51 protein-coding genes and 1 riboswitch are annotated in these 52,092 nt (G+C 39.8%); of the genes, 42 read left to right on the top strand and 9 right to left on the bottom strand.

The genetic code is table 11. The annotated features are described in order from the left end of the window. The first annotated feature begins 487 nt into the window (after positions 1-487). From V7127_RS17780 to V7127_RS17765, 4 genes are all read left to right on the top strand, one after another. On the top strand, positions 488-1,681 hold the full coding sequence (locus tag V7127_RS17780; protein WP_335488322.1) for a PDZ domain-containing protein: 1,194 nt from the start codon (positions 488-490) through the stop codon (positions 1,679-1,681). Between the two features lie 425 nt (positions 1,682-2,106). Then, a riboswitch (cyclic di-GMP riboswitch) is annotated at positions 2,107-2,190 on the top strand. 149 nt (positions 2,191-2,339) lie between these two features. Beyond that, positions 2,340-2,561 (top strand): hypothetical protein, encoded by a 222-nt coding sequence (locus tag V7127_RS17775; RefSeq protein ID WP_335355496.1) that lies wholly within the window; start codon positions 2,340-2,342, stop codon positions 2,559-2,561. A gap of 144 nt (positions 2,562-2,705) precedes the next feature. Beyond that, positions 2,706-2,918: a DUF2187 family protein gene (locus V7127_RS17770; RefSeq protein WP_335488319.1), complete on the top strand. Its 213-nt coding sequence runs from the start codon at positions 2,706-2,708 to the stop codon at positions 2,916-2,918. Positions 2,919-3,027: 109 nt separating this feature from the next. Then, on the top strand, positions 3,028-3,300 hold the full coding sequence (locus V7127_RS17765; protein ID WP_335488316.1) for an HU family DNA-binding protein: 273 nt from the start codon (positions 3,028-3,030) through the stop codon (positions 3,298-3,300). A 418-nt stretch (positions 3,301-3,718) separates the two neighbouring features. On the opposite strand, the gene V7127_RS17760 is transcribed toward V7127_RS17765, so the two are convergent. Continuing rightward, entirely contained in the window at positions 3,719-4,960 is a 1,242-nt protein-coding gene (locus V7127_RS17760) for a polysaccharide deacetylase family protein (RefSeq protein WP_335346104.1), read from the bottom strand. A 45-nt stretch (positions 4,961-5,005) separates the two neighbouring features. Further along, positions 5,006-5,755 carry a hypothetical protein gene (locus V7127_RS17755; RefSeq protein ID WP_335488313.1) on the bottom strand — a complete coding sequence of 250 codons (750 nt, stop codon included), beginning with the start codon at positions 5,753-5,755 and terminating at the stop codon, positions 5,006-5,008. A 541-nt stretch (positions 5,756-6,296) separates the two neighbouring features. Between V7127_RS17755 and V7127_RS17750 the strand changes: the two genes are divergently transcribed. The 4 genes from V7127_RS17750 to V7127_RS17735 all read left to right on the top strand — a co-directional run bounded on the left by V7127_RS17750 (position 6,297) and on the right by V7127_RS17735 (position 12,672). Next, the gene (locus V7127_RS17750) at positions 6,297-7,664 is read left to right on the top strand and encodes a sigma-54 interaction domain-containing protein (RefSeq protein ID WP_335488334.1); all 1,368 of its coding nucleotides are present in this window, start codon (positions 6,297-6,299) and stop codon (positions 7,662-7,664) included. A gap of 328 nt (positions 7,665-7,992) precedes the next feature. Beyond that, positions 7,993-9,315: a branched-chain amino acid transport system II carrier protein gene (gene brnQ, locus V7127_RS17745; RefSeq protein WP_335488310.1), complete on the top strand. Its 1,323-nt coding sequence runs from the start codon at positions 7,993-7,995 to the stop codon at positions 9,313-9,315. Positions 9,316-9,365: 50 nt separating this feature from the next. Continuing rightward, entirely contained in the window at positions 9,366-10,955 is a 1,590-nt protein-coding gene (locus V7127_RS17740) for an amidohydrolase (protein WP_335488307.1), read from the top strand. Positions 10,956-11,094: 139 nt separating this feature from the next. Continuing rightward, on the top strand, positions 11,095-12,672 hold the full coding sequence (locus V7127_RS17735; RefSeq protein WP_335488304.1) for an acetolactate synthase large subunit: 1,578 nt from the start codon (positions 11,095-11,097) through the stop codon (positions 12,670-12,672). 209 nt (positions 12,673-12,881) lie between these two features. On the opposite strand, the gene V7127_RS17730 is transcribed toward V7127_RS17735, so the two are convergent. Next, complete coding sequence (locus V7127_RS17730; RefSeq protein WP_335488301.1) at positions 12,882-13,436, bottom strand: hypothetical protein; 555 nt, start codon at positions 13,434-13,436, stop codon at positions 12,882-12,884. Positions 13,437-13,593: 157 nt separating this feature from the next. After that, positions 13,594-13,866 carry an alpha/beta-type small acid-soluble spore protein gene (locus tag V7127_RS17725; RefSeq protein WP_335346368.1) on the bottom strand — a complete coding sequence of 91 codons (273 nt, stop codon included), beginning with the start codon at positions 13,864-13,866 and terminating at the stop codon, positions 13,594-13,596. Positions 13,867-14,042: 176 nt separating this feature from the next. Between V7127_RS17725 and V7127_RS17720 the strand changes: the two genes are divergently transcribed. Next, the gene (locus V7127_RS17720) at positions 14,043-14,276 is read left to right on the top strand and encodes a CsbA family protein (protein ID WP_335346367.1); all 234 of its coding nucleotides are present in this window, start codon (positions 14,043-14,045) and stop codon (positions 14,274-14,276) included. 51 nt (positions 14,277-14,327) lie between these two features. Here V7127_RS17720 and brnQ (V7127_RS17715) read toward each other — a convergent pair whose 3' ends face one another. After that, on the bottom strand, positions 14,328-15,674 hold the full coding sequence (gene brnQ, locus V7127_RS17715; RefSeq protein ID WP_335355522.1) for a branched-chain amino acid transport system II carrier protein: 1,347 nt from the start codon (positions 15,672-15,674) through the stop codon (positions 14,328-14,330). Between the two features lie 450 nt (positions 15,675-16,124). Between brnQ (V7127_RS17715) and V7127_RS17710 the strand changes: the two genes are divergently transcribed. From V7127_RS17710 to V7127_RS17680, 7 genes are all read left to right on the top strand, one after another. Continuing rightward, positions 16,125-16,802, top strand: coding sequence for a GntR family transcriptional regulator (locus V7127_RS17710; protein ID WP_335344416.1), 678 nt, complete (start codon positions 16,125-16,127; stop codon positions 16,800-16,802). A 312-nt stretch (positions 16,803-17,114) separates the two neighbouring features. Next, positions 17,115-19,094 carry an excinuclease ABC subunit UvrB gene (gene uvrB / locus V7127_RS17705; RefSeq protein ID WP_335344417.1) on the top strand — a complete coding sequence of 660 codons (1,980 nt, stop codon included), beginning with the start codon at positions 17,115-17,117 and terminating at the stop codon, positions 19,092-19,094. Between the two features lie 7 nt (positions 19,095-19,101). Beyond that, positions 19,102-21,981, top strand: coding sequence for an excinuclease ABC subunit UvrA (gene uvrA, locus V7127_RS17700; protein ID WP_335488298.1), 2,880 nt, complete (start codon positions 19,102-19,104; stop codon positions 21,979-21,981). A 154-nt stretch (positions 21,982-22,135) separates the two neighbouring features. Further along, positions 22,136-22,480, top strand: coding sequence for a hypothetical protein (locus tag V7127_RS17695; RefSeq protein WP_335344419.1), 345 nt, complete (start codon positions 22,136-22,138; stop codon positions 22,478-22,480). A gap of 207 nt (positions 22,481-22,687) precedes the next feature. After that, the gene (locus V7127_RS17690) at positions 22,688-23,008 is read left to right on the top strand and encodes a DUF4870 domain-containing protein (RefSeq protein ID WP_335488294.1); all 321 of its coding nucleotides are present in this window, start codon (positions 22,688-22,690) and stop codon (positions 23,006-23,008) included. 35 nt (positions 23,009-23,043) lie between these two features. Further along, complete coding sequence (locus V7127_RS17685) at positions 23,044-24,159, top strand: DUF4097 domain-containing protein (RefSeq protein WP_335344421.1); 1,116 nt, start codon at positions 23,044-23,046, stop codon at positions 24,157-24,159. 33 nt (positions 24,160-24,192) lie between these two features. Then, positions 24,193-24,564: a phage holin family protein gene (locus V7127_RS17680; protein WP_335344422.1), complete on the top strand. Its 372-nt coding sequence runs from the start codon at positions 24,193-24,195 to the stop codon at positions 24,562-24,564. 22 nt (positions 24,565-24,586) lie between these two features. Here the strand turns inward: V7127_RS17680 and V7127_RS17675 are convergent, their stop codons facing one another. Beyond that, positions 24,587-25,288, bottom strand: coding sequence for an N-acetylmuramoyl-L-alanine amidase (locus V7127_RS17675; protein ID WP_335488291.1), 702 nt, complete (start codon positions 25,286-25,288; stop codon positions 24,587-24,589). Between the two features lie 200 nt (positions 25,289-25,488). Next, positions 25,489-26,214 carry a glucosamine-6-phosphate deaminase gene (gene nagB / locus V7127_RS17670; RefSeq protein ID WP_335344424.1) on the bottom strand — a complete coding sequence of 242 codons (726 nt, stop codon included), beginning with the start codon at positions 26,212-26,214 and terminating at the stop codon, positions 25,489-25,491. A gap of 413 nt (positions 26,215-26,627) precedes the next feature. On the opposite strand from nagB, the gene hprK reads away from it, so the two are divergent. The 24 genes from hprK (at position 26,628) to V7127_RS17550 (ending at position 48,457) form a co-directional block, all read left to right on the top strand. Then, positions 26,628-27,554, top strand: coding sequence for an HPr(Ser) kinase/phosphatase (gene hprK / locus V7127_RS17665; RefSeq protein ID WP_335344425.1), 927 nt, complete (start codon positions 26,628-26,630; stop codon positions 27,552-27,554). Positions 27,555-27,702: 148 nt separating this feature from the next. Further along, complete coding sequence (gene lgt, locus V7127_RS17660; protein ID WP_335344426.1) at positions 27,703-28,521, top strand: prolipoprotein diacylglyceryl transferase; 819 nt, start codon at positions 27,703-27,705, stop codon at positions 28,519-28,521. Positions 28,522-28,670: 149 nt separating this feature from the next. Beyond that, positions 28,671-29,624: a nucleoside recognition domain-containing protein gene (locus V7127_RS17655; protein ID WP_335344427.1), complete on the top strand. Its 954-nt coding sequence runs from the start codon at positions 28,671-28,673 to the stop codon at positions 29,622-29,624. Continuing rightward, entirely contained in the window at positions 29,608-30,261 is a 654-nt protein-coding gene (gene ppaX / locus V7127_RS17650; protein ID WP_335344428.1) for a pyrophosphatase PpaX, read from the top strand. The genes V7127_RS17655 and ppaX overlap by 17 nt, the downstream gene beginning before the upstream one ends. Beyond that, on the top strand, positions 30,258-30,791 hold the full coding sequence (locus V7127_RS17645; protein WP_335488288.1) for an acyltransferase: 534 nt from the start codon (positions 30,258-30,260) through the stop codon (positions 30,789-30,791). The genes ppaX and V7127_RS17645 overlap by 4 nt, the downstream gene beginning before the upstream one ends. Before the next feature lie 468 nt (positions 30,792-31,259). Further along, positions 31,260-32,273, top strand: coding sequence for an ABC transporter ATP-binding protein (locus V7127_RS17640; protein WP_335488285.1), 1,014 nt, complete (start codon positions 31,260-31,262; stop codon positions 32,271-32,273). Further along, the gene (locus tag V7127_RS17635; protein ID WP_335488281.1) at positions 32,254-33,222 is read left to right on the top strand and encodes an ABC transporter ATP-binding protein; all 969 of its coding nucleotides are present in this window, start codon (positions 32,254-32,256) and stop codon (positions 33,220-33,222) included. The genes V7127_RS17640 and V7127_RS17635 overlap by 20 nt, the downstream gene beginning before the upstream one ends. A gap of 44 nt (positions 33,223-33,266) precedes the next feature. Next, complete coding sequence (locus V7127_RS17630; RefSeq protein ID WP_335488278.1) at positions 33,267-34,907, top strand: ABC transporter substrate-binding protein; 1,641 nt, start codon at positions 33,267-33,269, stop codon at positions 34,905-34,907. 62 nt (positions 34,908-34,969) lie between these two features. Next, a complete protein-coding gene (locus V7127_RS17625) occupies positions 34,970-35,977 on the top strand; it encodes an ABC transporter permease (RefSeq protein ID WP_335344012.1) in 1,008 nt (335 codons plus the stop codon). 12 nt (positions 35,978-35,989) lie between these two features. Further along, positions 35,990-36,889 carry an ABC transporter permease gene (locus V7127_RS17620; RefSeq protein WP_335488275.1) on the top strand — a complete coding sequence of 300 codons (900 nt, stop codon included), beginning with the start codon at positions 35,990-35,992 and terminating at the stop codon, positions 36,887-36,889. A 188-nt stretch (positions 36,890-37,077) separates the two neighbouring features. Then, positions 37,078-38,262, top strand: coding sequence for an ATP phosphoribosyltransferase regulatory subunit (locus V7127_RS17615; protein ID WP_335488272.1), 1,185 nt, complete (start codon positions 37,078-37,080; stop codon positions 38,260-38,262). Beyond that, complete coding sequence (hisG, locus tag V7127_RS17610) at positions 38,259-38,906, top strand: ATP phosphoribosyltransferase (RefSeq protein ID WP_335488269.1); 648 nt, start codon at positions 38,259-38,261, stop codon at positions 38,904-38,906. Before V7127_RS17615 ends, hisG begins: the two co-directional genes overlap by 4 nt. Positions 38,907-38,918: 12 nt before the next feature. Continuing rightward, positions 38,919-40,190 carry a histidinol dehydrogenase gene (gene hisD, locus V7127_RS17605; protein ID WP_335488267.1) on the top strand — a complete coding sequence of 424 codons (1,272 nt, stop codon included), beginning with the start codon at positions 38,919-38,921 and terminating at the stop codon, positions 40,188-40,190. A 330-nt stretch (positions 40,191-40,520) separates the two neighbouring features. Then, positions 40,521-41,108 carry an imidazoleglycerol-phosphate dehydratase HisB gene (gene hisB / locus V7127_RS17600; protein ID WP_335344017.1) on the top strand — a complete coding sequence of 196 codons (588 nt, stop codon included), beginning with the start codon at positions 40,521-40,523 and terminating at the stop codon, positions 41,106-41,108. After that, entirely contained in the window at positions 41,109-41,747 is a 639-nt protein-coding gene (gene hisH, locus V7127_RS17595; RefSeq protein WP_335488263.1) for an imidazole glycerol phosphate synthase subunit HisH, read from the top strand. Next, complete coding sequence (gene hisA / locus V7127_RS17590) at positions 41,744-42,472, top strand: 1-(5-phosphoribosyl)-5-[(5-phosphoribosylamino)methylideneamino]imidazole-4-carboxamide isomerase (protein WP_335488259.1); 729 nt, start codon at positions 41,744-41,746, stop codon at positions 42,470-42,472. Before hisH ends, hisA begins: the two co-directional genes overlap by 4 nt. A gap of 1 nt (position 42,473) precedes the next feature. Next, a complete protein-coding gene (gene hisF / locus V7127_RS17585) occupies positions 42,474-43,232 on the top strand; it encodes an imidazole glycerol phosphate synthase subunit HisF (RefSeq protein ID WP_335488256.1) in 759 nt (252 codons plus the stop codon). Beyond that, positions 43,229-43,870, top strand: coding sequence for a bifunctional phosphoribosyl-AMP cyclohydrolase/phosphoribosyl-ATP diphosphatase HisIE (hisIE, locus tag V7127_RS17580; RefSeq protein WP_335488254.1), 642 nt, complete (start codon positions 43,229-43,231; stop codon positions 43,868-43,870). Before hisF ends, hisIE begins: the two co-directional genes overlap by 4 nt. Before the next feature lie 406 nt (positions 43,871-44,276). Continuing rightward, positions 44,277-45,341, top strand: a complete 1,065-nt coding sequence (locus tag V7127_RS17575) for a cytochrome-c peroxidase (RefSeq protein WP_335488251.1) — start codon at positions 44,277-44,279, stop codon at positions 45,339-45,341. A gap of 710 nt (positions 45,342-46,051) precedes the next feature. Next, a complete protein-coding gene (locus V7127_RS17570; protein WP_438824027.1) occupies positions 46,052-46,447 on the top strand; it encodes a hypothetical protein in 396 nt (131 codons plus the stop codon). 270 nt (positions 46,448-46,717) lie between these two features. Continuing rightward, complete coding sequence (locus tag V7127_RS17565; RefSeq protein WP_335488331.1) at positions 46,718-47,197, top strand: DinB family protein; 480 nt, start codon at positions 46,718-46,720, stop codon at positions 47,195-47,197. A 5-nt stretch (positions 47,198-47,202) separates the two neighbouring features. Next, positions 47,203-47,595, top strand: coding sequence for a class I SAM-dependent methyltransferase (locus V7127_RS17560; RefSeq protein WP_335488245.1), 393 nt, complete (start codon positions 47,203-47,205; stop codon positions 47,593-47,595). An 11-nt stretch (positions 47,596-47,606) separates the two neighbouring features. Then, positions 47,607-47,876 carry a hypothetical protein gene (locus V7127_RS17555; RefSeq protein WP_335488242.1) on the top strand — a complete coding sequence of 90 codons (270 nt, stop codon included), beginning with the start codon at positions 47,607-47,609 and terminating at the stop codon, positions 47,874-47,876. A gap of 128 nt (positions 47,877-48,004) precedes the next feature. Beyond that, positions 48,005-48,457 (top strand): hypothetical protein, encoded by a 453-nt coding sequence (locus V7127_RS17550; protein WP_335488239.1) that lies wholly within the window; start codon positions 48,005-48,007, stop codon positions 48,455-48,457. Positions 48,458-48,539: 82 nt separating this feature from the next. On the opposite strand, the gene V7127_RS17545 is transcribed toward V7127_RS17550, so the two are convergent. Continuing rightward, positions 48,540-48,707: a hypothetical protein gene (locus V7127_RS17545; RefSeq protein WP_335488236.1), complete on the bottom strand. Its 168-nt coding sequence runs from the start codon at positions 48,705-48,707 to the stop codon at positions 48,540-48,542. A gap of 181 nt (positions 48,708-48,888) precedes the next feature. Then, positions 48,889-49,137 (bottom strand): hypothetical protein, encoded by a 249-nt coding sequence (locus V7127_RS17540; protein ID WP_335488233.1) that lies wholly within the window; start codon positions 49,135-49,137, stop codon positions 48,889-48,891. Between the two features lie 307 nt (positions 49,138-49,444). Here V7127_RS17540 and V7127_RS17535 point away from each other — a divergent pair, with 307 nt between their 5' ends. Then, a complete protein-coding gene (locus tag V7127_RS17535) occupies positions 49,445-50,947 on the top strand; it encodes a tetratricopeptide repeat protein (RefSeq protein ID WP_335488231.1) in 1,503 nt (500 codons plus the stop codon). A gap of 116 nt (positions 50,948-51,063) precedes the next feature. Then, positions 51,064-52,014 carry a thioredoxin-disulfide reductase gene (trxB, locus tag V7127_RS17530; protein WP_335355288.1) on the top strand — a complete coding sequence of 317 codons (951 nt, stop codon included), beginning with the start codon at positions 51,064-51,066 and terminating at the stop codon, positions 52,012-52,014. The last annotated feature ends 78 nt before the right edge of the window (positions 52,015-52,092 follow it).

Genomic DNA, 52,092 nt, shown 5'->3' with positions numbered 1-52,092 from the left:
TGAAAAGTCCGTCCAGCTCAGCTGCAAGGACATTTTGAGAGCCTTTGCCGCATGAAAAGTCCGTCCAGCTGTGCTGCAAGGACATTTTGAGAGCCACAGCCAGTTGAAAAGTCCATCCAGCTTTTCTGCATGGACAATTTGAGAGCTTCAGCCAGTTGAAAAGTCCGTCCGGCTTTCTTGCAAGGACATTTGGAGAGCTTCAGCCACATGAAAAGTCCGTCCAGCTTTTTGCGGCAAGGACTTTTCTAAATAGATCCGCCCAATCCCCTAAATTTATTAAATAAAATTACTCACCAGATTCGCTTTTCAAAAATATAGCAATAGGCTTTAAGAGGACATTTTGATAGAATATAGAGTAATAGGTTAATTTAGTAATTTTTTTAACTAATAAGTTCATTTCATTCCTATATTTCGGATGAGATGCATTCACAAATGATTATTTACATACTTTCTGCAAGTATTTTTCTAATAGAGGTAGGTGGCAAAGTTGGCTCTGGAATGGCTTTTTGAAATATTGAAGGGGATGGGTAAGCTTTTTCTTCACCCTGTTTTCTATTTTCTTTTCTTTATGGCTGCGGTATTGGGCGTTTCTCGGGTGAAGCGGGAGAGAAGGAATTTCCATGTTCGCGCGGAGAATGCCTATTTTGAGCTGAGGCAGCTGCTCCCGTTGGGCATTTTAGCTGGACTGGGGCTGTCACTCGTGTCGATTGTAGCAGGACTTGTAATTCCGATGGAAACAATCCTATTTACGGCGATCCTAACGATCGTTTGGAGCTTAACGACTAAAGTACGCTGGATGTCGCCGGCCTATACGCTTGGCTTTGCTTTTTTTGTGACTATTTTTGCGGCAGAACTCCCATGGAAGCTGCCGGCGTTTTTAACTTCCATAACGGATTCAGAACAGACGATTTTTCCATCGATTGCTGCTCTGCTTGCGCTTCTTTTGATCGGGGAAGGCATCCTTATTTCCAGGAATGGCAGAAAGGGGTCATCACCTAAGCTGATCAATAGCAAACGCGGTCAGAGGGTTGGCATTCATGAGGTGAAGCGACTCTGGATGCTGCCGATGTTTCTTCTCGTTCCGGGAGATGTACTGCAGCCCCCTTTTGAATGGTGGCCAGTATTTACGTTCGGCGGCAGCACGTATTCTCTTATTTTCGTACCGTTTGCTATTGGCTTTTTCCAGCAGATTCAGGGCAAGCTGCCAGCTGTTGCTGTGAAAGAAGTCGGTGGAAGGGTAATCGCTCTTGGCATATTTATTGCGCTTGCATCCATTTCAGGCTACTGGTATCCGCTTGCTTCCATTGCGGTGGTAGCGCTTGCGATTATTGGACGTGAAATGATTACGTTAAGACAGAGAATAGTGGAGGAGAATCTCCCATTCTATTTTTCAAAAAGAAATCATGGTGTTCTTGTCCTTGGGATAATCCCCGGATCCCCAGCCAACAATATGGCTTTACAGGTTGGAGAACTCATAACGAAGGTAAACGGTTTAGCTGTCCATGACCGAAATAGCTTCTATCAGGCACTCTTGAAAAACCGTGCCCATTGTAAGCTGGAGGTGTTCGATGTGAATGGTCAAATCCGCTTTGCGCAAAGGGCCTTATATGAAGGGGACCACCATGAGCTTGGGATTCTCTTTGTGCAGGATGATAAGAAAAAGGGCAGTGAGGCGGTATAATAATGTGATTTTTCATAATTCGTGAGAATCATTCGGCTATTCTTTAACAAAAAGGATAGCTTTTTTACGTTAGTTAATAAATAAAATTTTGATTCTGATTTATTCAAAAGAGGTGAACGGGGGCAATAAACAAAAACAAAGATGTTTAGTTTTTTGACTTACCTTTATTTTATCAATAATCTTTATTGTTGATATTCAATTCAGTATGTCTTTAATTGCTAGGTTAAAGGTAGTTTTCAGACATACCTTACAAGACAAAAATTTAATTAAATAATAAAATTCTCATACATCACTTTTCGAAAGGACTTTGGTATCATTTTATTAATATTCTAAATGGTAAAAAACTACTATTTTTGTAAAAACATGTTGGAAAATGACGAATTTTATTGGAAATTACATGCTAAAGTATTATTATAAAAGTATCAGTTTGATAAAGGCAAACTTATTGAAAGATAAGGACGCAAAGCCACGAGTCTAAGGTGATTAGCTATGATAGTCGGGTTACCAAATGATTGGATACTGTTACCTATGATAGTATAGCCTTTATCATACAAGTCCACCAATCTTTTTGGTGGGCTTTTTTTGAGATAGTTTTGGCGAAGCTTGACTATCTGAGTAAATGGAAAAAATAAAAAAGGAGGTGGAATGTTAATTGACTGTGTTATTTGGTACAGTTGAATACTTTGAAAGAGAAATTTACAACTATCTGAATGAGAATCAATTAAAAGAATTAAGTGAAGACTTCCTATATGGCATTACTTCAAAACTAAAAAAAGAATTATTATATGATTTTGTTTGCGATGAAAGAATTCGGTTAGAATGTTTAGAAAATCTTAAATATGCAATTAGTAAGATAACACAAAGTAAGGAAGCGATCTGAGTTTAGATAATTTTAGAAAGGTGGTTTTTTTTAAGTATCATATCTTTTTAATGTTGATTTTATTCATCTAAACAGAATAATCTTCCTTATAGTCAATAGAAATCAGCCATTTGAATAATATTAATAGGAGCGTAATAACAGAAAATGCAAAAAGAAAAGAGTGAATTTTCTGGTAAAAAGAGAGCAATTGCAGGGGATGCTATCCTTTTTGAAAGAAGAAGTAATACATATAAAGGTAGAGTGTTTCTTGTTAGGACTAATAGTGTATTAGTCGAAATTTCAAGTAAGGATGCAAAAGCTTTAGGATACGAAATGCCAAATACAGTTGTTCGGCATGGGAAATATATTCTAGTTTGAGTTTAAAAATCAAATGATTATCTAATTTGTTTATACTTTAATAGAAAAAAAGAAGAAAATATGATTGTTTTTTATTCCTAAATATATAAAAAATTTGAGGTGTATAAGAATGAATAAAACAGAATTAGTAAAAGTTGTTTCAACACAAGCTGAATTGACACAAAAGGATACTTCAAAGGCAGTTGATGCGTTATTTGATACGATTTCAAACACACTTGCTGAAGGAGGAAAAATCCAATTAATTGGATTTGGAACGTTTGAAGTACGTGAACGTTCAGCTAGAAAAGGTCGTAATCCACAAACCGGTGAAGAAATAGAAATTGCTGCTTCTAAAGTTCCGGCCTTTAAACCGGGTAAGGAATTAAAAGAAGCGGTTAAATAAATATTTATTTTTAAAATAGTTTAAATACTCTGGATTAGTTAGTCTCCAGAGTATTTTTTATTTTAATGCATAATTATTTCTAGTTCTGTTTTTCTAAACAACTTTATTGTCACTCAACACTATTTGGCAGTCTCAGCATTCTACAGTCCGGCTTTTTTATCTAATTCTTTAAAAAGCTTATCACTATTATTTGTGCATCGATAATGGTAGAGCTTTTTAGAGTATGTACAAAACGATAAAACATTTCTTGATTTGAAGTTTCTAATAGTAGCATATATTTGGTTTCATGGCAGCGAAGAATAAATGAGGTTTTTTAATAGCATATCGTAACCTAAAAACAAAGATCCTATAGAACGAAGTAATTCATCGATCTATAGGATCTGCTTTTTATTTTTTGGAAAAATTATCTTGAGATCATTTACTGTAAATTTATGATTTTTAGATTCTGTTCCTGCAAGTGCTCAATTATTTTGGGTAAAGCATCAATGACAGCTTGAGATTCGTGCAAAAGGATTATTGATCCAGATGCTTCCGTGTTACGAATAAAATTATATATTTTATCTGTATCACGAGTTTTCCAATCTTTCGGATCCCTATTCCAAAGTATCATTTTGTTTTGGTAATTATGCACTGTATCTTTTGTCTGTTCATTAAACGCCCCATAAGGTGGTCTGAAGAGGACTACTTTTTCATTCGTAATTTCCTCTATTGCTTTAGTACCTTGAATAAATTCATCTTCTTGTTTTTCATAAGAAAGATCAGACAATTTTAAATGATTCATAGAATGACTACCAATCGAATATTTATTTGATTGAACATATTGAACGTAGTCAGGATGTTTTTTTGCATTAGTTCCTATAAAGAAAAAAGTACCACCAACCTTGTATTTCTTTAATATATCAACGATCTCCACTGTATATTTAGAAGGGCCATCATCGAATGTAAGGGACACATAGCCTTCTGGAATGCTGTATGTTATGGAGTCATCTAGTTTAATATAAGGAAGACTAGATTGCGTGGATTCATCTTTTACTAATTTTGTAGCTGGTGTAACAACGTTTTTTTTATTTATTAAATTGACTTCGGCAGTTTTAGCTTCTGCAATTGGAATAGTGATATTTTTGATGGTAGGCGTATTTACATACGAGTGATTTGAATATCCAAACAGTATGGAAAAAATAGCACCAATCATGGCAACACTGACCCATTTAAGCGGAATCTTGTATCCTTTTGAAATCAATTCTTCATTTTGCTTATTTTTCTGTTCAATTGTTTTTTCATCAATTGCTGATAGATTAGTAGATAAAAATGGTAGTTTTTTAAAATCGTTAACATTTTGTGTGTTTTTAATAGAATCTAAATTGTTTTTGTAATCCATTGAACAAGCAAAATAAATTCGGTCACTTTTATCACGGTATGTTCTTGTAATAAAACTTATGTATTGCTTTTTGATTGTGTCTAATGTTGTATGTAATGATAATCTGTATTTATGTTTTTTATCAAATTCAGATATTGTCATTAAATTCTTTGCAGTATCACTGTCAACTTCCCAAAACAGTACATCTTCTTGCTCAAAGGATAACTTTATGCGTAAATATGATTTTTCGTTACTCTTTTCAATAGATACTAGTTCAAGTACTTTTCCGTGGTAGACTGCCATGGTTGCACTTCCTTCTCTAGTTGTAATTAACTAACTTCTAGCTGTTTATTCCGATTGTGATAGATTAGAAGCAGTTGCCTTTGTTGAGAAAGAGAAGGACATTTTCTCGGTAAAATCATTAATGGTTTGCATTAACTGAGCCTTATCATCTACAAGTTTTTGATATTGTTCAGTATATTTTTGATTTTCTATTTCTAGGTTTCTAATTTTATCTTCAAGCTCATTGATTTTTAACATACTTTGATATTGAGCATTCGTTGATTCTTCATTAAGTTTGTTGTATTTAGCCGTTTCGGTTTCAAGTTGATTTGAGATCTTTTCATACTCCATGTTTGATGTAAGCTGATATTCCTTATAATCCTCAAGGAGCTGATCATACCTCATTTGTTTGTTAGTTAGGTTATTTTCTAAATCACGAATTTCCTTATTCTTTTCTTGTAAAAGTTGGTCTTTCTTAATTTGATCATGCTTAAAACGATTAATCGTTTCATTTGCTGTAAATAATTGATCCTCAAGCCCTTTGTATTTATAAAACTGCAATTGGCGTTCCTTAAGCATGTTTTCTATAGAAACAATTACATCCAATGCTATTTTATCCTGGTCATCCTTTGAAAATAAGTTGTTATTACTATTTAAAACTGGCTGCTCGTACTCTTTAATAGTATTAGCCGACTCATCTACAATCATATCAGTTACGACTTCTTGCTGTTCTGCACTAATTTTCTCCGATTGGTTTTGATAAGAAAGTACCCCTTTAAACCAACTAATTCCTTTTTTATCTATTTCACTAGCCAAAATCTCATCTCCTATTTTTGTATATTTAAGATCAAAGACCTATCTATACTAAATATTAACATACAAAAAATACTATAAAATATTAAAAAAGGCCCAATTTTATAATATCTATGTCGAAAGATGTAATCTATTGGATAATTAGTTGTTTAATAAAAAGGTTGTTTTATTTCCTGTAGTGAAAAAGCATTGATTAGGGGAGGAGAGGGGGGGATAACAATATTATAGAAATGGGCAGTATAGTTAGATGTGACTCAACTTCAAATAGTAAAGGAATCTAATTGAAATTGTATTAATTATCATAAATTATGAAAAAATGCTAGTAATTATATTTGTCTCTATTGGATGCCATTCTCACTAATTATGGAAAATCACAAATCACCTGGCCTTGTGGAAATGTAAACAATGGGAATCGGTATCAGTCGGTTCTCATATTTTTTTGCTAATAGCTAGGGCAAGCTATAAAAAATATTGTCTTCGTTCAAAGTGTCTGTATACTGTTTATATATTATATTGCTTTTCGATGGGAGGGATAAATGTGAATATGGATGTACCCAATTTGAAGCATTTATCTGATTTTGACAATGTTCTTGTTGTTGATAAAACGGGGAAAACGATTTTTTATGATTTAGCAGACTTGCATATTTTGAAGAAGCTTGGTCAAAAGCCAGAGGAGTTTCTTGGAAAAAACATTACGTCTTTTTATAAAAATTTGACTGTTGAAAATAGCACGATTATGAATGTGTTAAGAACAGGGGAAGCTTTATGTGAAGTTGAGCAGCAAATGATCACGAAAACGGGGAGTACGTTCGTATCGAAAAGCTCTACATATCCGATTAAGCAGGATAACACAGTAATTGGGGCTATCGAGTTTTCAAAGCATTTTTTTACGAAAGAAGATATTCAATTTCTTGATCAGTATGCTGGGCATAAAATATATCGAAAAAATAATACCATTTATACAATTGATGATATTGTGACGGTTAATCCGCAGATGAAGGCTGTTAAAAATAAGATTGAAAAAGTAGCGAAAACGGACTCTACGGTCTTAATTTATGGGCATACCGGTACAGGGAAAGAGGTCGTGGCCCAGTCCATACATAATTTGAGTGAGCGATTTGGCAAGCCGTTTATTTCATTCAACTGTGGAGCGATCCCGGCGAACCTGATGGAAAGCACGTTATTTGGCACAACGAAGGGCAGCTTTACTGGCTCGGAGGATATGCCTGGTCTGTTTGAACAGGCAGAAGGGGGCACGCTGTTTTTAGATGAAATTAACTCGCTTGATATTAATCTTCAGGTGAAGCTGCTAAAAGCGATTGAGGAAAAGACGATACGCCGGATTGGCGGCAAGAAAAATATTCAATTAGATATAAGAGTGCTGTCCGCGACCAATGAGGATCCGGATATTCTCGTTGCTGAAAAGCGATTAAGACAGGATTTATTTTTTCGTTTAGGGGTCGTGCAAATCAATCTGCCAAAGCTCTCAGTCAGACCTGATGACATTGAAGTACTACTACAATATTATTTGAAATTTTACACCAACAATATGAATATATATGTGGAAGGCATAACGGAGGAAGCACTTGAATGTTTTAAACGATACAGCTGGCCGGGAAATATTAGAGAGCTGAAGAACGCGGTGGAGAACGCCTTTAACAACGTGAGTTCAAATCTCATTACCATCGATGATATTCCTGATCGAATTAGAAATTATTCCGAAAAAGAAGCAAAAGTGAACGTTAGTCATACGAAGATGCTGCCGTTGAAGGATGCAGTTGAAAGCTATGAAAAAACAATCATCATGAATGAACTGCATGAAACGAACGGAAAAATAGCAGAAACAGCGAGGCGTTTAGGGCTTTCCAAGCAATCTTTAAAATACAAATTGGACAAGTATCAATTAAGGTAATAGTAAAGATTTTTTTACGGAGGGGGAGAAAATTTTCCCCCTCTTTTTTTGTCCATTAATGAAACCAATGATGCTGGCTGAATAAATATTTCCATGATTTAAAATAATGGAAAGTATTATAATGGAAAGAAAATTGTCGAAAAACCTGTCAGTTTAAGACTTTTCTTGTCATAGAATCTTCAAAAAATCTAAAACGACAGCTACTAAAATTAAAGTTGGCATGCAAATTGCATTTATAAAGATATCTTGCTCGGGAAGAACTTCCTAGAGCAAAGGCAAAAAGGAAAATGAAAACGATTTCTATTGGTAAAAGAAAGGGATGAGAAATATGAATAAAACGGTCCAGCACAGTCTTATATTAGGTTTTGCCTTATTCGCCATTTACTTCGGTGCAGGAAACTTAATCTTTCCTCCGTCTATTGGCAACGCCTCGGGCACGAATTGGATTCCTGCGCTGATTGGCTTCTGTGTTACGGGAATTGCACTCCCATTATTAGCTGTCATCGCCATTTTAAACGCAGGAGGCAGGTTTGAAGAATTAACGAGACCCATCAGTCCGTGGTTCTATAAAGCTTTTAATCTGTTGCTCATGGTTGGGATTGGTATGTTTGTCACCATTCCTCGCATGGCAGCTACTACTCATGAGCTTGGTGTTTACACTTTATTTCCTCAAGTACCATCCATTGTTACAATTATCGTCTTTTTTGCAATAAGTTTTTATTTTGCCATGGATAAATCTAATGTTATAGAAAAAATCGGGAAGTTTTTAACGCCTTTATTAGTGCTAATTCTTCTATATATTGTTGGAAAAGGAGTCTTTAATCCAATTGGAACTCCTGTTGCAACAGATTTGAAATCGCCATTTTCCAATGCCTTTATTAGTGCCTATCAGACAGGTGATGTTGTTACTGGGATTTTTTGTGCCCCTATTTTTATCGCTGCGATTTTGAGCTATGGCTATAAAGGAAAAGGGATGCGCAAAATTGCGATTACTGGAACATTGATTGCGGGTGCCGGCCTTTTGATTGTTTATGGCGGGTTGCTTTACATTGGGGCTTCCGGCAGCGGAATGTTCCCAAATGATATGGATAGTACAGCTCTCGTATCTGAATTAGTTAACCACCTATTAGGGAGTAGCGGTGCAGTTGCCCTATCCATCGCCATCGCATTAGCATGTTTAACCTCTGCCATCGGTGTTATTGCTGTTATAGCTGAATTTCTAAATGATTTAACGAAAAATAAATTTGGCTATCGTGTTTGGGCGTTAGTTGTTTGTTTAACAGGAATTGCGATCGGATCAATGGGAGTAGAAAAAATTATTAACTATACCCTGCCAATCTTCCTAGCACTATACCCAGTAGCCATTGTTCTAGTTTTCCTTGGTTTATTCCGAAAAGTAATCCCGAATCCTGGTTCCTATCGTGGAGCGATTCTTTTAACATTTATTGTTAGTGTATTAGAAACATTAGGAGCGATCGGCATTCATATTTCGGCGGTACAAAGCTTTATCTCTATGCTTCCATTGAGTGCAAACGGTTTTTCATGGCTTGTACCCGCCATCATTGGATTTATTTTAGGAACATTTATCTATAAAACTATTTCTGTAAAAAAAGATCAGGACCCTACGATAGAACTTTTAGAAAATGAATAATGGGGATCACGTTCAACTAGTGAAGACATTAATGGTAAGGAGAGGGAGTTATGAATAAAACAATTTTTCATAATGGGCGAATTTTCACATCAAATCCAGATCAGCCCTATGCTAGCGCAATGGTTGTGAGCGAAGGGCGTATCGCTTGGATTGGCAATGAAGGGGATTTGGTTGAACTGGAAGGAGAACGTGTCAATCTTCAAGATCGCCGTGTTATGCCTGGAATTATTGATGCGCATTTACATCCACTTTATTTAGCGAATGCCGCTAAGCAGGTTGCCTGTATGGCTCCAGTTGTTTATTCCATTGATGATATGGTTCAAGCGATTCGCAAACGGAGTGAATCTATAGGCTCTGGCGAATGGATTGAAGGCTGGGGCTATGATGAAGGAAAGCTAAGGGATGGGCGCGCGCCTTTTCGTTCAGATTTAGATAAAGCGGCTCCTGATATTCCTATTGTAGTAACACGTACATGCGGTCATATTATCTCCGTCAATAGCAGGGCTTTGGAGATGGCGGGGATTACGAAGTACACACCAAATCCTCCAGGAGGACAAATTGATCGCGACGTAAAAGGTGAACCGACTGGTATTTTACGAGAAAGTGCAAGGCATATTGTCTTAAATGCGATGCCAGCTCGCTCGATAGAAGAAAATGCAACACTTCTTGCTAAGTTAAGTCCGTTTTTATTCGAGCGCGGGATTACGGCCATTACGGATCTTATGGCATTAAACAAGCCTATTGACTACTTAGACATGTATAATGAAGCGCGAGATCACGGGCTGAAACAGCGGACTGTCCTCTATTATATGTGGGAGGATTTAAAGAATGAAATGATCTTGGACGAATATAAGACAAATAGAGAAAACCCCATTCATATAGGCGGAATTAAGCTGTTTGCAGACGGCAGTGTGTCCGGCAGAACGTCTTGGGTCAACCCTCCGTTCCTAGGCGATGATGAAAACTACGGCATTTCTACAACTTCTAGAGAAGAACTGCTTGAAGCGGCTGAGGCGGCAGAAAAGTATGGTGTGCAATTAGTCGTTCACGCGATGGGTGAGCAAGCGATCGACTTGATCGTTGATACATTTTACGGGAAAAAGGGCTGGCTGGAGGATGCGCCTTCTATTCGCATCGAGCACGCGGCTATGCCAACAGAACAGGCGATTCAGCGTGCGGCTGAAACGGGCATTGCCTTTGTTCCGCAGCCGATTTTCCTTTTTGCTGAAATCGAAAGCTATTTAAATAATCTTGGGGCAGAGCGTTCAAAAACGACTTACCCAGTTAAAAAGATGCTGGATGCAGGCATTAAGGTAGCCTTCTCTTCTGATGCGCCAGCAACGGCATGGGCAGATCCGGTTGATCCTTTTGTCAGCATAAAGGCAGCTGTCACTCGTGTGGCGTATGATGGAACAGACACAGGCAAGGATCAGCGCGTAGATGTGGAAACGGCAATTGAGCTTTACACACGTGCCGCTCAGGAGATCACACGTATTCCGGCAATCGGCCAATTAAAGCAAGGGTATGAGGCTGACTTTATCGTATTGGATAAGGATATTCTTGAAGTGAGCACTGAACAGATTGATGAGGTTAGGGTGGAAGCGACCTATATGGGCGGGGAAAAGGTATTTGAAAAATAATAATGAGAGGAAGCAGAGTTGGTGACAATTCGCTTCCTCCTTTTTTCATTCAGTCACGATAAATGATTCCAGAATAATAGGCAAAACTACAAATAACCAATCTATTCATGCAAGTGGTAAATCTATTTAGGAGGATCATATGAAATCGACTGATGTTCTTGTTCGATGTTTAGAAAATGAAGGAGTGGAATATATTTTTGGGATCATGGGAAAAGAAACGCTGGATTTCATTGATTCCCTTTCCCGATCCAAGCAAATTCAATTTGTGAATACGAGGCATGAGCAAGGAGCTGCCTTTATGGCTGATGTTTACGGGAGGCTGTCTCGAAAAGCAGGGGTGTGTACGTCTACATTGGGGCCAGGGGCAACGAATTTATTAACGGGGATTGCGAGTGCAACTCTTGATTTCTCACCTGTCGTGGCGTTCATCGGACAGGCTGGATTGGAAAGACAGCATAAGGAATCCCATCAATATTTGGATTTGGTCAAAATATTCGAGCCGGCAACGAAATGGAGCATTCAAATTAAGGATTCCCTAACGATTGCAGAGGTAGTAAATAAAGCCTTTCAGAAGGCAAAAATGGAAAAGCCAGGCGCTGTCATCGTGGAATTACCGGAAAATTTTGCTGCTCAGAAAATTCCTGACAATGCGATGACTGTCAAACCGCTGCCAGTCTATACGCCCGTAAATGAAGAGATCAAAGCAGCTATTGACCAAATCAACAATAGCCAAAGGCCATTTATCATCATCGGGCATGGGGTGATTAGGGGTGAAGCCGTGAAAGAGGTGCAAGCATTCATTGACCATCTTCAGGCACCTGTTACTCATAGCATGAAAGCAAAAGGGATTATGCCTAAAGATCATTCGCTAAATTATTTTACGTTTGGCTTCAGCGAGCAGGATGAGGTGCTGCCGGGGATCGAGGAGGCTGATCTGCTTATGGTTATCGGATATGATTTTGTGGAGCGGCTTCCTAAGGAATGGAATAAAAAGAAGGTGCCGGTTATCCATATTAATGCCGTTCTGGCTGAATCGGATGAATATTATCCTATTCAAAGCGAATTGGTTGGAGATGTTAAAAGGACTTTGCAGGCTTTTAACGAGTTTGAAATCAAGCCGAAGCCGTGGGAGCCATCTGGGAATTTACGGGAGCAAATAAAACGGGCCTACCATTTGAATGACGAAGCAAAATCTTCTTTATCCATTACATCCATTTTGCAAGCCATTGAAAAGCGTACATGTGAAAATACGATTGTCCTATCGGATGTAGGTTCACATAAAGTATCAATAGCCCGGACTTATCAGCCAAAGAAGCCGAATAAGCTTATTATCTCCAACGGACTGGCTTCAATGGGGATAGCCATTCCCGGTGCCATTGGAGCCAAGTTGGCATGCCCATCTGATCCGGTCATTTGCATAACGGGTGACGGTGGAGCCCTAATGAACTTTGCAGAAATCGAAACAGCAGCAAGATTAGGATTGTCCTTTGTGATCATTGTCCTTAACGATTCGAAGCTAAAATTGGAAGAACAAATGATGATGAAAAAACTGGGCAATGATTTTGGAACTGCTTTTGGAAACCCTGATTTTGTACAGCTTGCGAGAAGCTTTGGTATTAAAGGGGTGCGGACTGCGGATATACTCGAATTCGAGGGCATACTCAATGAGGCGTTAAAGCAGGGCGAACTAACTCTGATTGAAATTAATTTAGGATAAATGCTGTTACTGGGGAATATCCCCTCTGGGAGTTCATCAATCTGGACAAACGAAGCCAGTCATCGTGGATATTATACTGAGCAGATATCAGCTGGGGAGCCTGATGCCCATTGGTGTTGAATATTGTTCCGAACGGTCATCAACTGGGGAGTTTATCACTGACTTTAGTCTATTAGAAAAACTCCCTGAAATAGGTATCATCTGAAAGCTTACGAAAATAGTATACCTCGGATTCTTTTTATGAGCCTAGTGCTTAAAACAACCCAGATCCAGCTATAAAAAGTAGAGAAAATAAAAATCAAGCTGATAACCGAAACGCTAAATTGATGGGAAATGGCTGGCCCTAATACGGGGAATTTCAATCCGTATAATAATAGGCAGATTCCAATCATTAGGCCTGCCGCCCCGCTCAAAATATGAATCCATCTTTTTCGAAACAGGTGAAAGGAAATCCCGATTAATAGCCCCAATAGCCCCGTTGTAAAAGGAAAAACAATTAACTCGGCAGGCTGTAATATCAGAAGTAATAGAGCTGTTAATATGTAGGAAGCCAGACCGAGTGGAATCGAAAAAATAGAGCAAACAATAATAGGTGCAGTAGCCAAGGGGCTAATGAAATAACCAACTCCCGGTAAAAATCCTCCTGCCGATTGAAAAATGGCCCCGATGCTGCTTAAAAGAGAGATTAGCACAATCTTTTTCGCCCTAGGCCATTTTTTAAAAGCAGCTTGTATTTCGTTCATATCTTTTTTAAAATAGTGCATGGCAAACCTCCCTATGCCATCCACTATATGCACGGAAATCCTTTTTATTATATATATCCTTTAGTAAATAAGATTTCGACCTTGAATTGCCATCATATCTTTAATAGGACCATTTAGGAGGCAAATTCCTAAATAGGCAGTTTTACAAACCGTCCGCTTATTTTTTCATCTGTTCCTGTGCCATTCGGACAAGCTCTTTCACCATGCTCCCGCCGATTTTTCCGCCGACCTTTCCAGCTTCTCTTGAGGTAAGGCGGCCATTGTAGCCTTTTTGCAGGGGCACGCCCACTTCATCCGCTACTTCAAACTTTACATGGTCGGGGTTCTCTCTGTCCACTTGGTATCCTTCATTGGCCATAACCTTATTCTTGAACTGATCTAAAGCTCCTCTTGAATCTGGTACGAGAGGGCGCCGCTTTCTTCTAGCCATGTTTTCCGGCCTCCTTGATATGCGAATTTACCAATAGTGTGTGCGGATCTAATCGGTTTATCCTGTGGAATAATCTTGTAAAACCTATCGAAATAGGGGATTCTATGTTATCTTATAGGAAAGAATGGTGCCTTTGGCTTTTCTAATTGATCATTTTGAAAAAGAAGGTGTAATCATTGTTATTAAAATACCTATCAGCTCTGCTGCTGCCGGGACTGCTAGTGGTGCTGTTTACGAGAGTGGCATATAATCGTGTGATTGGTCTTGTATTGACGGTAGCATTAATTGCAGCTTCAGTTTATAAAGGCTATACAGATTCAATATGGCTCATTGTTGTCGATGCGTTTTCACTGACTGCTGGCTTCTGGTATGCAAATAGAATGAAGGAAAATATCCACAAAAGATCTTAATATGAAAAAAAGGCGATTCTTCATTACAAAAGAATCGCCTTTTTATATCTTTTATTTTCCTTCAATTGCTGATGCTTTTAAGCTTTCTTTTTTTCCAAAGCTAAACGCATATCCGATAATTCCACCGATGATGGCAGGAATGATCCAGCCAATTCCTACAGAATATCCTGGAAGGATCGCTGTAAATAAATCATTGATCGCTTTAATTTCGATGCCAGCCGCGTTTAATCCGTCAAATAAGCTAACGATAAAGGTCATTAAAATACTGCCTTGATAAACAGCTGTTTTGCCCTTGAAAATAGGGTGTAGAAACGTTAATGCCATCAAGCAAATAGCTAATGGATAAAGCGCTACTAAAACTGGAACGGAAATTGAAATTAAAGTAGACAATCCAAAGTTAGCAATCGCCGTGCTAAAAACGGAGAAGATAACAGCCCACTTTGTATAAGAAATACTTGGTGCTAGTTTATTAAAATAGGAAGCACATGCTGTAATCAGACCAATACTTGTTGTTAAACACGCAGCAATAACAATAAGCGCTAATAACACTTTCCCGAATGAACCGAAATAATGGGTAGAGACTGCAGCAAGAATCTCCCCGCCGTTTTCTAAATGCCCAAGTCCTTCAACGCTAGATGCGCCCATATAGGCAAGGGATGAATAAATGACCGCCAATAGGCCAGCTGCAATGAAAGCAACCTTCATACTAGAAGTCATAATTTGTTTCTTCGTTTGTGCGCCTCTATCTTTCATTGTATTGATGACGATGATACCGAATACAAACGCAGCAAGTGCATCCATCGTCAAGTAGCCCTCTTGGAATCCTTTAAAAAAGGCATTTTCCATATAAGTTTCAGTAGGAGCTTGAATTTGTCCGATTGGGTTAATAAATACTACAACAATAAGAATGGCAATAAAAATTAATAATAATGGCGTTAATATTTTTCCAACAATATCTACAAGCTTAGAAGCCTTTAATGAAAAGAATAACGTAACTCCGAAGAAGATAATGGAGAAAATGATTAACGGCAGGACACTGTTCGTTTCACCAATAAATGGTTTAATGCCAATTTCGTAAGAAACTGTGCCTGTTCTTGGTATAGCAAATAATGGACCAATTGATAAATATAGAGCCACTGTAAAGAAAACTCCGTAAGCTGGGTTCACACGGCTTGCTAATGATTGCAAATCACTTTTACCTGAAAAGCCTAAAGCTAATATTCCTAGAAATGGCAAGCCTACGCCAGTTACGATAAATCCGGCATTAGCTGCCCACACATTTTCACCTGCCATTTGCCCAAGCATGACGGGGAAAATTAAGTTCCCAGCCCCAAAGAATAAAGCAAATAGCATAAAACCTGCAGCAATCAAAAATGAAAATGACCCTCTTGATGACATAATGAATTCCCTCCTGTTTACATAAATAATGGACTGCAGTTCTGATGGGGAGATTTTTTTGTCTATTCATCTATGAATCCCAAATCAGATCAGTAAGTTATTATAATATTTTTATTATTGTAAATTGAGTAAAAGCAAACGTCTGATTTTTGTTTTTTCAAAGGAGATAAAATTATTTGAATATTCTTTTCATCCCTGCTCAAAATACAAAGGCTGATAATTTTATTAAAGAAAATATATCATATGGACTATGTGTATGCAATATATTTCTGAAAATAAAATTATATAAAAATACTTTTTACAAGATTGATAGGGGAAATGGTTGTATTTTATTTGTAATATATTGTATTCTTATTATTAGTCTAATATAATAAAACTATTATCTGAAAATGTAAGCGTTTAACTTATAGGCATGATGAAATTTTCTAAAATGACGAAGGGGGTAATTATATGCCGATTCCTGCTAATTATTCCACTCCTATTCGGATGTCCGCAAAAAAGCGTGCCTACTCTCAAATTCTAGAATGGATTATTGACGGGACTTTGCATCCTAAAGAAAAGTTGCATGATGCGGATCTTGCGAAAAGCTTAGGCGTAAGCCGAACTCCCATTAGAGAGGCTTTACAGCTGCTCAGCTTTCAAGGGTTTGTTGAAATGTACCCCGGAGTGGGAACTCAAGTTACATCAGTAAACCAAGAGGATATTAGCAAAATCTTGCCGCCATTAGGAGCGCTGCAAGCTTTAGCTACAGAATTAGCGACACCGATTATTAGTCAGGAACAGATTGAATCTCTTCGTGAGCTTAATAATCAATTTGCAGAGGCTGTAAAATCGGGTGATTCTTACGCGGCATTAAAACTTGATGAAGAATTTCACCAAAGCATTGTCGATGTAACCGACAATTCGTATATCTCTAGTACCGTTTCAAATCTTCTGTCACATGTGCGCAGGCTTTATTTTCACAACTCCATTATTCTAACTCCGGAGTCTATTGAGGAGCATGAAGCCATATTGAAGGCCCTTGAAGAGAAAAATAAAGAAGAGGCCTCCCGCATTGCCCGAAACAATGTCGTTAAAGCTATTGAAATATTCTACTCAATACAGGAGAATGAAAAAAATAATAAATAGAAAAATATTAGCCTGCCGTTGTTTTGGCAGGCTTTTGTATTTGGTGAAAACATTTAATACGTTGATTAACAAAATCCTCGCTAAAAATTCCTCCCCTTTTCCTATAATTAGTACCTTCCCTAATATATTTTAAAAAATAATCGAATATCCGTTCGTATATTAGTGGTTAGTTTTCATTGCTTTGTGGTAGAATGTTTATAGAATGTTTTACGTAAATTCAAATATTTAATCAACTGAGAAAACACAAATCCCCTACACCTGTTTAAAGGATGTTAGGTTTTTTAATAGAGAAGAAAAAATGGGAGGCTTTTTATGAAGGACCAATTTACACTAGTCTCAAAATATACTCCCCAAGGAGATCAGCCAGAAGCGATAAAACAGCTTGTTAAGGGGCTTAGATCCGGCAAAAAGCATCAAACATTACTAGGAGCGACTGGGACTGGAAAGACCTTCACAATTTCAAATGTAATCAAAGAGGTCAACCGGCCAACTCTGATTATTGCTCATAATAAAACACTTGCTGGCCAGCTTTATAGTGAGTTTAAAGAATTTTTTCCGGATAATGCGGTTGAATATTTCGTCAGCTATTATGATTATTATCAGCCAGAAGCTTATGTACCACAGACCGACACATTTATCGAAAAAGATGCAAGTATTAATGATGAGATTGATAAGCTTCGCCATTCAGCGACCTCTTCATTATTTGAACGGAAAGATGTTGTTATTATTGCCAGTGTGTCTTGCATTTATGGTTTAGGTTCTCCGGAAGAATACAGGGAGCTTGTTTTATCTCTTCGAACAGGAATGGAGATTGAAAGAAATCAGCTTCTCCACAGACTTGTGGATATTCAATATGAAAGAAATGATATCGCTTTTCAGCGCGGGACTTTCCGAGTGCGCGGCGATGTAGTGGAAATTATCCCGGCTTCAAAGGATGAGCGCTGTATTCGTGTGGAGTTTTTCGGGGATGAAATTGACCGCATTCGCGAGGTGGATTCACTGACAGGCGAAATCATCGGGGACCGCGAGCATGTAGCGATTTTTCCAAGGTCCCACTTCGTAACTCGTGAGGAAAAAATGCGAGTGGCCATTCAAAGCATCGAGGAAGAATTGGAAGTCAAGCTGAAGGAAATGCGAGAGAATGATAAGCTTCTCGAGGCTCAGCGCCTTGAACAGCGGACTCGGTATGATCTTGAAATGATGAGAGAAATGGGCTTTTGCTCTGGGATCGAAAACTACTCAAGACATTTAACTTTAAGGCCTCCAGGTTCTACGCCGTATACATTAATGGACTTTTTCCCAGAGGACCTGCTTATCGTTATTGACGAGTCCCATGTCACCCTTCCGCAGATTCGCGGGATGTATAATGGGGACCAGGCGAGAAAATCGGTGCTCGTGGAACATGGTTTCCGCCTGCCTTCAGCATTAGATAATCGGCCTTTGACGTTTAATGAATTTGAAAAGCATATTAACCAAATTGTCTACGTATCTGCAACTCCTGGCCCATACGAGATTGAGCACACACCGGAAATGATTCAGCAAATTATCCGGCCGACTGGGCTGCTTGATCCAATCATCGAAGTTCGGCCGATTGAAGGGCAAATTGATGATTTAATCGGAGAAATCCAAGACCGAATCAAGCGAAATGAGCGTGTGCTTATTACCACCTTGACGAAAAAAATGTCAGAAGACTTAACGGATTATTTAAAGGAAATCGGCATTAAGGTGCAATATTTGCATTCTGAAGTTAAAACTTTAGAGCGAATTGAAATTATTCGTGAGCTGCGCCTTGGTACTTATGATGTTCTAGTTGGAATCAACCTTTTGAGAGAGGGGCTTGATATTCCGGAAGTTTCATTAGTGACCATTCTTGATGCAGACAAGGAAGGCTTCCTCCGTTCTGAGCGTTCACTTATACAGACAATCGGTAGGGCGGCGCGAAATGCAAACGGTCATGTGATTATGTACGCAGATAAAATGACAAATTCAATGGAATTAGCGATTAGCGAAACAAAACGGCGCCGTTCCATTCAAGAAGAATACAATCAAAAGCATGGCATCACTCCTCAAACGATTCAAAAGGAAATCCGTGATGTAATCCGTGCCACAATTGCTGCGGAGGATCAGGAAGAATATAAAGTATCAGCAAAAATTGGCAAGCTTAATAAGAAGGAAAGAGAAAAACTCATTCAAGTAATGGAAAAAGAAATGAAGGAAGAAGCAAAAGCACTCAATTTTGAACGTGCTGCTGAGCTTCGTGATTTGATTTTAGAGCTGAAAGCGGAAGGATGACGTATAAATGGCGATGGAAAATATAATTGTAAAAGGCGCCAGAGCACATAATTTGAAAAATATTGATGTCACCATTCCGAGGGATAAATTAGTTGTGCTGACAGGGCTTTCTGGATCTGGAAAGTCCTCACTTGCCTTTGACACGATTTATGCAGAAGGGCAGCGCAGATATGTGGAATCCTTATCTGCCTATGCACGCCAATTTCTTGGACAAATGGATAAACCCGATGTAGATGCCATCGAAGGCTTGTCTCCGGCCATTTCTATTGACCAAAAGACAACGAGCCGAAACCCCCGCTCGACCGTTGGAACAGTGACGGAAATATATGATTATTTAAGATTATTATATGCAAGAGTTGGACGTCCCACTTGTCCAAATCATGGGATTGAAATCTCTTCCCAAACGATTGAACAGATGGTGGACCGCATTCTTGAATACCCTGAGCGAACAAAGCTTCAAGTGCTTGCCCCTATTGTTTCTGGAAGAAAAGGCACACATGTCAAAGTTTTGGATGAAGTAAAGAAGCAAGGGTTTGTCCGGGTCAGAGTTGATGGAGATATGCTTGATCTTGGCGAGGAAATTGAGCTTGAAAAGAATAAAAAACATTCAATTGAGGTAGTCATAGACAGAATTGTTGTGAAAGAGGGCGTTTCTGCTCGTCTGGCTGATTCGATTGAAACAGCTTTGAAGCTTGGAAGCGGAAAAGTGCTTATTGATGTTATTGGCGAAGAAGAGCTTCTATTTAGTGAAAATCACGCCTGTCCTCATTGTGGATTTTCTATTGGGGAGCTAGAGCCGCGGATGTTTTCCTTTAACAGCCCATTTGGAGCTTGTACTGAATGTGATGGGCTTGGGTCTAAGCTCGAGGTCGATGTGGATTTAATTATTCCTAATTCGGATTTATCATTGCGCCAGCATGCTATTGCACCATGGGAGCCGACAAGTTCACAATACTATCCTCAGCTGCTAGAGGCTGTTTGTACCCATTATGGGATTGATATGGATATTCCGGTAAAGGACATTTCTGAGCATCTCCTTGAAAAAATTTTATATGGCTCCAATGGAGAAAAGATATTTTTCCATTACGAAAATGATTTTGGACAAGTTAGAGAAGGGCTCATTGAATTTGAAGGGGTTATCAGAAATGTCGAGCGCCGTTATAAAGAAACAAGCTCTGACTATATTCGTGAGCAAATGGAAAAATATATGGGCCAGAAGCCATGTCCAGCATGTAAAGGCTATCGTTTAAAAAAGGAAACACTTGCTGTTCTCATTTCTGATCAACATATCGGCAAAATAACAGAGCTGTCCGTAGAGGAAGCCTATCATTTCTTTGAACATCTGAAACTATCTGAAAAAGAAATGAAAATCGCCAATCTGATTTTTGGCGAAATAAAAGAACGTCTTGGCTTTTTAGTCAATGTAGGACTTGATTATCTGACTTTAAGCCGCGCTGCAGGAACGCTATCAGGAGGGGAAGCCCAGCGAATCCGGTTAGCTACTCAAATTGGTTCACGATTAACGGGTGTGCTTTACATTTTGGACGAGCCTTCGATTGGCCTGCATCAGCGTGATAATGACCGCTTAATTGACACGATGAAAAATATGCGTGATATCGGAAATACGCTTATTGTTGTTGAGCATGACGAGGATACGATGATGGCGGCTGATTACTTAATCGATATTGGTCCAGGCGCTGGCGTCCACGGAGGAGAAATTATTTCTGCCGGAACTCCAGAAGAAGTTATGAATGATCCTCAATCTTTGACGGGTGAGTATCTTTCGGGGAAAAAGTTCATTCCGCTTCCGGTCGAGCGCCGAAAAAATGATGGCCGTTTTATTGAAATTAAAGGGGCAAAGGAAAATAACCTGAAGAATGTCAGTGTCAAAATTCCACTCGGTACTTTCATTTCTGTCACAGGTGTTTCCGGATCAGGGAAAAGTACATTAATCAACGAAATTCTTCATAAATCCTTGGCGCAAAAGCTCAATAGAGCGAAGACAAAGCCTGGGGAGCATAAGGAAATAAAGGGGATTGAGCACTTAGATAAAGTCATCGATATTGACCAATCGCCAATTGGCCGGACACCGCGCTCAAACCCAGCTACCTATACGGGTGTGTTCGATGATATTCGTGATGTCTTTTCAGTAACAAATGAAGCAAAGGTCCGCGGCTATAAAAAAGGACGTTTTAGCTTTAACGTAAAAGGCGGACGCTGTGAAGCTTGCCGTGGAGATGGAATCATCAAAATTGAAATGCATTTCCTGCCTGATGTATATGTCCCATGCGAGGTTTGTCATGGCAAACGATATAATCGGGAGACGCTGGAAGTTCAATATAAAGGAAAAAACATTTCTGAAATTCTCGACATGACTGTGGAGGATGCGGTCGTGTTTTTCGAAAATATACCAAAAATCAGCCGTAAGCTCCAAACGATTTATGATGTTGGACTTGGCTATGTAAAGCTCGGGCAGCCTGCCACCACTCTTTCCGGTGGTGAGGCTCAGCGTGTCAAGCTTGCCTCTGAACTGCATCGCCGTTCAACTGGGCGATCGCTCTATATTCTGGATGAGCCGACTACTGGTCTGCATGTTGATGATATTTCTCGCTTGCTCGTTGTCCTGCAGCGTCTCGTGGAAAACGGAGATACCGTTTTAGTCATTGAACATAATTTAGATGTCATTAAAGCGGCAGATTATATCATCGATCTCGGACCAGAGGGCGGAGACAAAGGCGGAACGATCATCGCCACCGGTACTCCTGAACAGGTAGCCGAAGCTCCAGCATCCTATACAGGAAAATATCTAAAACCCATCTTAGAACGCGATCGACTAAGAATGCAAAAGCAAATTGAAGAGAAGGAAGCTAGTGTATCGAACGTATAATATAATTTAGGATGCAGCACTGTGTGAACAGTGCTGTTTTTTATTCCAATGATAACGCATTGTAATCCAATAGAAACGTTCGTGTAAATCTATTCCGTTATAATGGGGACAAGGACAACTCTATCCGTAAAAAAATATATTGAGGAGGGTTAACTTGGAAGCATATTTGGAGAAATCTTTAGAAGAGTGGAAAGAGGATATTTCGGAAGTTCTTGACCAGATCAATCTAGAGTATGAAGAAATCATGAAGGAATTAAAGGTTTATACGTATAAATATGGCATCACAAAGCAGGTCATCCAATCGACTGTGAACGATGAAATCATTGAAAATATCCGTGAAAGATATCATAAGCCATTTGAAGAAAAATATAACGAGCTACGAGAGTACATAAAGGATCTAGATGAAAAACGAAAGGTGTTTCAAATGTTTGTCCATAAGATTGATGAGGTAAAAAGAAAGGAAGCCCCTCGAATCGACTTAGTTGCGGCCTTTAAATAAAGTTAAACCTCAATCAATGGGAATACTTGCAGCAAGTTAATCTGCTATCATGAATTTGGAAAGCCGTCATAATTATAGACGGTTTTTTTTGTTTCATAAATGCAATCATATAGAAAGGACAAATAGAAAAATTTTTATAAATGAGTTTATAAAAAGTGAAACCTTCTCTATCTATTTTCGTAAATAGTGGGGAAGGAGCTGTTGGCAATGGAGACGAGTAAAGTATTATCAGGACTAAGCTATTTAAGTGTTTTGTTTGCAGGGATTCTTTTTCCGCTTGTTTTATTTTTTGCAACGGAGGATCAAAGAACGAAGTATCACGCGAAAAAGGCGTTTTTGTCCCATCTCATTTTGCTGATCCCGGTTCCAGTGATTGTTTACGCAGCGATTACACAGATAGGGATGAATCACTCAGAGTTTCCAATCCTGTTCATCGGGAGTGTCCTATTTACGGTTGTTCTTAGTCTCATTGTAGCAGTTTGGAATATAATTAAAGGCATCCAGATTTTTACGGGAAACACTTTTTAGCATAAAAATAAACATATTTAGCTGGAGGGATCGATATGCAAGCTGAACGCAAACGGATACTTAAAATGGTGGAAGATGGCAAGCTGACTGTGGATGAGGCTCTTTTTCTATTAGAAGAGCTTGAGAAAACAGGTAAATCAGCGGAAGGCAAGAAGGGTGACCTTTTTCAGGAGATTTCTACTGCTGTAAAATTTGACGAAGCGAAAAAAGAAGAGCCATTCAATTACAAGTTTCAATCTGCAAAGGATAAAATTTTGGATTTTGTAGACTCGGCCTTTAAAAAAATCAAGGACATGGATTTGGACTTTAACTTTGGTCAATCTGTAGAAATAACACATATATTCCAACAAGGGGATGTTTCCTTCAAGGATGTAGATGTGGATATTGCGAATGGAAAAATGGAGGTTCTGCCTTGGGACCAGAAGGACGTGCGAATTGAGTGCAAGGCGAAGGTGTACCGGGTAGAAACTCAGGAAGAAGCACGACGGAACTTTTTAAATGATGTTACTTTTGCGGTTGAGGGTCAAAAGCTTCGTTTTGCTACACAGCAAAAGTGGATGAAAGTAGATGCGGTTATTTATATTCCTCAAACGGAATATGATAAGGTAAAGATTCGCCTGTTTAATGGGTCCATCGACAGCCAGCAATTAACGGCAAATACCTTTAAAGCCAAAACGGCTAATGGAAAAATTTCAATTCAAAATATGAATGGCAAGTATACTGAAGTCGAAACGGCTAATGGACAAATTACTATTCAAAAGAGCCATATTGAACAAATTGAAGTCGAAACGCTGAATGGAGCAATCCATGTGGATGGCGCTTTTGAAAAAATCGATCTTCACTCTATTAATGGCGATGTTTTCTGCGCTGTTCAGGATGGTAAATGTGATGTCATTGATGCGAAGGCTGTGGCTGGGAAAATTGAATTGCAAGTTCCGAATCATTTAACAGTTAATGGAGAGTTAAAAACAAATTTCGGAAGCTTGCATGTCAATCTAGACGGGATCCAAATCGTTGAGGATAAAAGCGATGTGATTCAAAAAGTGCTTCGCTTCCAATCCGTAAACCAATCAGAGCAGTCTTTACGGCTAAAAGCTGAAACGAAAACAGGTGCCATTCATATCAATAAAGCAAAATCAGTTGATTTTTAAACATAGAGAGCTTAAATGACGGGGTGTTTTAATATGAGATGGGTTGCAGGAATATTAATTAATGCCATACTGTTTGTGGCGATAGCAGGTTTTTTAGATGAGTCCTTTTATGTATCAAGCTTCGGTGCAGCTGTTGGGGCAAGTGCGATCCTCTCGATATTAAATATCCTCGTTCGGCCGATTTTAATTATTTTAACATTGCCAGTCACCTTAGTAACGCTAGGGTTATTTCTGTTTGTGATCAATGCGGTCACGCTGATGATTACTGACGACATTATGGGAAGTTCATTTGAAATCGCGGGTTTTGGAACAGCTTTACTCATGGCCGTGATCATGTCCATAGCGAATTTAATCATTCAAAAAGCAGTGCTTGAGCCTGCTAAAGATAAGAAAAAGAAAGGCTGACTCATCTGTCAGCCTCTTTTCTTTATTCAAAATAAACGAACGGTGAATATCCAAGCTTTTTTAAAGCCTGTGCCAGTTCCTCTGCGTTTTTCTTGTCCTTGAAGGCACCGACCTGGACTTTATAAAGTCCATTTTTTGCTGAAGGCTGTTCCTTATTGGTGCTGTCACTGGTTTTTAATTTAAGGTTGTATTGATCTGTGAGAGCCTTTACGATTGCCTCGGCACAGGTTTTCCGGTAAGTTTCGGTCTGCAATAAGGAAGCTTCTTGACGGTTTGTCATAAAACCACATTCCGTTAAGACAGCCGTCATATTAGTTTCCCTGAGAACGTGAAAATCGGCAGTTTTGACCCCGCGATCGCCTAATCCTGTGGCAATCACTAAATTCTTTTGGATTTTCTGAGCGAGTTCATAGGCATCCTTAGGCTTTCCAATATTCACATAGGTTTCAATCCCATTTGCTGCATTCCAAGTCGTTCCATAGGCATTTGCATGAATCGCCACATATACATCGACTTCTAACTCATTCGCTTGATCTGTCCGCTCTTGAAGAGGGACATCCAGATTGTCTGAGTGTGCAAAATAAACAGTGGTATTTTGATAGGTTTCTAGCAGAGGCCGTGCATAATTGGCTACAGCCCTTGTAAATTCATACTCCTGCATACCATCCGGGCTGCGTTTTCCAGCCGTATTAAATCCATGACCAGCATCCAGCATTATTTTCATTTCGCTGCTCCTTTCTATTTTTTCTCGAAACTGCTGCATTCTGTAAAAATTAAGCTATCTACCCTTATAATATGAATGAAAGCTTGAAAAGGACATGGGTGCAGGGGAAAACAGAAAAAGAGACAGCATCATATGCCATCTCTTCAAGATGTTTATCACAGATTAAGAAGCTGTAAATCCCCACTGATAGAAGTTTTACTTTATACAAATTTTAATGCTTCGTCATCAGCAATAATGGTGAAATTCGGGTGGTTCTTAAGCGCTGAGGCAGGAATACTTTCATCAATCTCCCCGCTTATCAACTGGCTAATCGCTTTGGCTTTGGACTTTCCTGAAGCAAGCAGAATAATTTCTTTACTAGCCATAATCGTAGCAATTCCCATCGTAACGGCATGAGTAGGAACTTCCTCAAGAGAATTAAAAAATCTTGCATTCGCTTGCCGCGTATTTTCCTCAAGCTCAATCATATGGGTTTTACTAGTAAACGGTGTACCGGGTTCATTAAAACCGATATGCCCATTTTCTCCGATGCCAAGCAACTGTAATCCTATTCCTCCAAAGGATTCAATCAAAGCCTCATATTTTGCACATTCTTCATGCAAATTCTCTGCCATCCCATTTGGCAGATGTGTTTGGGAAGGCGGGATGTCAATATGGTCCAAAAGCTGTTCCTTCATAAAAAAGTGGTAGCTATTCGGATCATGTTCATCAATTCCAACATACTCGTCCAGATTGACGGTTAATATTTTTTTATAGGAAGTCTGGTTTTGCACATGGTCCTCGATTAGCTTTTGGTAAACCCCTTTTGGTGTACTGCCAGTTGCAAGACCAAGTGTGATTTCAGGATTATTTCGGATTCGGTCAATCATGATTTCCGCTGCTTTCAAGCTCATTTCTTCATAGCTGGTGGTTCTGATAATTTTCATTCGGTTCCTCCTTAGGTGTCATTCATTCTTATTCCATATTCTTGATTCTGTTATTACTAGGAAGGCTGCCACCAAGAATAGCTTTCATTCATCATATTTTTGAAATTTTTTATAAAAAATCAAAATACTATCGTGGATCATATTCATTTTATTATAAAATCATTTATATCATGCTGTCTATTTTGAAATGGAAAAATGAGCGCGAACAGGCGCATTTTTTTCTCGTGTTTCAGATTGTAGAATTTGGTTCTTTATTAAAAAGTGCTAAAATAGATGATATGCTAAAAATTTCTCACCATATGTAACTGAATTTCTGAACAAGACGATGTAGGATAGCTAATTTTTATTGTAGTAATGGGGGTTACATGCATGGCAGCTCCAGCTCCACCCCTTTTCAATAGGAGGTAATGGGAATGGCAAAGGTCTGTACTAAAGACATTGTAGATAAATTTGGCCTTGAGTTAATTAGCGGGGAAGAGGGGATCAACCGGCCGATTACTACGAGTGATATTTCCAGGCCCGGTATTGAAGTAGCGGGATATTTCGAATTCTATCCGGCAGATAGAATACAGTTGATTGGAAAAACAGAGCTCACATTCACTGAAAAGTTAAGAGTGATCGATCGTCAGCTTCGCTTTGAACGGTTATGCACCGACATTACACCTGGGATTATCATCTCAAGAGGCCTTGAGGTTCCTGAAGAGTTAATTGTCGCTTCAAAGCGCGAATCAGTCCCCCTCTTAAGAACGACCCAAAAAACAACGAGATTTTCTAGTTTGCTGACGAATTATCTGGAAAGTAAACTGGCTCCGACAACTGCCGTCCATGGCGTACTTGTCGATGTGTACGGGGTTGGAGTGCTCATTACAGGGAAGAGCGGGGTCGGTAAAAGCGAAACGGCCTTAGAGCTTGTAAAACGCGGACATCGGTTAGTGGCTGATGACTGTGTGGAAATTAGACAGGAGGATGAATATACCCTTGTCGGCACTTCACCAGAACTAATCGAGCATTTACTGGAAATTCGCGGTCTTGGGATTATTAATGTGATGACATTGTTTGGGGCTGGGGCTGTTCTAAGCAATAAACGAATCTCGATCGTGATGGACCTAGAGATATGGGATTCAAAAAAGCAATATGAACGGCTTGGGCTGGATGAAGACAAAATGAAAATCATTGATATGGATGTTCCCAAGATTACGATTCCGGTTCGCCCTGGACGAAACCTGGCAGTTATTATTGAAGTGGCAGCGATGAATTACCGCTTGAAACGCATGGGCGTTAATGCCGCAGAGCAATTCAGTAGTCGCCTCGCAGACGTCATGGATGACAGCAAAGAATAAGCTTAGGTGCGAGGCACCGTTCGTGGACAATTTGATGGATTTGTATTTTTTCTCGGGTGGACATGTTTGTAAAAATGCGCCACCTAAAGGATTACCGCACTTATTAAGTTTTGGTTAGAAAAAATTGAACTATAAAGGAGCAATGACTATGGAATCAATGATACAGCCGCTTAACCCGATTGCGATTTCTCTAGGGCCGCTTGAGATTCGCTGGTACGGGATTATTATCGGTGTCGGCATTGCCTTAGCCTTAATTCTAGTAATGAGGGAAGCAGAGAAAAGGGGAATGCAGAAGGACCTATTTGCAGATTTAATGCTTTTTGCCATTCCGATTGCGATTATATCGGCACGAATCTACTATGTTATTTTTCAATGGGGCTATTATAGTCAAAACCCAGGCGACATAGTGAAAATATGGGAAGGTGGCATTGCTATTCACGGAGCCTTGATTGGAGCTGTGATCACCGCCTACGTATTTGCCAAAAAGCGAAATGTTTCATTTTGGAAGCTCGCGGATATTGCGGCCCCTAGTATTATATTAGGGCAGGCTATTGGCAGATGGGGAAACTTTATGAACCAGGAAGCCCATGGCGGAGAAGTGACTCGATCTTTCCTTGAAGGCTTACACCTGCCGGAATTCATCATTAATCAAATGTATATTAATGGAACTTACTATCATCCTACTTTTTTATATGAATCGCTTTGGAACTTTGCCGGATTTGCTATCCTCTTGTTATTAAGAAGAGTCAATCTGCGCCGCGGGGAGCTTTTTCTCAGCTATGTCATCTGGTATTCAATCGGCCGCTTTTTTGTCGAGGGCCTGCGGACAGACAGTTTAATGCTCACTGAGCAGCTGAGAGTGGCACAAACTATTTCCATTGTCCTTATCGTGGGTGCCATTATTTTACTAGTATTAAGACGGATGAAAGGTTATGCAAAAGTGCGTTATTTAGACAATGGTGCATAACGTTATTAAAGGTATAGTCGGAAAAAAATCGGACCTGATGCTATAAGTTTTAATTCGACCAATTTATTTGCGAAAGCGGCTTATATATTTGCGGAAGTAACCGATTTATTTGCGAAAGTAACTGTAATCAAAGAAAAAGGAGAAAAGAAATGTTGCTTGAATCGTCCAAAAAGGGGATAAAGGCCGGCTTAAAGACAACTTGGACGTTGGGGAAAGTTATCTTTCCTGTCACATTAATTGTCGCCATTCTGCAGCACACCCCTGTCCTGCCATGGATCATAAAGCTGATTACGCCGCTGATGAATCTTATTGGCTTGCCAGGTGATGCAGCGATTCCTCTCGTTTTGGGGAATATGCTGAATCTCTTCGCTGGAATTGGAGCCATATTAACATTGGATTTAACAGTCAAGGAAGTATTTATTATTGCTGTAATGCTGTCCTTTTCTCATAACCTGCTGATTGAGTCCAGTGTAGCGGCGAAAGTTGGTGTGAAGCTCTGGATCATTGTGGCTGTTAGAGTTGGATTAGCCATCATTTCTGCCATCGCCATTAATTTAGTTTGGCAAGGTGGTTCGGAAATAGCGAAATATGGGATGATTCCGGTTAAGGAAGAGGAGCTTTCGGGCTGGACAGCCATTCTGCTGGATGCCCTGCAAAAGGCGGGACTAGGCATATTGCAGCTTGCCATCATTGTCATTCCGCTCATGATTGTTATTCAATTTTTGAAGGATTTAAACTGGCTGGCTGTTTTTTCAAAATGGATGGCGCCTGTCACGAAAGCGCTAGGGATGAAAGAAAACACCTCAACCACGCTAGCTGCTGGATTATTATTCGGTCTTGCCTTCGGAGCGGGAGTTATGATTCAGGCGGTAAAAGAGGACGGGGTCAGCAAAAAGGATGTAACGATTGCATTTATATTCCTGGTCGCCTGTCATGCCGTTGTGGAAGATACGTTGATATTTGTTCCGCTCGGCATACCGGTGCTTCCCCTTCTGCTCATTCGCTTAGGGGTTGCCATTTTATTAACATTAATTGTTTCATTCATCTGGAACCGAATAGATTTGGAAAAAAGAAAGGAAACCGTATATGAGCACTCAAGTTAATACAATCTTATTTGATTTAGATGGGACATTAATCGATACAAATGAACTAATCATATCTTCTTTTTTACATGTGTTAGGAAGCTATTATCCGGATCGCTATAAGCGGGAGGATGTATTGCCTTTCATGGGACCGACACTTAGGGAAACATTTGAATCGGTTAATCCGGAAAAAGTGGAGGAAATGATTGAAGCTTACAAGGATTTCAATATCACGAATCATGACCTGCTTGTAAAGGAATTTCCGGGCGTCTTTGAAACGATTCGCACTTTAAAGGAAGCAGGCTACAAAATCGGGATTGTCACTACGAAGGGGATGATAACGGTAAAAATGGGCCTTGCTCTAACAAAGCTCGATCAATTTTTCGATGTGGTCGTTGCTTTAGATCATGTTCAAAATCCGAAGCCTGATCCGGAGCCGATTTTAAAAGCATTAGAACAGCTCCAAGCAAATCCAGAAGAAGCGATGATGGTTGGCGATAATTCCCATGATATTTTAGGAGGGAAAAATGCGGGCACCCAAACTGTTGGCGTTGCGTGGAGTTTAAAAGGGAAACAGTTTTTAGAAGGATTTGATCCAGATTATCTAATAGATCATATGGAAGATTTACTCGATATTTTAAAGGTTAATAAAGGATGAGGAGAACGGAACGCTTTCCAGTAGAGGGAGGCAATTCCCTTTGGCATGTGTATAAAACCGTTCCATTCTGGAAGGTAGTGAAAAACTTCGCTGTCATTCAGCTAGCTCGCTACACCCCTTTCTTGGGGATGAAAAATTGGCTTTATCGCACCTTTCTGAAAATGAAGGTTGGTGAACAGACGTCATTTGCCCTCATGGTGATGCTTGACGTTATGTTCCCCGAAAAAATCAGTGTCGGCAGGAACACGGTTATCGGCTACAACACAACGATTCTCGCACACGAATATTTGATTAAAGAATATAGACTGGGGCCGGTGGAAATTGGCAGTGAAGTGATGATCGGTGCCAATTCCACGATCCTGCCTGGCATCAAAATTGGAGACGGCGCCATCGTCTCAGCCGGCACACTAGTGCACAAGGATGTACCTGCTGGCTCCTTCGTCGGCGGAAATCCCATGCGGATTATCTATACACCGGAAGAAATGGAAAAACGGTGGGCAGACGATCCGATCTATGGGGGAATAAAATAAGTGAAAAATGCTCCGGTAAGCCTTTATGGCTGCCGGAGCTTTTTATTGTCAGTAATAGAACAGCCTTTAATCCAGATTGTCCTATGTACCGCCACTTTAACGCTTTACCGAGATAACGATAAAGGTGTTAGCTGAAATCTTTTACAACTGTTTGTAAGCATCAAATTGACTCCTTTATTGAATGGAAAAGGTAATTAAATAAATAAATTAAAAAAGTTTTTTATACGATGAGTAATAGAATAGCAAAAATGAAATATATTCGTTTAAGTATTGTTATTGGTTTTGTGTAAAAAATCGCCTTCCTAGTTAGAAAGCTAGGCTCTCAATTTAGGGAGTAAAAAAATCTATTCGCAGGATAAATTTCGACAAACCATTTTACTCACATATGTCATAATTATTAAAAGATTTGGTATATTCATAATATTTGTGACGTTATAATAAAATAAGAAATTTTAAGTAGGTGTGAATATGAGTAAAAAACCTATTCTTCAAATAAAGGATTTAAAGGTATCGTTTCAAACAGGAAAAAAGTTTGTACCAGCAATTGATGGAGTCAGTTTCGAATTGAACGAGGGAGAGATTTTAGGAATTGTTGGAGAATCAGGAAGCGGGAAAAGTGTAACCTCATTAACAACGATGGGATTGATTCCTTCTCCTCCAGGTAAAATTGAAAACGGCGAAATTATTTTTGAAGGAAAGGATTTAAAAAATATCTCTGAAAAAGAATGGAGAAAAATCCGCGGGAATCAAATTTCGATGATTTTTCAGGAGCCAATGACTTCACTGAACCCCCTTTTTACAATTGGAAACCAGTTAATGGAGGCTATTCGTTTACATACTGCAACATCAAAAAGTGCGGCAAAGTCTAGAAGCATAGAACTGCTTAAGCTTGTTGGAATCCCAAGAGCAGAAGGAATTCTCTCTGAGTATCCGCATCAGTTATCTGGCGGAATGAGACAAAGAGTGATGATTGCGATGGCGATGGCCTGCAATCCGAGGGTGCTAATTGCGGACGAGCCAACAACTGCTCTTGATGTAACAATCCAGGCACAAATTCTTGCGCTTATGAAGGATTTAAACGAAAAAACTAACACATCTATCATTTTCATCACTCACGATTTAGGTGTAGTTGCAGAAATTTGTGAACGAGTGATTGTCATGTACTCAGGCCAAATCGTTGAGCAGGGGGATGTTCGAACTATTTTGAAGAATCCTCAGCATCCATATACGAAGGGTCTTTTGAAATCAGTGCCTGATTTAAGAGGAAAGAAAGATCGCCTTTATAGTATTCCAGGAAATGTACCGACACCCGGAACGGTGCATAAAGGATGTAGGTTTGCGGCAAGGTGTTCGGAGGTATTTGACCGCTGCCATGAAGAATCCCCTGAATTAAATATAATGGAGACGGATGGGCATAAGGTCCGGTGTTTACTACATACATTTAGGGAGAGGAGTGATGAACATGTCGGAGTTACTTCTTGAGGTAAATGGCCTGAAAAAGTATTTCCCGATAACGGGGGGAATATTAGGCAGGAAAAAGGGAGAAGTGAAGGCTGTAGATGATGTTTCTTTTTATGTGAATAAGGGAGAGACTCTTGGGATCGTTGGTGAAAGCGGTTGCGGGAAATCGACAACAGGAAGGCTGCTCATGCGATTAATAGAAGCAAGCGACGGCAGAATTGTTTTCGAAGATAAAGAGATTACAAGTATGAGTAAATCAGAACTTAGAAAGACGCGCAGGGATATCCAAATGGTATTCCAAGACCCATATGCATCATTGAATCCGCGCCATTCAATTGAGCAGATATTGGAGGAACCATTAATTGTACATGGCATCGGTACGAAAGAGGAGCGAAAAAAGCAAGTTAAGGAGATGCTTGAAGTTGTGGGCTTGAGCAGCTACCATGCGAAAAGATACCCACACCAGTTCAGCGGTGGGCAGCGTCAGCGGATTGGAATTGCTAAAGCTCTCATGACAAAGCCCAAGCTTATTATCGCAGACGAGCCTGTTTCAGCACTCGATGTTTCGATCCAAGCCCAAGTTCTTAACTTAATGAAAGATATCCAAAAGGAATTTCAGCTTACATATATATTTATCGCCCATGATTTAGGGGTTGTCCGACATATTAGCAACCGGGTTGGTGTGATGTATTTAGGTAGATTAATAGAGCTGGCCGAAAGTGAAGAATTGTATGAGAATCCGAAGCATCCCTATACACAGGCACTTCTTTCTGCGGTTCCTATACCGGATCCTGATATTAAGAGGGAAACAATATTAATTCAGGGTGAGCTTCCAAGCCCTTCAAATCCGCCATCAGGATGTGCATTCCATACTCGGTGTGCACAGTGTATGGAAATATGTAAAACGATTAGACCAGAGGAAAACAATCTAAACGGTCATTATGTTGCATGTCACTTGTATAACAAGTAGCAAGCAGCACTTATGATATAAAAAAAAATTGGGGGAAAATGCACATGAGGACAAAGACTTTCAAAATGCTGCTGATTTCTATATTAGCCATTAGTATGTTTCTAGTTGGCTGCAGCGGCAAATCAAATGAACCTGCTGGAAGCACTAACAGCACTAACAGCACTGATAGCGGTGACAGCGGCAGCAGCGAATCCGCGAAAAAAGACACACTCGTTTATGGACGTAGCGGAGATTCTACTTCTCTTGATCCAATCTCAACAACAGAAGGTGAAACATTCAAAGTAACGGAAAATATCTTTGAAACATTATTAGAGTACGGCGATCAAGATACTACGGTTAATCCAGGGCTTGCAGAAGAATGGTCAGTTACTGATGACGGTGTATCTTACACTTTTAAACTTCGCAAAGGTGTAAAATTCCATGATGGCACTGACTTTAATGCAGAAGCAGTTGTATTTAACTTTAACCGCTGGATGAATGGGAATGAGGAGAGCTTCCCGTACTACTCAATGTTTGGCGGATATAAAGGTGAAGAAGGACATGTTATTAAAGAAGTGAAGGCTGTTGATGATTATACTGTTCAATTTGATCTAACTAGACCACAGGCTCCGTTCCTTAAGAACATTGCGATGTCACCGTTTGGAATGGCAAGCCCTGCAGCTGTTGAAAAGTATGGAGATAAATTCAGAGAAAATCCAGTTGGAACTGGTCCGTTTAAATTCGTTGAATGGAAGCAAAATGATACGATTACAATTGAAAAGAATACGGAATACTGGAAAGTTGGCTATCCAAAGATAAATAAAGTTATCTTCCGTGTAATTCCAGAAAACACTGCTCGTCTGAACTCTCTTGCAAATGGCGAGATTGACATAATGGATGGTCTTAATAATTCAGATGAAGCAACTGTATTAGGTAATGACAAGTTACAAATTATCGAACGCCCATCTATGAACGTTGGGTATATCGGTTTAACAACAAATCGCAAACCATTCGATAATAAGCTTGTTCGTCAAGCTATTAACCATGCAGTTGATAAGCAATCGATTATTGACGCGTTCTATGGAGGAAAGGCAGACGCGGCAGTTAATCCAATGCCATCTTCAATTGAAGGCTACAATGATGCAATCGAACCATACCCATATGATTTAGAAAAAGCGAAAGCATTGCTGAAAGAAGCAGGTTATGAAAATGGATTTGAAATCGATCTATGGGCAATGCCTGTAGCACGTCCATATATGCCTGAGGCACAAAAGGTTGCTGAAGTGATTCAAGAGAGCTTAAGCAAAATCGGTGTTAAAGCTAATATCCAATCTGTCGAGTGGGCAACGTATTTAGACAAAGCGTCAAAAGGTGAGTTTGATATGTTCATGCTTGGCTGGACAGGGGACAATGGGGATCCAGACAACTTCCTTTATACTTTGCTAGACAAAGATAGCATCGGAAGCAATAACTATTCTTATTACAGCAATGATGAGCTTCATGATATTTTGATTCAAGCTCAAACAGAGCCTGAACAAGAAAAGCGTAATGAATTATACAGAAAAGCGCAAGAAATCATCCATGATGATGCACCATGGGTTCCGCTCGTACACTCTACGCCATTATTAGCAGCTGCGAAAGACGTGGCAAATTACTTGCCGCATCCAACTGGCTCTGAAGCATTAACAAAAGTGGAATTTAAATAATAATCATAAAATGGGGAGGGAGCTTTCCCTCCTTATTTTAGTAATAAAAGAGGTGACAACAAATGCTTACATATACGGTACGCCGTGTTTTTTCATTAATACCTGTATTATTTGGAATGACACTCATTGTTTTTGCCATTATTCATGCAATTCCAGGTAACCCTGCACAAATCATTCTTGGACAAAGGGCAACGAAGGAGTCAATCGCGGTATTAACGAAAGAACTAGGCTTGGACAGGCCCTGGTACTTACAATATTTTGATTATCTTAATAACCTGTTACATGGTGACCTAGGAACCTCACTAAGGACAAGGGGGCCTATAAATGAGGAAATATGGCCGTTCTTAGCAGCGACGTTTGAGTTAACACTTGTTGCTATGATTATTGCCGTTTTTATTGGTGTGAATGCAGGGATTATCAGTGCTTGGTTCTCGAAATCATGGTTTGATTACGTTGCAATGGTCTTTGCGCTTATTGGGGTATCCATGCCGATCTTTTGGCTGGGGTTAATGATGCAATGGGGATTTTCTAACGAATTAGGATGGTTTCCAACAACAGGAAGAGAAAATGTAAGGGACCCAGTATCCTCCATTACCAATTTGTATTTAATTGATACGTTAATTCAAGGAAGATTTGATCAGTTTACAACAGTTTTAAAACATCTAACCTTGCCGAGTCTTGCTCTCGCGACTATTCCGATGGCCATTATTGCAAGAATGACGCGTGCCACCATGCTTGAGGTTATGAAATCCGATTACATTCGTACGGCTAGAGCCAAAGGTTTAAGAATGTTCTGGGTCGTTTATAAGCATTCATTAAAAAATGCGGTCATTCCAGTTCTAACTGTAATTGGTTTGCAAACAGGGCTGCTTTTAGGCGGAGCGATTTTAACGGAAACGATATTTGGCTGGCCTGGCATTGGCCGGTATTTATATGATGCAATCGGGTACAGAGATTATCCAGTTATCCAGTCAGGTATATTAGTGATTGCAGCCATTTTTGTTTTGATAAACTTAATCGTTGACCTGTTATATGCAGTCGTTGATCCGAGAATTAAATATACCAAATAGGAGGGATTATTAATGGCTGAACTTGCAAAAGATACGGCAAATACTACGCCAATTGCTTCTGAAGAAAAGCTCATTCCTCCTTGGAAGGAAGCTTGGCTGTCATTTTGTAAAAACCGATTGGCTTTAGTTGGTTTAGGAATTGTTATCTTTTTTGTTATTTTAGCGATTATTGCTCCTTATATAGCTCCGTATAGCTTTAGGGACCAGGTTATAGCAGAGAGAATGCAAGCCCCCTCTAGCAAGCATTGGTTTGGCACTGATGACTTCGGCCGGGATATTTTTTCACGTGTTCTATATGGAGCAAGAATCTCCCTTTGGGTAGGATTTTTCTCTGTGTTAGGGTCGGTCTTTTTCGGGACCATTCTTGGAATTATCGCTGGTTATTATGGTCGTTGGGTAGACGCCATTATTTCAAGAATTTTTGATATAATGCTTGCATTTCCGAGCATTTTATTGGCCATTGCAGTAGTGTCAATTTTAGGCCCATCATTACAAAATGCGCTAATCGCAATTGCGGTTATAAACATCCCGAACTTCGGAAGACTTGTTCGGTCAAAGGTGCTAAGCGTGAAGCAAGATGAATATATTATGGCAGCACGTGCAGTAGGGATGAAGGATACTCGAATTCTTTTTCGTCATATTTTGCCGAATAGTATTTCCCCTGTTATCGTTCAAGCAACACTTGCGATTGCCACTGCTATTATAGAGGCCGCTGCATTAGGATTCCTTGGAATGGGCGCGCTGGCTCCAACGCCAGAGTGGGGGAAAATGCTTGCCGATTCTAAAAACTATATCACACAAGCACCTTGGACATTAATTTTCCCAGGGCTGGCTATTATGCTGACTGTATTAGGATTCAACCTGATGGGAGATGGACTTCGAGATGCCCTCGATCCGAAAATGAAGCAATAAGATGGGGACTCTATAAGAGAGTCTCTATTTTTTTGTATAAAAATCCTGCTTCAATTTTCGATATTGCTCGAAAATTATAGTTATTAAATGGTTGACGTAAGTAATTATAAGCGATAAAATTATCTTTATCTTACTACCATATTAGCGAACTAAAGCATTTAGTTATTTAAGATATGAGGTGAACGGATTTGAGCCGCTTGTTTATGTTTGAAAAGCCCTTAGGGATGAGAGATACATTGCCAGATTTGTTTAATCGAAAACGGAACGTAAGGGCATCGATTGAAGAGGAAATGGAGCGCTGGGGTTACCAGTTTATTGAAACTCCAACACTAGAATACTATGAAACGGTAGGTTCAGCTTCAGCGATATTAGATCAGCAATTATTTAAACTGCTGGATCAAGAAGGGCATACACTTGTCCTTCGCCCAGATATGACAGCTCCGATTGCGCGAGTTGCCGCTTCGCGTTTGTTAAAAAATGATTTGCCTATCCGCCTTGCTTATTCAGCCAATGTGTTTCGCGCCCAGCAAAGAGAAGGCGGCCGCCCGGCGGAATTTGAACAAATTGGAGTAGAATGCATTGGCGATTATACGATTAGTGCTGATGCAGAAGGGCTCGCTTTAATTATTAGTTCCTTACAGGAAGCAGGGCTTGAGGATTTTCAGCTTTCTGTTGGCCATATCGGATTTGCCCGTACTCTTTTTCTGCAAATTTTAGGAACAGAGGAACGAGTCGATGCGTTGACGAGATTCTTATATGAGAAAAACTATGTTGGGTACCGGGAGCATGTGAAGGGGCTCGGTCTCTCATCTATTGATAAGCAGCGGCTGCTAGATTTTCTGAAGTTCAGAGGCGGAGCAGAAGTGATTGAAATGGCTTATAGCCTCCTCGAGAATGACTTAGGCAGAGAGGATGTTCTGCAGCTTCAGCAGTTGTATGAAATGATGGATGACTATGGGCTCGTGGAAAAGGTGAAATTTGATTTAACACTTGTGAGTCATATGAGCTATTATACGGGGATCCTTTTCGAGGTATATGCGGGTAATGTTGGTTTTCCGATTGCTAGCGGCGGCCGTTATGATCAATTACTGCAAAAATTCGGGAAGGCAACCGGAGCGACTGGCTTTGCCATTCGAATTGACCGCCTGCTTGAGGCCCTTAAGGAAGAAGAAGTGGAGACACAAGCCACCTGTATATTATTTAGTCCGGAACGGCGGAAAGAAGCTTATCAAGTTGCTAAGGAGCAGCGAAACCTTGGAAAAAAAGTAGTTTTACAAGATATCAATGGGGTAAAGGACATTGATCAATGTACGAATCAATATGAAGACATCACCTTTTTAGTCGGCAAAGCGGGGAGGGAGACAGGGAGATGAAGGATGCTTTAACCATTGCAATGCCAAAGGGGAGAATTTTTGAAGACGCGGTTGAACTGCTTCGCCAAGCTGGATTCCGTCTCCCTCCGGAGTTCGATGATTCAAGAAAACTGATTATTGATGTGCCGGAAGAAAGCTTTCGGTTTATTTTAGCAAAGCCTATGGATGTCCCAACCTATGTAGAGCATGGGGTCGCTGACCTTGGGATTGCGGGGAAGGATGTCATGCTTGAGGAAGAGCGTAATGTTTACGAGTTGCTTGATTTGAAAATAAGTGCGTGCTACCTCGCTGTGGCAGGCGTCCCAAATACGAAAATGAATACCGTAGCCCCTAAGGTGGCAACGAAATACCCGAATGTCGCGGCAGCTTTTTTCCGTGAACAAGGGGAGCAGGTTGAAATTATTAAGCTGAACGGTTCGATTGAACTGGCACCATTAATAGGCTTAGCAGACCGGATTGTTGATATTGTGTCAACGGGGAGAACTTTAAAGGAAAACGGCTTGATTGAATATGAGCGGATAGTCGACATCACCTCCAGATTAATCGTCAATCCAGCAAGCTTTCGAATGAAGGATGATCGGATCAGTGAGCTTGTCGAACGTTTAAGTGAAGTGAAAAGATTGCAGAGCTTTGATGCCCTCTAAGGAGTGAAAAGAATGCGGATTTTGAAAATAAATGAAGGTGTGTCCATCAAAAGGTCCGTCGATAGCGGAACAGAAGAACAGCGGGCGATTGTGAAAGGCATTATTGAGCAGGTTCGAGCAGATGGAGATGCCGCATTATCAGCCTTTACGGAAAAATTCGATGGGATCACCTTAACTCATTTTGCTGTTACGGAGGATGAAAAAAGGGAAGCTTATGAAGAAATCGATGATGAGATTTTGGGAATAATCCGAGAGGCTGCGGCAAATATTCGGTCTTTTCACGAAAAACAGCTACGCCCATCATGGATGACAACCGAAGAAAATGGTACGGTTCTTGGACAAAAGGTAACTCCGCTAGATTCAGTTGGCCTATACGTGCCAGGAGGAACAGCTGCTTATCCATCCTCAGTGCTCATGAACGTGCTGCCTGCCAAGGTTGCAGGGGTCAAACGAATTGTTATCACTTCTCCCCCTGATAAAAAAACAGGGAAGCTTCCGCCAGCGGTTCTAGTAGCTGCTCAGGAGGCTGGAGCAGAGGAGATTTATAAAGTGGGCGGTGCTCAAGCTGTTGCGGCATTGGCTTATGGAACGGAAACGATTGCACCTGTAGATAAAATCACGGGGCCAGGAAATATATTTGTTGCCTTAGCGAAACGAGAAGTTTTTGGAGATGTCGATATTGATATGATCGCAGGTCCAAGTGAAATTGCTATTCTAGCAGATGATACGGCAAGACCAGATGAGGTGGCAGCCGATTTATTATCGCAGGCCGAGCATGATGCGTATTCCTGCAGTGTCCTCGTCACTCCATCAGAGAGCCTGGCAAAGGCTGTTTCAGCTGAAGTGGAGAAGCAATTGGCTTCACTGCCTCGTCAGGAAATCGCTGCACAATCGATTGAAAATTTCGGAGCGATTTATGTGGCAGAATCAATGGAAGAAGCGGTCGAAACCATTAATACCCTTGCACCAGAACATTTAGAAATTGTAACAGAAAATCCCCTGGAGCTTCTAGGAAAAATCAGACATGCAGGAGCGATTTTCCTCGGACGCTTTAGTCCTGAACCAGTCGGCGATTATTTTGCCGGCCCTAATCATGTATTGCCAACAAACGGCACAGCCCGTTTTTCCAGTCCGCTTAATGTAGAGGATTTTCAGAAGAAATCCAGTATTGTTTATTACAGTGAAAAAGCCCTGAAGGAAAACGGGGAAAAAATTTCGGCATTTGCACGGCTTGAAGGCCTCGAAGCCCATGCACGCGCAATCGATATAAGGTTGAAGAAATAAAGGTCAGGGGGGAGTCCCTTGTCCTAGGTTTATCACAAATCGGGGCAGAAGAAGTTCAAAACGCCCTTCCGCACAGAAAATTGATCGATAAAAGGTGCAAAACGCCCTTCCGTACAGAAAATCGGTTGTGAAGGTAGTTAAAAAGGGTTCAAAACGCCCTTCGTACAGAAAATGGATCGTGAAGGTAGTTATAAAGGGTCCAAAACTCCCTTCCGCACAGAAAATCGGTTGTGAAGGTAGTTATAAAAGGCTCAAAACGCCCTTCCGTAAAGAAAATCAGTCGTGAAGGTAGTTATAAAATCATCCCAAGTCCCGCCAGGAGGAGAAAACATGACAAGAACTTCAGAAATTAAAAGGAAAACGAATGAAACGGACATATATTTGGCTTTTAATATTGATGGGCAGGGAGCTAGCAAGCTGGAAACGGGAGTCCCGTTTTTGACGCATATGCTTGACCTTTTTTCAAAGCATGGGCAATTTGATTTAACAGTCGATGCAAAAGGTGATATTGAAGTGGATGATCACCATACAACAGAGGACATCGGAATTTGCCTTGGACAAGTATTAAGGGAAGCTCTTGGCGATAAAAAAGGAATTAAACGCTATGGAAATGCGTTTGTGCCGATGGATGAAGCGCTGGCGCAGGTGGTCATTGATTTAAGCAACCGCCCTCACCTCGAAATGAGAGCGGAGTTTCCAAGCCAAAAGGTGGGCTCCTTTGATACAGAGCTTGTGCATGAATTCCTATGGAAGCTTGCCCTTGAAGCCAGAATGAACCTGCATGTGATTGTTCACTATGGTCAAAATACACATCATATAATTGAAGCGATTTTTAAAGCATTAGGACGTGCTTTACATGAGGCGACAACGATTGACCCTAACATTAAAGGAGTGCCATCTACGAAAGGGCTGTTGTAAATGATCGGGATTATTGACTATGGAATGGGTAATCTCTTTAGTGTCAGCAAGGCACTTGAGCGATTGGACACCCCTTACTTTATTTCTGAAAAAAGAGGAGAACTGCAAAAGGCAGATGGGCTGATTCTTCCTGGTGTAGGCTCCTTTAAAGATGCGATGGAGCTTTTAGAAAGATTGGAATTAGCGAGCATGATAAAAGAATACGTACAGCTCGGGAAACCGCTGCTTGGGATTTGTTTAGGCATGCAGCTATTATTTGAAGAAAGTGAAGAGAACGGGCTTACAAAGGGGCTTCAGCTGCTGCCGGGTTCTGTGAAAAGATTTCCTGGAGTTTCAGTGGACGGAGTGCCGTATAAAGTCCCGCATATGGGCTGGAATCATCTCACTTTTGTTCAGCCATCACCGCTTCTTCAATCAGTACATGAAAATTTTGCATACTTCGTTCACTCTTATTATGTAGATACAGACGATAAGAGCGTCGTTATCGCGGAAAGCAGCTATGATGTAAAAGTTCCGGCTGTTGTCGGCAAAGAAAATATATTTGGGATGCAATTTCATCCAGAAAAAAGCGGACAATTAGGCATGGAGCTTTTAAGTAATTTTACTGGAATTGTATGGGAAAGGATGACCGAAAAATGAGCTTTACCATTTATCCAGCAATTGATATGCGAGGCGGCAAGTGTGTCCGCTTGCTACAGGGAGATTATAATCAAGAAACGGTATATGGGGATTCTCCTTTTGATATGGCAAAAAAGTTTGCAGATGAAGGAGCACGCTGGATCCATATGGTCGATCTTGATGGAGCGAAGGATGGAAAAAGAGTCAATGACGCATCTGTAATAAAGGCAGCCAAGGAGCTGAAGGCTCATATTCAAATTGGCGGAGGCATTCGAACCGAAACCGATATTGCTCATTATTTGGAAAATGGAATTTCCAGAGTCATTATCGGAAGTATTGCTGTTTCGAAACCAGATTTCGCGATTGAAATGATCAGGAAATATGGCAATCAGATTGCTATAGGCTTAGATGCAAAGGATGGTTATGTGGCAACCCACGGTTGGCTGAACACTTCTGAAGTAAAGGCGGTTGAGTTAGGGAAACGCTTTGCGGATGCTGGAGCAGAGACGCTTATTTTTACAGATATTGCAACAGATGGCATGCTGTCCGGTCCAAATATCGAAGCAGTCAGACTGTTGGCAAAAGAAACAGGAAAAAGTGTTATCGCTTCTGGGGGAGTCAGTAAGCTTTCTGATTTAACTAGTTTAAAAGAATTTTACGATGATGGGGTAACAGGCGCTATTGTCGGAAAAGCCATTTACGAAGGTCGTTTTACAGTGAAGGAAGCAATGGGAGAGGTGAAGTAACATGCTAACAAAACGCATAATTCCATGCCTGGATGTAAAAGAGGGCCGCGTTGTGAAAGGAATTCAATTTGTTCAGCTTCGTGATGCAGGTGATCCAGTGGAGCTTGCCCGTTTTTATGATGAGCAGGGGGCGGATGAGCTTGTTTTTCTAGATATATCTGCTTCCGTTGAAGGCCGAAAAACGATGGTTGAGGTCGTTAGTTCGGTTGCTTCTGAATTGGCGATCCCGTTTACAGTTGGCGGCGGCATCAACTCATTAGAGGATATGAAAAGAATTTTACGAGCTGGGGCAGATAAGGTTTCTCTGAATACAGCTGCGGTTAACAATCCGAATTTGGTTAGAGAAGGAGCCGAGTTTTTCGGTTCACAATGCATCGTTGTCGCGATTGATGCCAAGTACGATTCAGAGATTGGAACATGGCGTGTGTATACTCACGGGGGCCGAACGCCATCTGAATGGGAAGTTATCGAGTGGGCGAAGGAAGTGGCTAAGCTTGGTGCTGGCGAAATCCTGCTAACAAGCATGGATTCAGATGGAGAGAAGAATGGGTTTGATCTTGCTTTAACAAAAGCCGTTAGTGAAGCGGTGACGATCCCGGTTATTGCTTCAGGGGGAGCAGGGAACACCCAGCATTTTGCCGAAGCCTTTGTGGAGGGGAAAGCAGATGCGGCGCTGGCTGCTTCAATTTTCCACTATAAAGAAACGTCAGTAACTGAAGTGAAGGCTTATTTAAAGGAAAAAGGGGTGCCTGTCCGATGAATATCGAGGAGCTATCATTTGATGAAAAAGGCCTCATCCCGGCAATCGTTCAGGATGCGACTACACGCGAAGTTTTGACATTAGCTTACATGAACCGGGAATCTCTTGAAAAATCAATCGAGTCAGGTGAAACGTGGTTTTTCAGCCGTTCCAGACAGGAGCTTTGGCATAAAGGAGCAACAAGCGGGAACACCCAGCGAATTGTCGAAATGAAATTTGACTGTGATAAAGATGCGATTGTGGTGCTCGTAGCTCCTGCTGGACCTGCTTGCCATACTGGGGCAGTAAGCTGTTTTGAGGAGAGCCTTTATCAATCGGGCGAATCTGCTGGCAGCTTATCAGATTATAGCATTCTTTTGTCTCTTGAAAAATTGATTAAAGAGCGGGAAGCGGAACGACCTGAAGGAGCCTACACGACTTATTTATTTGAAAAAGGCGTAGATAAAATTTTAAAAAAGGTTGGAGAAGAAGCAGCTGAGGTCATCATCGCCGCGAAAAACCGCGACAAAGAAGAGTTAAAATGGGAAGCGGCCGATCTGCTTTATCATTTACTCGTTTTACTTAGAGAGCAGGAGCTTCCGTTTAAAGAAGTGTTGAGTGTTTTGGATAAAAGACATGAAAAGAAATCAGCTGAATAGAGGAAGCGCATATATAGGGTATGAATGAGGAGACCAAATCACATAATGATTTGGTTTTTTTAGTATAGCTTTTCTTCGGGGGTGGATAAAAAGGAAAGTTTCTGTGATTAGTCATCGCAGGAGCTTTTCTTTGATTGTTCCGAAGTCACTGGTGTTTTCTACGATAGAATCGTTTTCCACAAGATTTATTGCCCTTTGCATTATTTGTACCTACTAAGAGTAATTTTGATTTAATTATGTTTTCAATATAAATAACGGGCAAACGTAACATTGTGAAATATGTCACAATGTTTTCGAAAATGACTAGTAAATAAGAATAATTTTAATAATATAATTAATTTGAAGTTGGAGGAAAAAATACCCTAAACTTCCAATTTCGCAAAGTGAAATATAGGAGGGCATTTTTATGAAAAAAGTTAGCTATGTTTTATTAGTCATGTTACTTCTTGCAATCCTTGGCGCTTGTAGCAAGAATGAAGGTGCGGCAGTACCGGAAGACACTAACAAAGATGCAATAGTGAAAGAAGATGTTAAAGACCCAGAGCTAGAGGCAGCGAAAGCGAAGTTCGAGCCATTAGGTGAGATGCCGATTCCAGCAGACAATCCAATGACTGATGAAAAAGTAGAGTTAGGAAAGACGTTATATTATGACCCACGACTATCCGGGAACAACGTACAGAGCTGTATGTCATGCCATGCTCCAGGAGCAGGCTTCGGGGATGGAATGGAAAAGTTTATTGGTTTTGAAGGTTTTAAAGGTTCAAGAAACAGTCCAACAATCATCAATTCTGGCTATTATGCAGCTAATTTCTGGGATGGGCGAGCAGGTAGTTTAGAAGAACAAGCTTTAGGTCCAATTCAATCTGAAGTCGAGATGAACCAAAACTTGGATGAATTAGTTATTGAATTAAATGGTGTGCCTACATATGTAGAGCAATTTAACACGGTTTTTAATGATAAAATTTCAGCTGATAATATTGCAAAGGCTATCGCTGCATTTGAACGGACAATTGTTATTTCCGATACGGCATTTGATCGTTATCTTCAAGGGGAAGAAGATGCAATTAGTGCTGATGCAAAAGATGGAATGAAATTATTTGTAGGAAAAGCAGGATGTATTTCTTGTCACGCAGGACCATTATTATCAGATCATAACTATTATAATTTAGGGATGTCCGGCGATGATGGCCGTTTCAATGTAACAGGGAAAGAAGAAGATAAAGGGAAATTTAGAACTTCCGGTTTAAGAGGTGTTGCTCATACTGCACCGTTTATGCATGACGGAAGCCTAGAAACGTTAACTGACGTTGTCCAATACTATAATGAAGGCGGAGGGGACCATCCGAATAAAAGTGTCCAAATGAGTCCTTTAAATTTAACTGAAAGTGAAGTTAATGCACTTATTGCTTTCTTAGAGAGCTTAAGCGGCGAGCTTCCTAATGTTGAGACTCCAGAGATTCCTTTAAATTAGTGTGAACAAAAAGTCGGCGCCTTAAATAGTAACGGGTTCCGTTTTGAGGTGCATTTTGATTAAATGGAAATTGGCACAGGATTTAACCTGTGCCGATTTCCATTTCTATAAAGGTTTTTAAAACTTTATAGAAAATTGACAGATGAAATGACATAATTAAATTAAAGAACAATGATTGTAAAATAAGACGTTACATTTAGCGTCAATTAAGTTTACGAAATAGTAATTATTGGGGGTTTAAATGAATAGAGACACAAAGAATGTAATTTTGCTTGTTTTAGGGTTAATATTAGTAGCATTATCGAGATTCCCTATTATGTCGCAACCGATAGCCATATTAGTTGGGATAATCGGAGCAATTGTAATCATTTTCTCAGCTATTCTAATATATAGGACTAAAAAGAACAAAAACGAAGTTAATAATTGAAATCTTTTATTTAGGTGTCTTGTTCAATTAACAAGTGCTTAATAAGACATTTTAGATTTACAGTGTCAAAAAACTCTATAAACAAAAAAAAGCGTGTCAAAACTGTTGTCAGTTTTCACCCTATTTTTATAGTCAATTTATGAAATGCACTTTAAAACGGAACGGTTTACTTTTATAGGTGGCGGTCTTTTTGTAACTGTGAAAGTTAATATATTAATAAGTGTCCTATTTTAATACTTACATAGTTTTTAATCGAATACACTTTTACTAGGAGGTGCGCAAATTGAATAAAATCCTTATGCAAGTAAGCAGATATTTTTTAGGTGTGGTTTTCTTGGGGGCAGGTCTAAATGGTTATGCTGTTATCTTTGGATTTGATCCATTTGTACCAACAAGCCCCGAAGCCATGGCATTATTCGAATTTAAATATCTATTAATTGTGGAAAAATCTTTAGAGATTATATGTGGAATTTTACTCTTAATCAATCAATTCACCCCATTGGCCATTGCAATTTTATCCCCAATAGTAGCAAACATTTTCTTACTCCACTTGTTCATAGACCATTCATTACTCCTTTTAGCAGTAGTACTTACCATCGCTCATGGTTATTTGATGTTTTATTATAGAAAAAATTTCACGAGTATATTTGAGAGAAAAGCAGAACCTTCTACTGAATAAGATTTAACTTTTTTCAACACACTCACCAAAAAGTGTTTGTAGATAAATAAATGAACTAATCAAGATAATATATGGTGTAGAATGGCGTTTCCTTAATTTTTTGAGGAACGATTTTTGTCGTTTAGAAAGTTTGAATAAAAATTACTGAAAAGTGCTGATTCTGAGCAACGGGGCAATTATGCCGTAATGAATTACATTCAAAAAGAAGGAATTTTTGATTGAAAAGCAAATCCCTATTAGAGAGTGAGGAAATAAATCGAGGTGTTTAAAATAAGAAAATTCTTTGAATACAATTGGCAGATAAGAGATGAATGGTTTCAATGGTGTGAGCAGCTGACGGCAGAGGAAATAAATAAAAAACGTGCTGGGGGTGTAGAAAGTATTTTATATACACTATTTCACATAGTTGATGTGGAATATAGCTGGGTTCGGGGGATTCAAAAAAAAGAGGATAGAATATTCAAGTTTAGTGATTACGATACCCTTGAAAAAGTTAAATCTCTCTCGGATGAATTGCGAAAGGAAATAAGAGATTTTTTAGAGACAAATATTGACTATATAAAGGATGATCTTGTGAGTGTTCCATGGGACCAAGACAAGTATACAACTGATGAAATTTTACACCATGTTGTCGCCCACGAAATTCATCATATTGGTCAACTTTCTGTTTGGTCAAGGGAATTAAATTTAGTTCCTGTCCAAGCGAATTTTATTGGGAGGAAATTGAATTTCACTGGGGTTAATGAGTAATCCATTTGATTAAACTGAATGCTCGTAATTTAATAAAACTTTTTGGAGGGGCATTCATGTTAAACAATCAAGGATTTAATTTATGGGCGGATAATTATGATAAGACGGTTCAGGCTAGTGAAGAAACTAACCGCTATCCTTTCGCTGGCTACAAAAAGATTCTTAACACTATTTTTAATGAAGTCATGCAAAAAAAGAACTCTAAAGTTTTAGACATTGGGTTTGGGACAGGAGTATTGACAAGTAAATTATATGAAAATGGACATCAAATAGATGGCTTAGATTTTTCATCAAAAATGATTTCAATTGCTAAATCTAAAATGCCGATAACAAATTTAATAGAATGGGATATGGAATTCCTCCTGAGTTTCAAAATAATAAATATGAAACAATTGTAAGCACGTATACATTGCATCATTTAACAGATAAAGCAAAAATATCATTCATAAAAACTCTGATATCCGTTCTTAAAGAAAATGGTAAAATATTTATTGGCGATATTTCTTTTGAAACAAGGGAGCATCTTGAAGAATGCCGGAGAAAGAGTATTGATTACTGGGATCATGATGAATGTTATTTTGAGTTTAATGAGATCCATTCATCATTAAAGAATGATTGTAATTGTGAATTTTATCCGCTTTCTCACTGTGACGGAGTAATAGTCATAACAAAGCGATAATGTAAAGGTATTATAAGGGACGGGCAAGTTATTCTGGCCGGATTAGTTCAACCGTATAGAGTTTGTCCAATCATCATTACTTGTTTCTGAATACCATACAGCATCTTGTACAGAAAAGAGGTGAATTGGTGGGAATTCGGCGTTGTACTTGCAATGGGGTTGCGACTGCTACAATAGTCCCTATAGATGTTAGAATTAACGGAGTTGAGCACACAGGCACGATAACAATAAATGCAAATATTTGTTCTAACTGCCAACTAAATGAAAGCTTTATCAATTTTTCATATAGGGATGATGCAAACGTTGAAAATAATTTCAACTTTACATCTCAATCTGTTGCAGCCCCATCTTGTAGATTTGGGGAAGAATCGGAGTTTTTACAAACCTCCGCAACAGGAACAACGGATGGTGAAACATTCAGTGGGGAATCAGTATTATCCTCGTTTGGATTAGGTGTGGACGGTGCTGCCAATGTTTTTATTAGAGGAATCAATCTAGTAGATGAAGATGGAGACACGTTTGTTCAGGAAAGTGATATTATCATTGATACAGGAAGAGTCCTCTCCTGTGATTCAGTTTAGCAAAAAAACAGAATATGTATAATGCAGTAGATGCTGAAAAGGGATCTGCAGTTGAGGAGCAGGTGTGAAGTCTGCTCCTCATTTAATTCTTGAATAGATCAGAAAGTCGTTGATATATTGATACTATCATATCACTAATGTTCGTTAATATTTCGTACTGGTTTCCGTCCTCAGGCAATGATGATAATCCTCCACTGTCCATCCCGTTTACTTGAAGATACTTGTATAGCTCTTTGAACCGTATATCCATCCATCTATCCTCCAATTAACCTAATGAATAGTGGTTAGCAGTCAAGACAATGGGGTGGTTCTAACGAAAATATCGCATTAATATGATGGATTTCCAAATTTAAGCACCGTTAAAATTTCATCCTCCGCGCCATCGGTTCGACAACCCAGTCCATCAATCCTTTCAAAAATGCCCAAATCCATCATGATTTCAGCGGAAGATGCTTATTATAGAAGAACGTGTATTCAATGTCTTGAATAGCCCCGCGCAATTTGGGAAAGGACATACGTGCGTCTTGTAGAGCAAGCTTAGCTGCCTCCTCTCCCATAAACGAAGCCGTTTCATCTTCAACAAAATGCCGCTGCTTCACTCCAGATTTGTTTTCCGACCAGCCACCCTCTGCACCAATCATTTGATCAATTTCTGAAGCCGTTACTAACCGTTTCGGCAAATAGACCCCCCCTGTATCTTTACATTTCGTTTCATGATGTAACACCTCATGTTTAGATCATTCGTATAAAAATAAAATAACAGATACAATTGGAAATCACTTTAAAAATTTACAAAAAATTCCTTTTACAATTTAGTACCTTCCTATAAGGCACTATTGCTATTTGTATGCAAATATTTACCTTGTTGTACTTCAACAAGCACTTCATAAGAGGGGCTTTCGAAAAAAGTTAATATTCTCCAATCCCTTCTCCAACAGCTTGTTCTTGTGATATACTACTTGAGTTAATAAGAAGGTGGAGGATTTCATGAGCAAAGACTCTAAAGCAAGACAAACAACAGGAAAATTACTATTATTTAACCCGACAGGTGAGTATTATTTTGCAAAAGGCTTGAAGGCTTACCACAAAAGGGATCTTTATAAAGCAAAAAAATATTTACAGCGCGCGGTACAGCTAGAGCCCTATGAGCCCATGATTGTCTGCCAATTAGCTGTTATTTGTTCGGAATTAGGTGAGTACCAGCAGGCGAACAAGCTTTTTCTAGAAATAGTAGAAGAGCTTGATGCGGATATGGTGGAATGCCATTATTTTCTTGCCAATAACTATGCTCATCTAGGTTACTTTAAGGATGCTTATCACCATGCGAATATATATATGGATTTAGACGAGGATGGAGAATTTGCCGAGGAAACGATTGATCTTCTCGAATTGCTGACGATGGAAGCGGAAGATATGGATGAGAAGCTTTACGAGCAGGATGATCTCATTACGAAACAGGAGGAGGCCAGAGAACTGTTGGAATCTGGTCATTTTCCAAAAGCCGTTGAAATTCTGAACTCTGTCATAGACGAATATCCCGAATATTGGTCGGCTTATAACAATTTGGCCCTTGCGTATTTTTACCTCGGTGAAATTCAAAGGGCTGCTGATATTCTAGACAAGGTTTTTGAAGAAAATCCAGGGAACCTGCATGCTTTGTGTAACAAGCTTGTTTTTGCCTTTTACGAGCGGGATTATAAGGAAGTAAAGGTGCTTAAAGAGGTCCTGAAAAAAATTAATCCCTTATCCATTGAGCACCAATTTAAGCTTGGGGCCACACTAGCATTAATTGGCGAGTACGAATCCGCTTTTTCTTGGCTTAGAAGGCTTCAGAAAAAAGGCTTTGATGGAGATGGGGCTTTTTATTATTGGCTGTCTTATGCTGCCCATTTTACCGGGAGAGAACAAATCGCAAAATCAGCCTGGGAAAAAGCGGTTGAATTAAATCCAGATAAAGCTGGCTTCGAGCCTTGGAATGATGAAAAGGCGCAAAAAAGCGGATTTGAAAATCATCATGCTTCCATCCTTAAAAAGCTGGATAGTGAACATATTGAAGAGCGTCTATTTGCCCTGTTCTTAACGGCCATGTCAGATGGAAAAGAACAACTGCTGGCTTCAAAGGAAATGAATCAAAACTTTAAATTCTCCCATTTGGAGAGGGAATATGTATCCTTTATCCGTAAGGGAGGAAAATCAACTCCCGTTCATGATGTTGCCGCGTTATTGTATGAGAACTACCACCCGATTGGCACGGTTGAAGCAGGATTATTTCTAATGTGGTTTACCGTTTTTGTTGAGGCCATTAATCAAAATCAGCTCATAAAAAATGATGCAGCATGGGCAGCAGCTGTTGAATATACTTGGATCAAAGCGAGAGAGGGAAAAGGATCTCAGCAGCACATAGCTGAAAAGTACGGAATCTCGTCCTCCACTTTAGGCAAATATGTGAAGCTTCTGAAAACAATTACTTCTTCACGAGCAGATATTTAGACATATTCTCCTAATTTTTATAGGATGAATGTAGGAAGGCTATAATAAAAATATGTCTAATTGATATAGCCGAATATATGTAGAAGTAGGCTATTTTATTGAAGGAGTGAAGCAACGTGTCTGAAGAAAAAATTTATGATGTTATTATAATCGGAGCGGGTCCAGCTGGGATGACCGCGGCTGTATATACATCTAGAGGCAGCCTGTCCACCCTGATGATTGAACGCGGTATTCCAGGCGGGCAAATGGCAAACACAGAAGAGGTTGAAAACTATCCGGGCTTTGATCATATTCTAGGTCCAGATCTATCAACGAAAATGTTTGAGCACGCTAAAAAGTTTGGTGCAGAATATGCATATGGCGATATTAAGGAAATTATCGATGGGGAAGAGTATAAAACTGTTGTGGCAGGCTCTAAGCAATACAAAGCCCGCGCTGTGATTATTACAACAGGTGCCGAGTATAAGAAGCTGGGTGCCCCAGGCGAAAAGGAATTAGGCGGCCGCGGCGTTTCTTATTGTGCGGTTTGTGATGGTGCTTTCTTTAAAGGGAAAGAGCTTGTCGTAATCGGAGGCGGAGATTCAGCGGTTGAGGAAGGCGTCTACTTAACTCGCTTTGCTACAAAGGTAACGATTATCCATCGCCGTGATGAGCTTCGCGCACAAGCGATTTTACAGAAGCGTGCCTTCGACAATGATAAAATTGAATTTATCTGGAGTCATACGGTTAAGGAAATTAACGAGAAGGACGGCAAGGTAGGAAGCCTTACTCTTGTGTCAACTAAAACAGGCGAAGAGCAAGAATACAAAGCAGATGGTGTGTTTGTTTACGTTGGTATGCTTCCACTATCAAAGCCTTTCGAAAATCTCGGCATTACAAATGAAAACGGATATATCGAAACGAACGAGAATATGGAAACAAAGGTCCCAGGCATTTTCGCAGCGGGCGATATCCGTGAAAAGCAGCTCCGTCAAATCGTAACCGCAACAGGAGACGGCAGTATCGCCGCACAAAGTGTTCAGCACTATGTGGAAGAGCTAAAGGAAAAATTAAAGATACAAGCTTAAATTTTTGGAAAAGCCGCGCTGGATGAATGTTCTGGGAGCGGCTTTTTTTGTGCGGAAGGTTATTGGACAGGAAACGTG

This window comes from Bacillus sp. JJ1773 (genome assembly GCF_036962035.1).
Taxonomy (GTDB): Bacteria; Bacillota; Bacilli; order Bacillales; family Cytobacillaceae; genus Cytobacillus.
The sequence above is the reverse complement of the archived record's forward strand: the minus strand, read 5'-3'. Positions and strand labels throughout refer to the sequence as shown.

Coding starts and splice junctions, on each gene's coding strand:
- V7127_RS17760 (WP_335346104.1), bottom strand. CDS start 4,960: ATGGCAGTCTACCACGGAAAAGTACTTGAACTAGTATCTATTGAAAAG.
- hisG (WP_335488269.1), top strand. CDS start 38,259: ATGAAGGATGCTTTAACCATTGCAATGCCAAAGGGGAGAATTTTTGAA.
- V7127_RS17690 (WP_335488294.1), top strand. CDS start 22,688: ATGGAGACGAGTAAAGTATTATCAGGACTAAGCTATTTAAGTGTTTTG.
- hisD (WP_335488267.1), top strand. CDS start 38,919: ATGCGGATTTTGAAAATAAATGAAGGTGTGTCCATCAAAAGGTCCGTC.
- hprK (WP_335344425.1), top strand. CDS start 26,628: ATGGCAAAGGTCTGTACTAAAGACATTGTAGATAAATTTGGCCTTGAG.
- V7127_RS17750 (WP_335488334.1), top strand. CDS start 6,297: ATGGATGTACCCAATTTGAAGCATTTATCTGATTTTGACAATGTTCTT.
- V7127_RS17645 (WP_335488288.1), top strand. CDS start 30,258: ATGAGGAGAACGGAACGCTTTCCAGTAGAGGGAGGCAATTCCCTTTGG.
- brnQ (WP_335355522.1), bottom strand. CDS start 15,674: ATGTCATCAAGAGGGTCATTTTCATTTTTGATTGCTGCAGGTTTTATG.
- V7127_RS17575 (WP_335488251.1), top strand. CDS start 44,277: ATGAAAAAAGTTAGCTATGTTTTATTAGTCATGTTACTTCTTGCAATC.
- V7127_RS17675 (WP_335488291.1), bottom strand. CDS start 25,288: ATGAAAATAATGCTGGATGCTGGTCATGGATTTAATACGGCTGGAAAA.
- V7127_RS17735 (WP_335488304.1), top strand. CDS start 11,095: ATGAAATCGACTGATGTTCTTGTTCGATGTTTAGAAAATGAAGGAGTG.
- V7127_RS17635 (WP_335488281.1), top strand. CDS start 32,254: ATGTCGGAGTTACTTCTTGAGGTAAATGGCCTGAAAAAGTATTTCCCG.
- hisIE (WP_335488254.1), top strand. CDS start 43,229: ATGAATATCGAGGAGCTATCATTTGATGAAAAAGGCCTCATCCCGGCA.
- V7127_RS17640 (WP_335488285.1), top strand. CDS start 31,260: ATGAGTAAAAAACCTATTCTTCAAATAAAGGATTTAAAGGTATCGTTT.
- hisA (WP_335488259.1), top strand. CDS start 41,744: ATGAGCTTTACCATTTATCCAGCAATTGATATGCGAGGCGGCAAGTGT.
- lgt (WP_335344426.1), top strand. CDS start 27,703: ATGGAATCAATGATACAGCCGCTTAACCCGATTGCGATTTCTCTAGGG.
- hisB (WP_335344017.1), top strand. CDS start 40,521: ATGACAAGAACTTCAGAAATTAAAAGGAAAACGAATGAAACGGACATA.
- V7127_RS17630 (WP_335488278.1), top strand. CDS start 33,267: ATGAGGACAAAGACTTTCAAAATGCTGCTGATTTCTATATTAGCCATT.
- nagB (WP_335344424.1), bottom strand. CDS start 26,214: ATGAAAATTATCAGAACCACCAGCTATGAAGAAATGAGCTTGAAAGCA.
- V7127_RS17770 (WP_335488319.1), top strand. CDS start 2,706: ATGCAAAAAGAAAAGAGTGAATTTTCTGGTAAAAAGAGAGCAATTGCA.
- uvrA (WP_335488298.1), top strand. CDS start 19,102: ATGGCGATGGAAAATATAATTGTAAAAGGCGCCAGAGCACATAATTTG.
- V7127_RS17545 (WP_335488236.1), bottom strand. CDS start 48,707: ATGGATATACGGTTCAAAGAGCTATACAAGTATCTTCAAGTAAACGGG.
- V7127_RS17655 (WP_335344427.1), top strand. CDS start 28,671: ATGTTGCTTGAATCGTCCAAAAAGGGGATAAAGGCCGGCTTAAAGACA.
- V7127_RS17725 (WP_335346368.1), bottom strand. CDS start 13,866: ATGGCTAGAAGAAAGCGGCGCCCTCTCGTACCAGATTCAAGAGGAGCT.
- hisH (WP_335488263.1), top strand. CDS start 41,109: ATGATCGGGATTATTGACTATGGAATGGGTAATCTCTTTAGTGTCAGC.
- V7127_RS17620 (WP_335488275.1), top strand. CDS start 35,990: ATGGCTGAACTTGCAAAAGATACGGCAAATACTACGCCAATTGCTTCT.
- V7127_RS17535 (WP_335488231.1), top strand. CDS start 49,445: ATGAGCAAAGACTCTAAAGCAAGACAAACAACAGGAAAATTACTATTA.
- V7127_RS17625 (WP_335344012.1), top strand. CDS start 34,970: ATGCTTACATATACGGTACGCCGTGTTTTTTCATTAATACCTGTATTA.
- brnQ (WP_335488310.1), top strand. CDS start 7,993: ATGAATAAAACGGTCCAGCACAGTCTTATATTAGGTTTTGCCTTATTC.
- V7127_RS17765 (WP_335488316.1), top strand. CDS start 3,028: ATGAATAAAACAGAATTAGTAAAAGTTGTTTCAACACAAGCTGAATTG.
- V7127_RS17740 (WP_335488307.1), top strand. CDS start 9,366: ATGAATAAAACAATTTTTCATAATGGGCGAATTTTCACATCAAATCCA.
- V7127_RS17685 (WP_335344421.1), top strand. CDS start 23,044: ATGCAAGCTGAACGCAAACGGATACTTAAAATGGTGGAAGATGGCAAG.
- V7127_RS17680 (WP_335344422.1), top strand. CDS start 24,193: ATGAGATGGGTTGCAGGAATATTAATTAATGCCATACTGTTTGTGGCG.
- uvrB (WP_335344417.1), top strand. CDS start 17,115: ATGAAGGACCAATTTACACTAGTCTCAAAATATACTCCCCAAGGAGAT.
- hisF (WP_335488256.1), top strand. CDS start 42,474: ATGCTAACAAAACGCATAATTCCATGCCTGGATGTAAAAGAGGGCCGC.
- V7127_RS17710 (WP_335344416.1), top strand. CDS start 16,125: ATGCCGATTCCTGCTAATTATTCCACTCCTATTCGGATGTCCGCAAAA.
- V7127_RS17730 (WP_335488301.1), bottom strand. CDS start 13,436: ATGCACTATTTTAAAAAAGATATGAACGAAATACAAGCTGCTTTTAAA.
- ppaX (WP_335344428.1), top strand. CDS start 29,608: ATGAGCACTCAAGTTAATACAATCTTATTTGATTTAGATGGGACATTA.